The sequence below is a fragment of the Streptomyces sp. CA189 genome, from assembly GCF_056428985.1.
In genome coordinates this window covers 113476-169205 of record NZ_JBWJVM010000007.1, presented here as the reverse complement: position 1 = coordinate 169205, position 55730 = coordinate 113476, and the positions used below count along the sequence as shown (strand labels likewise).

Here is a 55730-nt window from a genome sequence, read left to right as displayed (position 1 = left end):
TGGTGTGCTCCGGGAGCCCGGTCTCACCGTCGCTGATCGCGTTCTGCACCGCGATGTGCCTGTGGATGGGACTGGTCGGGGCCGTCGCGAAGGACTTCTCCGACGCCGCTGGCGACGCCCGGCACGGCCGCCGCAACTGGACGGTCCTGTGGGGGTACCCGAAGACGGCCGCGGTCGTCTCGCTGAGCGCCGTGACCGTGGGGACGGGGCTGCTCGTCTCCGCCCTCGTCCTGGACTCGCCCCAGCTGCTGGTACCCGCCTGCGTCCTGCTGGGCGGGGCGCTGGCGCTGGCGGCCGCGGCGCTCACGGGGCGGTCGGACGACTCGCGGTCCCGGCGCAGGCTGCCCTACCGGATGTTCATGGTCACGCAGTACGCGGCGCATCTCGCCGCTTTCGCCCAGCCCATCGGCTGAAACGACGACGGGGGATTCACAGTGAGGCACAGCCAGATCCATCCCGGGGCATCCGGCCGCCCGGACCCGCGACCCGGCGTCGCCGTCGACACCGACGCCGACACCGACAACGGCACCGCCGACACCGACGCCGCGATGCGCCACGACGGGTTCGGCATCCGCATCCTGGGCCCGCTGGAGGCGGTCAACGGCGCCTCGGCGCACCGCCCGCGCGGCCCCAAGGTACGCAAGCTGCTCGCCCTGCTGGCCGTCCGCGCGGGGGACATCGTCGAGGTGGACACGCTCGTGGAGGAGCTGTGGGACGGATCGCCCCCGCCCACCGCGGTCAGCACGGTCCGTACCCACGTCTACCACCTGCGCCAGGAACTGGGCCGGGAGTTGGGCGACGCCGACGTCCGCCGCGTCATCGCCACCGAGGGCACGGGGTACTCGCTGTGCCTGGCCCCCGGCCGGCTGGACCTGGAGCAGTTCACCCAGCTGTACGGACAGGCCCGCACCGACCTGCGCGCCGGCAACGCCGAAGCCGCGCTGGAGCGCCTGGACACCGCGCTCGGCCTCTGGCGGGGCCGTGCGCTGGCCGATGTGACCCGGGGCCGCGTCCTGACGGGCCACGGCGCCCGCATCGAGGAACTGCGCTCACGCGCACAGCAGTTGTGGATAGAAGTGATCATGATCCTGGGGCGGCACGGCGAGGTCGTGCCGGAGCTGCTCCGGCTGGTCACGGTGGATCCGCTGAACGAATGGCTGCACGCACGCCTCATCGACGCCCTGTACCGGAGCGGGCGGCGGGGCGACGCCCTGCGCGCCTTCCACCACGTACGGAACGTGCTGGCCGAGGAACTGGGCCTGGAGCCCTCCGACGACCTGCGCCGGCTCCAGCACCACATCCTGGCGGGAGGACCGGCCGCGTGAGCATCCGGATCTGGACCGTCCCGACCGCGGACGCCGCGGCCTGGGTGCCGTACGAAGAGGCGTACGCGGTGATGGACTCCCGGGAGCGGCACCGGCTGGCCCGCTTCCGCCGCGCGACCGACCGGCTGCGCTACCTGGCCGTCCACCACGTCTACCGCAACCTGCTCGGGCAGGAACTCGGCATCCACCCGGCCGAAGTGGACTTCCGCCGGTCCTGCGCCCGCTGCGAGAGCCGGGAGCACGGCCGGCCGGTGCCCCACGGACCGGACGGGACCACCCTGTCGGTGAGCCTGTCCCATTCGGCGGCGTACGCGGTCGTCGCGATCGGCGACGACCCGGACGTCCCGGTCGGAGTGGACATCGAGCGGGTACGGCCGCACATGGACTGGAGCCGCATCCCGTGCGTCCAGGGCGTGCGCACGACCCACGGCTTCGAGCAGTGGACGCGCGCCGAGGCACTCGTGAAGGCCGCGGGCACCGGCCTGGAGGCCGACCCGCCCCGCTACACCGGCCACGCCTTCGGGCCCTGGCGCGCCGCGCTCGTCCCGGGCTCGGCCCGGGACTGGTACGTGCGCAGCATCCGCTCCCCCGAGGGGTACGCGGCTTCGGTCGCGTCCGGGAGCGCGGACGCGCGGGTCACCGTCGCGCAGTGGCGGCCCTGACGGCCGGCGGCCGGAAGCGCAGCAGGAAGAAGAAGGGCGGCCCCGGGAAGTTCCGGGGGCCGCCCTCCTCCTGCTTCCGCCCGTCCCGCTACCGCAGCAGGACGCAGCTGGGGCTGGGTATGGGGAGCGGGGGCGCGGCCGGGGTGAGCCGGCCGGTGGCCGGGTCCAGGCGGAAGGCGCTTAGCGACTGACCGGCCTGGTTGGCCGTGTAGACGTACCGGTCGGAGGCGTCGAGGGCCACGTCCCGCGGCCAGCGGGTGCCCGGCGCCTTGGCGGTGACCGGCTGGGACTCGACGAGCGCGAGGGTCCGGCCCGCGTTGCCCACCCGGAACGACTCGACGGTGTCGAGGCCCCGGTCGGCCGTGATCAACAGCCCGCCGTCGCGCGTGAGGTGCACGGCGGACGGGGCGTTGCGGGGGTCGATGCCGGGCGGCGCGACGGACGCGTGGGAGACCGGGCGGAGCTCTCCGGTGCCGGCGTCGTAGGTCAGCACGGTGACGGTGTGCCCGAGTTCGTTGGTGACGTAGGCGAGGTCTCCCCGCGGGTGGAAGACCAGGTGCCGCGGGCCGATGCCGCTGCCGAGCCGGACCTTTCCGGCCGGGCGCAGGGCGCCGGTGGCGGAGTCGAAGTCGTAGACGTGGATGTGGTCGTCGCCCTTGTCGGGCACCAGGACCCGGCGGCCCGCCGGATCGAAGGCGATCATGTGCGGATGCGGGCCGCGCTGCTCGTCGGGGTGCGGGCCGCGGCCGTCGTGGCGTACGACGGTCACGGCCTCGCCCAGCGATCCGTCGGCCGCCGCCACGGGCAGGACGGCGAGGTGCCCCGAGTCGTAGTTGGCCGTGAGGAGGAAGCGGCCTTCGGGATGGACCGCGAGGTGTACCGGCGCCGCCCCCGCACTGGAGCGCGGGCTCCCGAGGGGGTGCAGCCGGTCCCCGTCGATGCGGTAGGCGTGGACGGCTCCGGTGGCTCCGTCCGGGAGCTGGCTGACGGCGTAGAGGCGGGCCCGGTCGGGCGAGAGCGTGAGGAACGAGGGGTTCACGATGCCCCGCCGCCAGTTCCTGACGTCGAGGCGGCCGTCGGCGCCGACGGCGGCGATCCCGATGCCGGGCAGGCCCGGCAGCCCGTACTCGCCGATCGTGAAGCCGCCGATGTAGGCGCGGCGGGCATCCGGACGGGGTGCTTCGCCCGCGGCGGTGGACATGCCGGTCCAGCCGATCCCCGCGAGGGCACCCGCCCCGGCGAGCGCGAGGAATCCGCGACGGTCGTAGGAAGAAGAGGGAGCGGAAGCAGAAGAGGAAGCGGCGCGGTTCACAGGTCGGCTCCGAAGATCAGCCCGGGTGCGAGGAGGACGGCGAGCCCTCCGCCGGCCAGGGCCAGCAGGACCTGCCACCCGGTGCGCAGGTTCCTGATCCGGGCACGGCGGCGGGCCAGGGCGAGCACCGCGACCGACGCCGCCCAGGCGGGAAGCGCGATGCGCAGGCTGACCTCGCCGGTGAACAGGAGTCCGGCGCGGGCCGTGATGCACTCGGCCGCCGAGCACCCGGCGGGCGGGACGGACGAGGACCCCAGGACCCCGAGCCCCAGGAGGAGCAGCGGGGCCCCGGCGGCGAGGCCGGTGGTCCACACGTAGGGCGACAGTCCGGTGCTCCGGCGGGCTCGCCGCCGGGTGATGGCGAAGGCGGCCAGGGCGGGTACCCACCCCGTCACCACGCCGAAGAGCCCCGCGTGCGCGGCCTCCGCGAGCGCGGCCCAGCCTGCGTCCATCCCCCAGCCGCCCCGCAGCAGTGCCAGGAGGCCGGTGGCGGCGGCGAGTCCCGCCGCGGTGTGTGCCCAGGTCCGTGCGAAGGAGGGGGCGCCGGCCCAGCCGACGAAGACGCCCGCCAGCGAGACCAGGAGCACGGGCGGCCCCGCGGTCACCCCCCAGGGCAGCGGAAACCCGGGCAGGCCGTCGCCCAGGGGCGCCGACCAGCTCCCCCAGTCGCCGAACAGGGCTGCCAGGACGGCGGTGACGCAGGCGGCGACGGCTCCGGCGTGCTGCATCCGGTCGGTCTCGGCCCGGGCACGCTCCACCCGGTCGGCCTCCGCCCGGGCACGCTCCACGCGGGCATGCTCCGCCCGGTCGGCCTCGCCCCGGGCCGCCTCCCCTCCGGCCTCCGCGGCTTCCGCGGCCGCCCCTGCCTCCCCGCCCCCTGTCAGGACGAGCGCCACGCCCCGGGACCGGAACGGGGGAGTTCCGGAGACGGGGCGCGGCGCCGCCTGCGGGATCGCCGGGCCGGTGGAAGCCGGCCCGGTCGCGGCCCCGTGGGCAGCCTCGGAGGGAAGTCGGGGGACCGTCCCCTCCGAGGCGGTTCGTGGCGTCGGGCCGAGGGGGCCGGCGGCTATGTCCGCCTCCGGCTCCTCGGAACCCTTCGCGGTCGCGGAGCGCCCGGATGCGGACGCTCCGGCGGGCCGGGCCGTGGTCATCGCCCGGCCTCGGCGGCGTGGGCGGTGCCGGCCGTGCCGGCGGTGTCGGCGGCGCCGGCCGTGTCGGCGGTGCCGGCCGTGTCGGCGGTGCCGGCCGTGTCGGCGGCGCCGGCCGTGTCGGCGGCGCCGGCCGTGTCGGCGGCGCCGGCCGTGTCGGCGGCGCCGGCCGTGTCGGCGGCGCGGGCACCGGCCTCCGGCGCAGGGCCCGTACGCTCCTCGGCCGCGGACTCCCGGAAGCCGTAGCGGGACCACCAGCGGGCCAGCGGCGTCGGCGCCCACCACGCCCACTTGCCCATCAGGGCCATGGTGGCGGGCACGAGCAGGCCCCGGACGACCGTGGCGTCGATGATCACCGCGATCACCAGGCCGACCCCGATCATCTTCATGAACAGGATGGACGAGGTCGTGAACCCGCCCACCACCACGACGAGCAGCAGCGCGGCACTGGTGATGATCTTCGCGGTGCGCTGGAGCCCGATGGCCATCGACTCGACCGGGTCGCCACTGGCCTCCCACTCCTCGCGCACCCGGGAGAGCAGGAAGACCTCGTAGTCCATGGCCAGGCCGAAGGCGATCGCCACGATGAGCACGGGGAAGTTGGCGTCCACGGCACCGATGGGTTCGAAGCCGAGCAGCCCGGAGAGGTGCCCGTCCTGGAAGATCCACTTGATGGCGCCGAAGGTGGCCAGGAGCGACAGCAGGTTCAGGATCACGGACTTCAGCGGGAGCAACAGCGAGCCGAAGGCCAGGAAGAGCACCAGGAAGGACACGACCGCCACGAACAGGGCCATCCACGGAAGACGTCCGCCGATCATGTCGACGATGTCCACGCGGGAGGCCGGCATACCGGTCACCAGCGTCTTCGCGCCCTCCGGCGCGGCGGTGTCCCGGACCCCGTGCACCAGGTCCACGGCCGAGCGGGACATCGGGTCGGGCGCGTACCGCACGGTCACCCGCGCGTCGTTGCCCGCGAAGGCCGTGGGCGTCGCGGACGTCACGCCCGCGACCCCCTCCAGCCGGTCCGCGTACGCCGCTACGGCGCTGCGGTCGGCCGGGCCGTCGAAGCGGACGACCGAGGTCATGATCCGGCCGGGGTTGGTGTCGAAGTCGGCGGCCAGGGTCTTGCTGACGACCTTCGCGTCCCCGCTCGACGGCAGTACCCACTCGCCCGGCCGGGCCCAGTTGACGCCGAGCAGCGGCGCACCGAGGCCGACCAGGACGGCGACGATCGCCAGCGAGGAGAGCAGGGGCCTCCGCATGACCGCGTGCGCGGTGCGGTACCAGCGCCCCTGAGTCAGCGGCTTCGCCGCGCCGCCCCGGCCGCCCGGCAGCGGGATCCGCCACTTGTCGATGCGGTGTCCCGTGTAGCGCAGCAGCGCCGGGAGCAGCGTCAGCGAGCCGACGACCGCGAAGGAGACCACGGCGACGGCCGCGTAGCCCATGGAGGACAGGAACCGCGACGGGAAGAGGGCCAGGCCCGCGAAGGAGATCGCCACGGCGAGCCCGGAGAAGGCGACCGTGCGCCCGGCCGTGGCCGTCGCGCGCCGGACCGCGGTGTCCACGTCCGCGCCGGCGTGCAGTTCCTCGCGGAACCGGTTGACCAGGAAGAGGGCGTAGTCGATGGCCAGGCCGAGGCCCAGGATCGTGATGACGTTGATGACGGTGCTGGAGATCTCGGTGAACATCGTCAGCACGCGCAGCACCACGAAGGAGCCCAGTGCCACGAAGGTGCCGACGGCCAGGGGCAGCAGCGCGGCGACCGCGCTGCGGAAGATCAGCACCAGCAGGACGAGCAGGACAGGGATCGAGAGCATCTCGGCCCGGCGATGTCCGAGCCGGTCAGGGCGTTGACCTGCTCCGTCATCGCGGCCACGCCGCCGAAGCGGGCGGTGACCCCCTCGGCCTCGAACTCCGCCTTGATCTTCGTCAGCGCCTCGACCTGCTGCTGGTCGTTCTCGTCGGCGAACTGCACGGTCGCGTACATGTGGGTGCGGTCCCGCGACACGTAGGCGTCCGCGCCCTGGGCGCCGGGGTCCCAGTAGGAGCTCAGGCGTGCGATGCCCTCGCGCGGGACGCCGTCGAGTGCCGAGCGGACGGCGCCGCCGAACTCCTCGGCGGTCCGGCCGGCGACCTTCGACTCGTAGAGGACGATCAGGTCGTTGGACTCGCGCCCCAGCGGGCCTTCGAGAACCTTGTCGGCCTCGACCGACTCACTGGCCGGATCGTCGAATCCGGCACCGCCGGTGAACGAGCCGAAGACGCCGGTCCCCCACACGCCGGCGAACAGCGTGAAGACGACCGCCGCGATCACGACCCATTTGCGACGCCGCGCGGTGAATGCTCCGATGGCGGCAAACAATTTTCTCTCCCTGGCTGGTATCGCTTTTGCTCAGGCTTGCTGAATTGTTTCGACCCCGCGCAGGTTCGGTTCCCGACTCTTTCAGAGTCGGGAATTACGCGGAATGCACATTCGGATTGTTCGCTATACCTCTTTCGACACATTCCCGGCCGTGCTCCGCACGGGAAGTGCGAGCCGGCCGGTGCGCCGCTGCGCGAGCGAGGCGACCACTCCCACCACCAGCGACAGTCCGAGACCGATCGCGACCGAGTGGACCGGGTCGTCGCTGATCGCGCCGCCGAAATAGCCCACCCCCACGGAGTACGTGGTCCATATCAACTCCGCGAGCGCGGCCCCGGAGGCGAACCGGCCGAGCGGGTACCCGGCGGCGCCCGCCGCCAGCCCGCCCAGCAACCGCCCGCTCGGCAGGAAGCGCACGCCGACGACGAACGGAATGCCGCGCCGGCGCACCTGCCCGGACATCCACTCGAAGAGCTCGCCGCGCCGCCCGCGCGCCACGGCGCCCAGCCGCGCCCGGTCCCCGAGGAACCGGCCGCAACGGTGTATCAGCAGGTCGCCGAGGAGCGCGCTACCGGCCACCGACAGCACGACCAGGACGATCGACATCTCCCCACGCGCCGCGAGCACACCGCTGGTGACCAGCAGCACGTTGTTCGGCAGCAGCGGCGGCAGGGTCGTGAGCGCCAGGATCGCGTACGCCCAGCAGGCCGCGCCCGACAGGTTCCCCGCCAGGCCGGAGGTGACGTCGACCCAGGTCACGAGCGAGTTGATGTCCACGGTCTCCCCTCCATCCCTTCGACCCCGGCCGCGAAGGGTCCGGGGCGGCCGGCACTACCTCTTTCGAGGCATGTGCCGGGTCATTGGTGAGTGATGACCCCAGGTCGGCGGGTCACTAGCGTCGGTTCGGCAGCGGACGAACGCGCCTCCACATGAACTGTAACCTAAGGTATCGATAGATTCACTATCACCTATCACCAGTCTAGGCGGGCGCACATGACCGACGTGATGCTGTTCCTCAAGGAGTTCGCCCGGACCCGTCGGGACACGGGAGCCATCGCTCCCAGCAGTCCCTTACTGGCCCGGGCCCTCACCCGCTACGTGATCCCCAGTCCGGGCCGGCCGCGCGCCGTGCTCGAAGTCGGCCCCGGCACGGGCGCCGTGACCCGGTACATCCAGCCGGCGCTGGGCCCCCTCGACACCCTCGAACTCATCGAGCCCAACCCGCGGTTCGCCGACCTGCTGCGGCACACCTACCGGGACGACTCGCGCATAGGCCTGCTGCCGGGCCTGGTCCAGGACCACGAACTCGGCTCGTACGACACGATCGTGTGCGGCCTGCCCTTCGCGAACTTCGAGGCCCCGGTCGTGGCGGACATCCTCGGGCAGCTGCTGGGCTCGCTGAACCCGGGCGGCACGCTGTCCTTCTTCGCGTACGCCGGAATCCCGCCCCTGCGCCGGGCCCTCACCTCGGGCGAGACGCGCGAGCGCACGCTGGGAACCCAGGCGGTACTGGAGCGGACGCTGCGGCGCCACCGGTTCCGTACCGAGACCGTGCTGTGGAACGTACCGCCCGCCCACGTGCACCACCTGGCCCTGGTGGCACCCGCGCTCGCCTACAGCGCCTGATCCTCCACCCGGGCGGACACGCGTCCGGACGCGTCCTCTTGAGCGATGCGGCGCAGGGCCGACATGGCCGCGTCGCCGAGGAGGGTGCCGAGGACGACGCCCTCCACCTTGCCGTCCGCACTGGGCACCCGGGCAAGGGCGGCCAGCTCGGCGCCGGCCAGGCGTCCGGCCACGGCCGCGTACTCGTCGAGCAGGGACAGCAGATCGCCCCGGCCCAGGTCGCGGTAGGTCACGACGATCTGGACCAGCGCCTTCCAGCCGGGATTCTCGGGCTTGACCGCCCAGCCCTGGCGCCGCACCAGCTCCTCGACGGTGCGCTCGGCACCCGCCCAGTCGCCCTCCGGATTCGGGTCGGCCACGGCGCGGGTGACCGCGGACTGGGCGACGCCGAGCATGCCGTGGACCGTGCGGTGGGGCGAGTCGACCTCGGCGAGCACCTCGCGGACGGCGGCGATCGACAGGCCGCCGACCTCCAGCATCGCCCGGATCAGCCTGAGCCGGTGCGCGTGCGCCTCGGAGTAGCTCACCTGGTTGGGGCTCGTCCGCTCGCCGGACGGCAACAGCCCTTCACGGGCGTAGTACTTGACCGTCGCTACCGAAACTCCGGTACTCCGCGCCAGCTCTCCGATACGCATTCCACCAGGATACTGCGTTTCCCCTCCGTGTTTACCCCCCGGCCACAACAACCCGCCCGGAGTCCGCCGCGTCCGCGAATTGCCCAGCTTTTATCGGTCTTGAATTTGCGCACGATCACGCTTCCATGCCGGACTGCCAGGCTCAATCCGTACCCAAACTCCCCCTCTTGGAAGCCAAAGAACCGAGCCGAAGGAATCAGGTATGACCACAGAAGTGGTTCCGGAGCTTCCCTCGGAGCCCGGCGATCTCACCTACGGGCGCACCGTGGACCGCTCCCTGGTCCACCGGGCCGCCGTCTCCGAGGTCTTCGTGACCGACATCAGGCCCCTGACCCCCATGCGCATACGCACCGCGGTCCAACTGCCCCTGACACACGGCTACTACAGCGACCACGTGCAGCAGCCGGCCCTCTACGACGCCCTGCTGCTCCTGGAGTCGGGCCGGCAGGCCGCGATCGCCGGATCGCACGCCCACATGGGCCTGTCCCAGGGCACCACGATGATCGTCGACAGCTTCCGCATGGACCTGCACGGCCTCGCGGCGCTGAAGATCGGCTCGAAGCCGGGACGGCTGCACATCGACACCGAGTACTCCGGCAAGGCGAACCGGCGCGGCCGGGTCCGCAAGGGCAAGGTCGCCCAGCGGTACTTCATGGACGGTGTCGAGGTCGGCGACCACGAGATGGACGTGCTCTTCCTCAACCCTCACGAGAACGAGGTGCTGCGGCACGCCCAGCGCGGCACCCCGGCGCCCCTGACCTCGGACTACGGCCGCCACGGACCGGGTGACGACGGCAGCGGACAGCAGCAGCCCGGACAGGTCGGCCGGGGCAACCCGCTCAACGTCGTGCTGTCCCGCGCCGAGCGCGCGCCGGAGGCGGTCACGGCCCGGGTGACACCCCGCTTCGACAACCGCGCGCTCTTCGACCACGTCTACGACCACCTCCCGGCCATGACCCTCGTCGAGGCCGCCCGCCAGCTCGCCCTGCTCGCCACCGGCGAACCCCTGGCCACGTACGCCGTCGGCTTCGAGGCCCGGTTCGACCGGTTCGCCGAACTGGACGACACCGTCCTGGCCGAAGCGGACCGTCCCGGCTCGGGTGCGCCCGGCACGGTTCCGGTGCGCTTCGTCCAGGCCGGCGAGCAGATCGCCCACGTCACCGTCACCACCGCATCCGGGAGCCACCTGTGAGTACGCGGCGCCTTGCCGTCTGGACCGACTTCGGCGGTGTTCTGACACCCCCGATCTCCCACACGATGGCCGCCTTCTGCGCGGCGCAGAACCTCGACCAGCAGGCACTCGGGCAGGCCCTCGGAAAGGTCACCGCCCGCTACGGCACGGCCGACCCGATGGAGCCCATCGACACCCCCCTCATCACCGAGGAGAAGTGGCTCGACGAGATCTCCGCCGTGCTGGCGGCCGATCACGGGATCACCGGACGCAAGCTGACGACCCTCGCCGACACCTGGTTCGACGGCCGTGAGACCAACCACGCGTGGGTGGCCGAGCTGCGCAAGGCGAGCGAGGCCGGCGCCTTCGTCGGAATGATCTCGAACATGGTCCCGACCTGGGACGCCCACTGGCGCCGCATGGTCGACGTGGACGAGCTCTTCGAGGACGTCCTCCTCTCCTTCGAGGTCGGCCACCGCAAACCCTCGCCCGCCATGTTCGCGCTCGCCGCGGAGCGAGCCGGGGTCCCCGCCGCCGACTGCGTCCTGATCGACGATCTCGGGCACAACGTCGCGGGAGCCGAGGCTGCCGGCTGGACGGCGATCCACTTCACCGACACGAGCACGGCGGCGGCGCGGCTGAGCGCACTGCTGGCGTCCACGCAGTCGTCCGCGTAATCGCCCGCCCAGTCGCCCGACCTTCGATAAGGAGCCATACCGTGAGCCGTTCCGTGCTCGTCACCGGCGGGAACAGAGGCATCGGCCTCGCCACCGCCCGCGCCTTCGCCGAACAGGGCGACAAGGTCACCGTCACCTACCGCACCGGCGAGCCGCCCGAAGGGTTCTTCGGCGTGCGCTGCGACGTGACGGACCCCGAGTCCGTGCGCCGCGCCGTGGACGAGGCCCGCATCCAGCACGGGCCGATCCAGGTGCTGGTCTCCAACGCCGGCATCACCCGCGACGAGCTGTTCGTCGGCATGGCGGCCGAGGACTTCCGCGCCGTCATCGAGACGAACCTGCTCGCGGCGGTGGCCGTCACCAAGGAGGTCCTGCCGGACATGCTCAAGGCCCGCTGGGGCCGGATCGTCCTCGTCGCCTCGGTGAGCGCCCTGTCCGGCGCCCCCGGCCAGACCAACTACGCCGCCTCCAAGGCCGGCCTGATCGGCTTCGGCCGCTCCCTCTCGCGGGAGGTCGGGCGCCGCAAGGTCACCGTCAACGTGGTGACCCCGGGCCTGATCGAGACCGACATGGTCAAGGACGTCACCGGCCCGCGCCGCGAGCACCTGCTCAGCCAGACCTCCCTGTTCCGCGCGGGAGAGCCCGAAGAGGTGGCCGGCGTCGTGAAGTTCCTGGCGAGCGACGACGCCTCGTACGTCACCTCGGCGGTCGTCCCCGTCACCGGCGGCCTCGGCGTCGGCCACTGACCGTCTCCACGCGCCACATCCCCACGCGCCACATCCCCACGCGCCACATCCACCCGTCACATCCATCCGCAGGAAAGGAAACCCATGGCGAACGACAAGGTCCTTGAGATCGCCCACCAGATGGGCCGGATCTTCAACGATCTGGACGCGGAGGCCGCCCACACGCTGGTCGCCCCCGACTTCGTCGACTACGAGGCCCCGCCCGGCACCCCCGGTGGCCCCGACGGCTACCTCGGCACCGCCCGCTGGATGAACTCCGTGTTCTCGGAGGCCGGCTGGGACCACCTCGACTCCTTCGCCGACGGCGACAAGGCCGTGATCCGGGTGCGGTTCACCGGAATCCACACCGGCAACTTCCTCGGCTTCGAGGGCACCGGCAACAAGGTCGACGTCGAGCACATCCACATCTACCGCGTCGGTGACGACGGCCTCGTCCACGAGCACTGGGCCTGCCGCCAGGACCTGTTCCTGCTGGCCCAGATCGGCGCGGTCGAACTGAAGCTGCCGCCCACGGGCACGCAGGCGTAACCCCTTCCCCGCCCCACCACTCAGGTCGCCGAACACCCCACGGGTTCGGCGGCCTGCGTGCATTTCAGCAGCAGCACACGACAGACACGACAGAGACGACAGAGAGGAACGAAGCCGTGATGAGAGCCGACCGGCCGGCGTGGGCCCTGGTGGCGACCTCGCTGCCCATGTTCATGGTCGCCGTGGACAACCTGGTGGTCACCAACGCCCTCGCCGTGATCGCGGAGGACCTGAACACCAGCCAGACCGGCCTGCAGTGGGTGGTCAACGGCTACATCCTGCCCTTCGCCGGACTCCTGCTCGCCGGCGCCGCGCTGGGCGACCGGATCGGCCGGCGGCGCGTCTTCGTCTGGGGCATCGGCGTGTTCACCGCGGCCTCGGCCGCGTGCGCCCTCGCGACCTCGGTGGGCGCCCTGATGGCCGCCCGCGTCCTGCAGGGCGCCGGAGCCGCCGCAATCCTGCCGGTCTCCCTGACCCTCGCGGTCGCCGCGGTCGGCCCGGCCAAGCGCGCCCTGGCGGTCGGCGTGTGGGGCGGGGTCAACGGCATGGGCATCGCCATCGGCCCGATGGCGGGCGGGATGGTGACCCAGGGACTGGACTGGCACTGGATCTTCTGGCTCAACGTGCCGGTGGGCCTCCTGGCCCTGCCGCTCGCACTGTGGGCCGTACGCGAGTCGACCGGTGCGGCCCGCCCCCTCGACGGGTGGGGGACGCTGCTCTCGTGCGGCACCGTCGTGGCCGCGGTCTGGTCCATCATCCAGTCCGCCGGAGAGGACGTGTCACCGCTCCGCACGCTCCTCGGCGTCGCGCTGACGGCCGTGCTCGCCGCCGCGTTCGCCCACCGCCAGCGCACCGCCGCGCATCCGCTGATCCCGCTCCACCTCTACCGGGTGCGGCCGTTCATGCTGAGCAACGTGCTGGCGATGGCCATGTACTTCGGCGTGTTCGGATCCATCTTCTTCCTCGCCCAGTTCCTCCAGGGTCCGATGGGCTACTCCCCGCTCGAAGCGGGCCTGCGCACCCTGCCCTGGACCGTGGCCCCGATGGTGGCCGTACCCGTGGCCAGCGCCCTGCTGGACCGGGTGGGCGGCTGGCGGCTCCAGGCGGCCGGCTGTCTGGCCCAGGCCCTCGCGCTGGCCTGGCTCGGGCTGATCGCCCGGCCCGGGGTGTCCTACGGGGCGATGGTCGGGGCCATGGCGCTCGCCGGCGTGGGCATGGGCCTGGTCTTCGCGGCCAACCCCGCGACGGTCATCGGCTCCGTGGAGGAGCACGAGCACAACCTGGTCTCCGGCGTGAACAACACCATCCGCGAGTTCGGCGGCGCCCTCGGCATCGCCGTGCTCACCCTCGTCTACGTACAAGGCGGCCTCCGCAGCGCTGTGCTGACGGGGGCCGCCGTGGTGTTCGCGGGCGCCTTCGCGGGACTGGCTATCGGGCGTACGAAAGCACGGCCCGGGTCCGCGCCAGCACCTTCCGCGCCCCCGAGCACACGGTCAGATCGACCCGAACCGAGCCGTCTTCCCTGACCTCCGCCACCACGCCGTCGACGGTGATCTCCACACCGTCGGCGGTGTCGGGGACCACGACGGGCCGGGTGAACCGGGTGCCGTACTCCTCGAAGACGGCCCCCTCGCCCGCCCACCCCCGCAGGGCCGTGGCGGCCAGGCCCATGCTGAGCATCCCGTGGGCGATGACCCCCGGCAGCCCCACCAGGGCGGCCCTGGAGTCGGACCAGTGGATGGGATTGTGGTCACCGGAAGCCGCCGCGTACCGGACGAGATCGGCCCGGGTCACGCGGAAGGCACGGGTGGGGAAGACCTCTCCTGCGGCGGTCACCGGCCGGCCTCCTCGTGCGCTGAAACGTGGCCTGCGACGTGCTCTGCGGCCTGCCCTGCGGCCTGCTCCGCGGCATGCCGTGAAACGAGCGTGGACGTCGTCGTGCACACCAACGCGTCCCCGTCCGCCTCGCAGACCCGTCCGCGCAGCGTGAGCACGTCGTTGCCGTCGACGGTGGCGGCGGCGACCACTTCGATCACGACGACGAGGCGGTCACCCGACCGGATCGGCCGCACCGCCTCGAACCGCTGGTCGCGGTGGAGGACCCGGGAGAAGTCGAAGCCGAGCCCGGGATCGTCGATCACCTGCCGCTCGGCGTGCATGGACAGCACGATGGGGAAGGTCGGCGGCGCGGTCCGGCCGTCCCCGGCCTCGGCGCCCACCGCGCGCGAGAATTCACGGATGGTCTCGCGGCCGACCTCGTAGGGCTCGCTCGGCGGGTACGTACGCCCCGCGAAGGACGTGTCGAAGGCAGATGGCATGGGGCCTCTCCTCGGGAAGTGCGGACAGAACCGCGGGCGGACCCGCGGGCGGAACGGCAGGCGGCACAACGGCCGGACAGCACAACGGCCGGACAGCACAGCGGCGCCCGCGTGAGGGATCGCGGACGCCGCTGTGAGCCGGCCGGACATCAGCGGGGTGAACGCACCACCAGCGCGGCGGCGTTGCCGTCCCACCCCACGGAGGTGACGAGCGCGGTCACCCGCGTGACGGGCGGCCGCGCCCGCCACAGCGCGAGGAGACCGGCGAGCTGCATCGCTCCGCTCGCGCTGTACGTCTCACCGAGCACGTCGGCGATCCGCACGGTCGCCGCCGGCTCACCGCCCAGCGCGGTCCGCACGCCACGCCGTTCGACCGCTTCCAGACCGCGCTGGTGCACGGCCCCGAGGGAGACGACGTCGATCTCGCCGGGTTCGACCCCGCTGCGCTCCAGCGCGCGCGAGACCGCGTCGGCCAGCCCGCCGGCGTAGTCCCGCGGATCGGGGGTGAACCGCGACTCGCACGCCAGCAGCTCGGCCAGCTCGCCGGCGGCCGGCCGGTCGGGCTGGACCGTGAACACCGCCGCGCCCTCCCCGAGCGCGGCGCCGTCCCGCAGCACGCCGGTACGGTGCCAGCCCCAGGCCGCCGGAGCGCTCAGCTCCTCCGCCCCGCCGACCAGCAGCCGGTCCGCCCGCCCGAGGGTCAGCGCCAGCCGGGCGTGCCGGAAGGCGAGCAGGGAGGCCGTCTGGCCGCCCGCCACCGTGGCGTTGAGGCCGCGCAGTCCGTTGCGGATGGCGATCTGGCCGGTGGTGCTGTTCATCACGGTGTTCGGGAACCGGCCCGGATTGACCAGGTACGGCTTCTCCAGTGTCAGCGTGTCGTAGAGCAGCGTGCTGTGCGTGGACACCGACCCGGTGTTCGTGGCGAGCACCACGCCCGTGCGCGCCCCGTCGACCTCGATCCCCCGGAGCACCTCCTGGCAGGAGACCAGCCCGAACGAGGTCAGGCGGTCCAGGTACTTCGTGCCCTTGCGTCCGAGCTGCTCCTTGACGTCCAGGCCCCGTACCGCGCGGACCGGACGCGGCGGGTACGCCGCCGCGTCCTCGCCGACCGGATCGTCACGGGACTCGTCGGGGGCCTCGCCGCCGCCGAGCAGCCGCTCGGCCAGCGCGTCCAGCCCCAGACCGGCCGCGGAGACGACGCCCGCCGAAGCCACGTAGAGCGGTTCGACGACGGTCGCCTTCCGCTCCGCGGCAGCGCCGGCGGTCTCGGTCGTGGCGGTCACGAAACCCTCCCCAGGATGGTGATGACGTTGTTCCCGCCGAAGGCGAAGCCGTGGTTCTGCACGATGTTCAGGCGGGCCTCGCGGCCGGTGCCAGGTACGCAGTCGACGCCCTCGCCGAGCTCGGGGTCCGGCTCGGTGACGTGCGCCGTGGGCGGCAGGAAGTCCTGCTCCAGCGCCTTGCAGCAGGCGATCGCGCCGAAGCCGGACGCCGCGCCCATGGTGTGGCCGAGCATCGACTTGATCGAGCTGATCGGCGGTATGCGGTCGCCGAACACCTCGCGCGCCGCCGCCACTTCGGTGGCGTCGTTGGTGGGGGTGCCCGTTCCGTGCGCGCAGATGTAGTCGATCTGCTCCGGCTCCACCCCCGCCGCCTCGTGCGCGGCCCGGATGCCGGACGCGATGCTGGCCGCGTCGGGGTGCACCATGTGGGAGGCGTCGCAGTTCGCCGCGTACCCCAGCACCTCGGCGTACATGCGGGCACCGCGCCGCTGGGCGTGCTCGTACGTCTCCAGCACCAGCACCGCGCCGCCCTCGCCGGTGACGATGCCGGTGCGGTCCGCGGCGAAGGGCCGCGGAACGTCCTCGGCCATGGCTCCGAGGGCGTAGAAGCCGGCGTGCGTCAGCCGGTTGACGGCGTCGGCGCCGCCCGCCAGCATCACGTCGGCCTCACCACTGCGGACCAGGTCGAAGGCGTACCCGAGCGCGTAGTTGGAGGCGGAGCAGGCCGTCGGGATCGTCTGCGTGTCGCCGCTCAGCAGCAGCTCGGAGCTGACCGCGTTGGCGATGCGCGAGGCCGGGGTCTGACCGGCCAGCCCGCCGTCGATCGACTCCAGTCCGCCCTGGATCCACTGTTCGGCCAGCACCTGGACGACGGCGGACTCCCCGCTGGTCGTCCCCATGATCGCGCCGGCTCCGGCGGCTTCCAGCTGGCCCTCGTCGATCCCGGCGTCGGCGATGGCCAGCCGGGCGGCCGCGGCGGCCAGCAGGCCGCTGCGGCCCCAGCGCGTCGGGTCGAGCCGCTTGAGGTGGTCGGCGGGATCGAAATCGAGGACCTCGCCGGCATTGCGGCGCGGGAAGGCGCTCGCGTCGAAACTCTCGATCGGCCCGGTACCGCTCTCGCCCGCACGGATGGCGGCGGCGAATACATCGGCACCAATACCGACCGGAGACACCGCGCCGAGCCCGGTGATGACGACCCGGCGGTACGTTCCCGCCGCCTCTCCGGCAGTACGCGCGGGTCCTGTCTCAGCCATTCGGGTTCTCCTTGGCGTACCGCTCGACACCGTCCACCAGAAGACGCAGGTTCACGAGTTCACCGAGGTCGGTCTTCGGAATGACGACACCCAATTCCTTCTCGATCCGGGAAACGACGGTGATGAGGGAGAGCGAGTCACTGTCGTAGTCGTCGATGAAGTGGCCACCGTCGGTGAGCTCGCCCTCCTCCAGCTCGAGCTCTTCGTTCACGATCGCGCTGACAGCCGCGTAGTAGTCACTCACGGATGCCACAGTCTGCTGAGTCATGCGCTTGCCTCTCGTCGCCTTCGAACCGTTCGAACAGGACCGTATGCGGGTAGGAATTGACCAAGCAAGGCCCCCACAACCAAAGAGGCAGCGCATTCCCCTAAAGTGACAACGCCGCCACTCCACCCCTCTTCGTCCGGCATTTGCCCGGGGTTCCATCAAGCGTTTATCGAGATTCCAAACCCCCCTGCCAGAATCACCGGGACGGTGATATCGGGACGGCGGAAGAGGTCGAGATGAGCGGACTGCGCGGCCCACGGTTGGCTTTGATATTTCCAGGCGAGGATGCGCGGCATCCCGGAATGGGGCGGCTCTGGGCCGACTCCCCGAGCTGGTTCCTGGCCGAGCGTGCGAGCGAGGTGTCCGGGTACGACGTGGCCGGGCTGCTGCTGCACCCCGCCGGCGGCGCGGACCGCCCGCCGCGGACGGACGGCGCCCAGATCGCCACCTTCGTACTGGAGATGGTGATCCTCGCCGATCTGCGGCGGGCCCTGCCGGCAGCCGCCCGTCCCCTCGTGTGCGCCGGCCACGGCCTGGGCGAGTACTCCGCGCTCGCGGCCGCCGGGATCATCGGCTTCGACGAGGGCGTGCGCCTGGTCGCCGCCCGCGGCAAGGCGATGCACGAGGCGGCCGCCGCGGTCCCCGGCACCATGGCGGCCGTGCACGGGCTCTCCCCCGAAGCCGTCGAGCGCGTCGCGGAGTCGGTGCGCGAGGCCGGCGGCCGGGTCTGGGCGGCGCACCTCGACTCGGGCCGGCAGACCGTCCTGTCGGGCGACCCGGCCTCCGTGGCCCGCTGCCGCACCCTTGCGCGGGACCTGGGGGCCGCCGGGATCGTGCCGGTGCCGCTGGGCGGCGCCTTCCACACCCCGCTGATGGCCGGAGCGGCGGCGGCCCTCTCCACCGCCCTCGCCGCCACGAAGTTCCACCGCGGATCCGCCCCCGTCGTGGCCAACGCGGACGCGCGGCCGCACCACGGCCCGGACGGCTGGCCGGGCCTCCTGGAACGCCAGCTGACCGGCCCGGTGCGCTGGGCGGAGTCGGTGCGCACGATGGCCGACGGCCTGTACTGCGACATGTTCGTGGAGATCGGCCCCGGCCGCACGCTCACCGCCCTGGCCCGCCAGACCGCGCCCCGGGTGTCCCGCCTGACCATCTCGGAGCCCGGCCAACTGCCCGCCGTCCCGAGGACCCTCGTACGGAGCGCCGCATGAACCCGACCACGCGCACGACGGCTCCCCACGACTGGGACGCGATCGTCATCGGCTCGGGCATCGGCGGCCTGGTGTGCGCCGCCTACCTCGCCGTCGGCGGAAAGCGGGTCCTGGTCGCCGAGCAGGGAGCGGTCGCGGGAGGCAACAGCCACGTGTTCCGCAGACGCCGCGCCTACGAGTTCGACGTCGGCGTCCACTACCTCGGCGACTGCGGCCCCGACGGCATCCTGCCGGCCATCCTGGACGGTCTCGGGCTGCGCGGCAGGGTCCCGTACGAGGAGATGGACCCCGACGGCTTCGACCGCATCGTGGTCGGGGGGACCACCCTCGACATGTCGGCGGACTGGAAGCGGTACCGCGAGCGGCTCCAGGAGGCCTGCCCCGAGGACGCCGCCGGTATCGAGACCTTCCTGGACGTCGTGGCGGGACTCGGCGCCGAGCGCCGCGACGCGATCGTCTCCGCCGCGGACCTGCCTATGGCGGAGCTGCAACGGCTGGCCCCGCACTCGGTGGCCTGGGGCCGGCGGACACTGGCCGAGCTCTTCGACCACTGCGCCCTCTCCACCCGCGCCCGCACCCTGCTCGCCGCCCAGTCGCCCAATTACGGGATGTCACCGGACGAGGCGACCGTCGCCACGCACGCCACCCTCATCGACCACTACGTCCGCGGCGCCTACTACCCGCAAGGGGGCGGGCAGATGCTCGCCTCGGGGCTGCTCGAAGTGATCCGCGCGCACGGCGGAGCCCTGCGCACCCGCGCCCGGGTGACCCGGATCGCGATCGAGGACGGCCGGACCCGGGGCGTCGAGTTCGCGGACGGGAGCGGCGCCACGGCTCCGGTGGTCGTGTCGAACGCCGACTACCGCCGCACCATGCTCGACCTGGTGGGCGAGGACCGGCTGCCCCGGCGCCTGGCCGCCAAGACCAGGGACGCCCGGATGGCACTGCCCTGGGCCACCGTCTACGTGGCCCTGAACAAGGACGTCGAGCGCCACGCCAACGTGTGGTGGTACCGCGGCGTGGACATCGCCCGCTTCTACGAGGACCTCCGCTCCGGCGCCCCGAACACCACCACCGACTTCCTCTTCATGTCCTTCGCCTCCGGCAAGGACCACGTAAGCCGCCGCATCTGCCCGCCCGGCCACTCCAACTTCCAGCTGATGACCCTCTGCCCGCCCGGCCTCGACCCGTGGGGCGTCGCCGAAGGCCCGGCCGACGGCGGGAGGTACCGCGAGCACCCCGCGTACCGGAAGGAGAAGGCCCGGCTCACCGAATCCGTCCTGGACGCCGCGGAGGAGGTCCTCGGCCCGTTCCGCGGCCACATCACCCACCTGGAGACGGCGACCCCGCTCACCCAGGAGCGGTACACCCTCTCCACCGGCGGCACCCCCTTCGGCATGGCCCAGTGGGGCCCCACCGGAGCCCGCCCCGACACGGCCACCCTCATCGAGGGCCTGCACATCGCCGGGGCCAACACCCGCTACGGGAACGGCATCACGGGCTCCGCGGTCAGCGGCATCGCCTGCGCCGGCCAGATCCTGGGCCGCCGCCTCATGCACGAGGTGCACACGGGCGCGGTGCTCGGAGATCCCGCACTGCTCCCGGACCGCGGCCCGCGCTGGGACCCCCTGTCCGTGTCCCGCGGGGTGCCGTCCCGCTAGGCGCCCTAAAATCAAGCTCGCGCGGGGCCGGGCGCGGACGACCACCCGAGACGCTCGTCACGCCCGCGCCCACACCCCCGGGCACGACGAAAGAGCCCCCGCTCCGGATCTCTCCGGAGCGGGGGCTCTTTCACCTGTGCGCGAGGGGGGATTTGAACCCCCACGTCCCGAAGGACACTGGCACCTGAAGCCAGCGCGTCTGCCGTTCCGCCACTCGCGCAAGTGGCTACCAGCGGTTCTTCCCTTGCGGGCCGTTCCCCTGGCGACATCGGAACATTAGCACGTCGGATGGGGTGGATTCACATCGCTTTTCGTGCTCTCCCCGGTCCCGCCGACGACCGCCCCTCCCGTACCCGGCCGCCGGTGCGGGACACTGTCCTCAGGGCCCCCCTACGATCGCTTGTGAGGACCAACACTCATGCGCACGTGACCGATGGGGAACCACCCGAATCCGCCACGCGTGGATACGATCAGTAAGCAGTACAGGGCGACAACGACGGAGGAGGTGCCCCATGGGAGTCCTGAAGCGGTTCGAGCAGCGACTCGAAGGTCTGGTGAACGGCACCTTCGCCAAGGTGTTCAAGTCCGAGGTCCAGCCGGTGGAGATCGCGGGCGCGCTCCAGCGCGAGTGCGACAACAACGCCACCATCTGGAACCGCGAGCGCACCGTCGTCCCCAACGACTTCATCGTGGAGCTGAGCGCGGGCGACTACGAGCGCCTGAGCCCCTACTCCGGCCAGCTCGGCGACGAGCTCGCGGGCCTCGTCCGCGACTACGCCAAGCAGCAGCGCTACAGCTTCATGGGCCCCATCAAGGTCCAGCTGGAGAAGGCGGACGACCTGGACACCGGGCTCTACCGGGTCCGCAGCCGCACGCTCGCCGCCAGCACCTCCCAGTCCCCCGGCCAGCACGGTCCGGGCCCGGGACAGGCCCACCAGGCCCCCCCGGCCCAGCCCGGCGGCTACGGCTACCCACCTGCCTCCGCGCCGCCCATGCCCGCCGGACCGCCCCCGGGCGGACCCGGCGCGCGCCGGCCCGGACCCGGCGGACCCGGCGGACCGGCCCCCGTACCCACCGGCGGCGCCGTACGGCGCCACTGGATCGAGATCAACGGCACCCGCCACCAGATCTCGCGCCCTACGCTCGTACTCGGCCGAAGCACCGAAGCCGACGTGCGGATCGACGACCCCGGCGTATCGCGCCGGCACTGTGAGATCCGGACCGGAACGCCCTCGACGATCCAGGATCTCGGGTCCACCAACGGCATCGTGGTGGACGGGCAGCACACCACCCGCGCTACGCTCCGCGACGGTTCGCGGATCGTCGTGGGCAGCACCACCATCATTTACCGGCAAGCCGAAGGGTGAAGCGGGGGCAATGTCAGAGCTGACCCTGACGGTCATGCGGTTGGGTTTCCTGGCCGTTCTGTGGCTGTTCGTCATCGTGGCCGTCCAGGTCATCCGCAGCGATCTCTTCGGTACGAGAGTCACGCAGCGCGGTTCCCGACGCGGCGGGGGCGCTTCCAGCGCCCCGACCCAGCAGGGCCGCCAGCCGGCGGCCCCACCGCAGCAGCGCCAGCGCCGCGGTGCGCCCACCAAACTCGTCGTCTCCGAGGGCACCCTCACGGGCACCACGGTGGCCCTCGCCGGCCAGACGATCACCTTGGGCCGCGCCCACGACTCCACGATCGTGCTGGACGACGACTACGCCTCCAGCAGGCATGCCAGGATCTACCCCGACCGTGACGGCCAGTGGATCGTCGAGGATCTCGGGTCCACCAACGGCACGTATCTCGACCGGACCCGGCTGACCACCCCGACGCCCATTCCGCCGGGCGCCCCGATCCGCATCGGCAAGACCGTCATCGAGCTGCGGAAGTAGTACGAGAATGAGCGAGCGGAGCGAGCGAGCCGCAGGGGTCCGTCCCACCGGGGACACGGACCCGAGCGCGCTCCAGGCCGGAGGGTGGGCAGTGTGGCTCGAGACCGGTTGTACCCCGAGGCGTCGACAGGGCAGGTGCGCATGAGTCTGTCCCTGCGGTTCGCCGCCGGATCGCACAAGGGCATGATCCGCGAGGGCAACGAGGACTCCGGCTACGCCGGTCCCCGTCTCCTTGCGATCGCCGACGGCATGGGTGGCCAGGCCGCCGGTGAAGTCGCCAGCTCCGAGGTGATCTCCGCCCTCGTCCAGCTCGACGACGACGTCCCGGGCTCCGACATGCTCACCGCGCTCAGCACCGCCGTGCAGCGCGCCAACGACCAGTTGCGCGTCATGGTCGAGGAGGACCCCCAGCTGGAGGGCATGGGCACCACGCTCACCGCCCTGCTGTGGACGGGCCAGCGCCTCGGCCTGGTCCACGTCGGCGACTCCCGCGCCTACCTGCTCCGCGACGGGGTCCTCACGCAGATCACCCAGGACCACACCTGGGTGCAGCGCCTCGTCGACGAGGGCCGGATCACCGAAGAGGAAGCCACCACCCACCCGCAGCGCTCCCTGCTGATGAGAGCCCTGGGCAGCGGCGACATCGTCGAGCCCGACCTCTCCATCCGCGAGGTCCGGGTCGGCGACCGCTACCTGATCTGCTCCGACGGGCTCTCCGGCGTGGTCTCCCACCAGACCCTGGAGGAGACCCTCGCCGACTACCACGGCCCCCGCGAGACCGTGGCCTCGCTCATCCAGCTCGCGCTGCGCGGCGGCGGCCCCGACAACATCACCTGCATCGTGGCCGACGTCCTCGACACCGACAGCGGCGACACCCTGGCCGCGCAGGTCAACGACACCCCGGTCGTCGTGGGCGCGGTCGCCGAGAACCAGCACCACCAGCTCTTCGACGGCGGCAACGCCATGCAGACGCCGGCCGGCCGCGCCTCCGGGCTCGGCCGCCAGAGCCCCCCGCCCGCCGGCGCCTTCGGCCCCCCCGGCAGCGGCGAGGCCCCGGGTTACGGCGGCTACGGCGCCCCGGGACAGGGCGGCGGAGCCGACGCCTACGGCAGCTTCGGCGACCCCGACCCTTACGACGGGGACTCCGGGTACGAGGACACGTACGACCACCCGCGCAGGCGCCGCGGCAAAGGGCGCAAGTGGACCACGCGCACGCTGACGCTGCTCGTCGTCCTCGGTGTCATCGGCGGCGGCCTGTACGCCGGCTACCGCTGGACCCAGACGCAGTTCTACGTCGGGGTCAAGGACGAGCACGTCGCGCTCTTCCGCGGGATCAGCCAGAAGCTGGGGCCGATGGAGCTCTCCACGGTGGAGACCGACCGCCCCGACATCGAACTGAAGTACCTGCCGCCCTTCAAGCGCAAGCAGGTCGTGGACACGATCAGCGAGAGCAGCCTCGACTCCGCCCGTTCGAAGATCGACGAGCTCGGCACCCAGACCTCCGCCTGCAAGAAGGACGAGGAACGGCGTGCCGCCGAGGCGCAGGGCAACCAAACACCCGGCCCCGAGCTGACTGCCGCCGAGCAGCAGGTCGTCGGCCTGTGCGAGAAGCAGTAGACATACGCGGGCACAGGGGGCCCGCCACACCATGAGCGTTGTCACCAACACGACCACCATCGGCGCCATCGAGCTGCCGAGCCGGCGGAACACCGAGCTCCTGCTGCTCGCCTTCGCCGTGGTCATCCCGATCTTCGCCTACGCCAACGCGGGCCTGTCGATCCACGGGAAGCTGCCCCCGGGCATGCTCACCTACGGGCTCGGCCTCGGCGTCCTGGCGGGCATCGCCCACCTCGTCGTGCGGCGCTACGCCAAGTACGCCGACCCGCTGCTGCTGCCGATCGCCACGCTCCTCAACGGGCTCGGCCTCGTCCTGATCTGGCGCCTCGACCAGTCCGAGCGGCTGCAGAACCTCGCGAAGCGGCAGTTCGGGATCTTCTCCGAGTCCGCGCCCCGACAGATGATGTACACGGCGCTGGCCATCGCCCTGTTCGCCGTCGTACTGCTGGTCCTCAAGGACCACCGGGTGCTCCAGCGGTTCACGTACATCTCCATGGCCGCCTCGCTCGTGCTGCTGATCCTGCCCGTGATCCCGGGTCTGGGAGCCGACGTCTTCGGCGCCAAGATCTGGATCAGCGTCGGCGGGTTCTCGATCCAGCCCGGCGAGTTCGCGAAGATCGTCATCGCCGTCTTCTTCGCCGGCTACCTCATGGTCAAGCGCGACGCCCTGGCGCTCGCCAGCCGCCGCTTCATGGGCCTCTACCTGCCGCGCGGCCGCGACCTCGGCCCGATCCTGATGATCTGGGCGATGAGCCTGCTCGTCCTGGTCTTCGAGAACGACCTCGGCACCTCGCTGCTCTTCTTCGGCATGTTCGTGATCATGCTGTACGTCGCCACCGAGCGCACCAGCTGGATCGTGATCGGCCTGCTCATGAGCGTGGGCGGGGCCACCGTGGTCGGCGCCACCGCCAGCCACGTCAAGGCCCGCGTCACCGCCTGGCTCGACCCCTTCGCCTGCTACCAGACGTCCGGCGCCTGCGAGCAGGTCGGCCAGTCGATCATGAGCTTCGGCTCCGGCGGGGTCCTCGGCACGGGCTGGGGACAGGGCAACTCCGACCTCATCGGCTTCGCGGCCAACTCCGACTTCATCTTCTCCACCGTCGGCGAAGAGCTCGGGCTCGCCGGGGTCATGGCCTTCCTGTTGCTCTACGGCCTGATCATCGAGCGGGGCGTGCGCACCGCCCTCGCCGCCCGCGACCCCTTCGGCAAGCTCTTCGCGATCGGCCTCTCCGGCGCCTTCGCGCTCCAGATCTTCGTGGTCGCCGGCGGAGTCATGGGCCTCATCCCCCTGACCGGCATGACCATGCCCTTCCTCGCGTCCGGCGGCTCGTCCGTCCTCGCGAACTGGATCCTCATCGCCATCCTCATCCGGATCAGCGACACCGCACGCCGCCCTGCCCCGGCCCCGGCACCGTCCCCCGACTCCGAGATGACCCAGGTGGTCCGCCCGTCATGAACAAGCCCCTGCGCCGCATCTCGATCTTCTGCGGGCTGCTCGTCCTGGCACTGCTCGTGCGGACCAACTGGATCCAGTACGTCAAGGCCGAGGAGCTGAGCACCCGCAAGGAGAACCGCCGGGTCCAGATCGCCCAGTACGCCACCGAACGCGGCAACATCATCGTCGAGGGCGCGGCGATCACCCGCTCCGACGTCACCGACGGCAGCGACTACAAGTACAAGCGGGGCTACCTCAACGGCCCGCTCTGGGCCCCGGTGACCGGCTACGCCTCGCAGGCCTTCGGCTCCACGCAGTTGGAGTCCATCGAGGACGGCATCCTCACCGGCAACGACGACCGGCTCTTCTTCGACCGCACCATCGGCATGTTCACCGGCGAGAAGAAGCAGGGCGGCAACGTCGTCACCACGCTCAACGCCGCCGCCCAGAAGGCCGCGTTCGACAAGCTCGGCACCAAGAAGGGAGCGGTCGCGGCGATCGACCCGCGCACCGGCGCGATCCTCGCCCTGGTCAGCACCCCCTCGTACGACCCCTCGGCCTTCGCGGGCAACTCGAAGACCGACGAGAAGGCCTGGGTCGAGCTCAAGGACAGCGAGGACAAGAAGCTGGTCAACCGCGCCCTGCGCGAGACCTACCCGCCCGGCTCCACCTTCAAGGTGGTCACCGCCGCCGCGGCCCTGGAGCACGGCATCGTCGCGGACGTCAACGCGCCGACCGACACCGAGGACCCGTACATCCTGCCGGGCACCAAGACCGAGATGGTCAACCACGCCCCGAACTGCGGCAAGGCCACCCTCAACTACGCCATGCAGGTCTCCTGCAACTCCGTCTTCGCCAACCTGGGCGACAAGGTGGGGCGGGACAACATGGTGAAGACCGCCGAGAAGTTCGGCTTCAACAACGACAAGATCGACACCCCGGTCCGCGCCTTCGCCAGCGTCTACGACAAGACCATGGGCAAGGACGGCAACGCCCTGAGCTCCATCGGCCAGTTCAACACCGCGGCCACCCCGCTGCAGATGGCCATGGTCACCGCCGCCATCGCCAACAACGGCAAGCTGATGAAGCCGTACATGGTCAAGCAGCTGGAATCGCCCAACGTCGACGTCATCGAGAAGCACGAGCCGCAGGAAATGAGCCGGCCCCTCTCCGCCGAGAACGCGAAGAAGGTCCGGGACATGATGGTCAACGTCGTCCAGAACGGCACCGGCAAGACCGCCCGGATCACGGACACCGTCGTCGGCGGCAAGACCGGTACCGCCCAGCACGGCGAGGGCAACAAGAAGCGCCCGTACGCCTGGTTCATCTCCTACGCGGAGAACACGGACGGCAGCTCGCCGGTCGCCGTCGCCGTCGTCATCGAGGACAGCACTGAGGAGCGCGAGAACATCAGCGGCGCCGGCCTCGCCGCCCCCGTGGCGAAGGCCGTCATGGAAGCCGTGCTCAAGAGCAACAAGGGGTGACGGGCGGGGCCGAGGGCCACGCGAGAGCCGCAAGGGGCACACAAAATGTGATCCGGGTCACCGTTCCCGCCCGGATCCGAGCGTACGGTACCGGTCCGGTATCAGCCGGTGGTCACGAACCGATCACCGGCGATCGGCCGGTAGCCTTTGCGCGAACAGCACACCGCCGGACCACACACCGGTGCGGTCGGGACTGACGGAGAGGGCTGCAACGTTATGGAAGAGCCGCGTCGCCTCGGCGGCCGGTACGAGCTGAGCCACGTGCTCGGCCGCGGTGGCATGGCCGAGGTCTACCTCGCCCACGACACCCGGCTCGGCCGTACCGTCGCCGTCAAGACCCTGCGCGCCGACCTCGCCCGCGACCCGTCCTTCCAGGCCAGGTTCCGGCGCGAGGCCCAGTCGGCCGCATCGCTCAACCACCCGGCGATCGTCGCCGTGTACGACACCGGCGAGGACTACGTCGACAACATCTCCATCCCGTACATCGTGATGGAGTACGTCGACGGCTCGACCCTGCGCGAGCTCCTGCACTCCGGCCGCAAGCTGCTGCCCGAGCGCACCCTGGAGATGTGCATCGGCATCCTCCAGGCACTGGAGTACTCGCACCGCGCCGGCATCGTGCACCGCGACATCAAGCCCGCCAACGTCATGCTGACCCGCTCCGGCCAGGTCAAGGTCATGGACTTCGGCATCGCCCGCGCCATGGGCGACTCCGGCATGACCATGACGCAGACCGCCGCCGTCATCGGCACCGCCCAGTACCTCTCCCCGGAGCAGGCCAGGGGCGAGCAGGTCGACGCGCGCTCCGACCTCTACTCGGCCGGCTGCCTGCTGTACGAGCTCCTCGCCGTCCGGCCGCCGTTCATCGGCGACTCCCCGGTCGCGGTCGCCTACCAGCACGTACGGGAAGAGCCCCAGCCCCCGTCGAACTTCGACTCCGAGATCACGCCCGAGATGGACGCGATCGTGTTGAAGGCGCTGGTCAAGGACGCCGACTACCGCTACCAGTCCGCCGACGAGATGCGCGCCGACATCGAGGCCTGCCTCGACGGCCAGCCCGTCGCCGCCACCGCCTCCATGGGCGCCGCCGGCTACGGCTACCCCGACCAGGGGCAGGGCTACGGACACCAGGGCTACGACCAGCCCACCACCGCCCTGCGCACCGCCGACCCGAACCAGACCTCCATGCTCCCGCCGATGCCGCCGGGTGACGGCGGATACGGGGCCACCGGGTACCCGGCCCAGGGCGGATACGACCAGGGCGGCCACGGCCGGCGTCAGCAGAAGAGCAAGGCCTCCACGATCCTGCTGGTCACCGCCGGCATCCTCGTCCTGGTCGGCGCGATCCTCATCGGACGGGCCCTCTTCGACACCACCGCCGACAACCGGCCCGCGGTCCCCAAGCTCATCGGCGAAACCTTCGAGCAGGCCAAGGCCAACGGGGACAACGTCGGCCTCGTCGTCCAGCAGGACGGGGAGATGCCCTGCGAGGCCGCCCCCAAGGGCAGCGTCTGCGAGCAGAACCCGGCCGAGGGCGTCAAGGTCGACAAGAACTCCGTCGTCAAGGTGAAGGTCTCCACCGGGGCGCCCAAGGTCCTCGTTCCGAACGTCATCAACCTGGCGGTCGCCGACGCGGAGAAGGCGCTCACGGAGAAGGGCTTCCAGATCCAGAAGAAGACGGTCGAGTCCGAGCGGCCCGCCGGCACCGTCATCGAGCAGAACCCGAAGAGCGGCGAGGCCGAGAAGGGCTCGACCATCGAGCTGACGGTGGCCAAGGAAGTCTCCAAGGTGACCGTCCCGGACCTCACCGGCAAGAGCCAAGCCGACGCTTCGAAGGCCCTGCAGGCCCTCAAGCTGAAGCTCGGCAGCGTCACCGAGGTGGACGCGTCCCCGGGCACGGCCCCCAAGACGGTCGTCGGCCAGGACCCCGGCACCAATAGCTCGGTCGACGTCGGCTCGACGGTCAACATCTCCGTCGCCAAGCCGGTCCAGCAGATCCAGGTCCCGAACCTGGCGGGCAGGACGATCAACGAGGCCCGGGCCCTGCTCGCCTCCAAGAACCTCGTCTTCGGATCCGTGCTGTCGGGCTCCTCCGACGGCAAGGCGAGGATCCTGACCTCGAACCCCGGGGTCGGCACCACGGTCCAGCCCGGCGCGACGGTCGACGTGACCACGATGGAAGACGGCCAGCAGAACGGCGGCAACAACAACGGCGGCGGCTTCTTCGGAGGCCTCGGCGATTAGCCGGCGGCACACGCACAGCAACGGGTCCGGCCCCTCTCCACGAGAGGGGCCGGACCCATTTCGTACGTGTCTTCATATGTACGAATTCGTTAGCCCGGATGGGGGTGGGGTATCGGGCCCCGCCGGGAGGACGGGTCATGATCAACGAATCGGTGCTGCTGGAGTCCCCGACTTTGCGCACCAGCGTCCTGGAGCGGACGGACGTGCTGGACAAGGTGAAGACGCTGTCACTGCTGCCGGACGGGCTGCACGTGACGACGGCGATGGTGGCGGCGTACTACGAGGTCGGTATTAAGACCCTCGAATCCGTGGTGATCGATCACCGAGACGAACTCACGTTCAACGGTTATCAGGTTTTGACAGGTCCAGAACTGACCTCCTTTAAGGAGGTCAGTGGGCTCAACACCCGCGCCGCGGCCATCGCCATGTGGTCCCGACGGGCGGTGCTGAATGCGGGCATGCTGCTCCGAGACAGCAAAGTCGCACGTCAGGTCCGTACATACCTCCTGGACACGGAGTATGAGGTCCGCACACGCCCTGTGGATAACCTTGTCCACAGGGACAGTTGGGACGAGCTCGACGAGCGGATCGACACCCGCATCACCGACGTGCTCGGCAAGACCGTCGTGCCGATGCTGAACGTCCTGATCGAGACGTCCGGCGAACAGCGGCGAGAGTTGATCTCCCTCCGGGAGGACGTGCAGCAGATCCAGATGAAGCTCATCGAGCACGACCTCCAGATCAGCCGGCTCCAGCGCGGCCAGGACGTGCGGGCCCTCACCGGGGTCATCGGAACCATCGACGCAATGAGCTGGAAGGAGTTCGAGCTGCACGTAGCAGAGCTGCTGCGCCGCGATGGGTGCACCGACGTCGAGGTGTACGGCGGGCACGGAGGCGACCGCGGGGTCGACATCACCGCCAGGACGGCGGACGGACGGTCGGTCGCCGTCCAGTGCAAGAACTTCGCGCCCTTCCGGCACGTCCTCAGCGGCGAGATGCAGAAGTTCCTCGGCTCCTCCAAGGTCCTCCACCAGGCCGATGTGGCCCTCTACGTGGCCACCTGCGCCTTCACGCGCGAGTCCTTGGCCATCGCCGCCCAGGGAGGTGTGACAGCCGTCCACAGGGGCCTTCTGGAGGCCTGGAGTGCCGGAGTACGGCTCCAGGTGCTGCGCTGATTCTGAGAGTGACGGCTTGTCACTCTCAACGCCGACTTATCCACAGGTCCACGACTAGCGCAGCTCCGCCGGAAGGCTCCGCTTCGCGTCGACCTTCTCCGTGCGGACCAGCTCGCCCCACACGATGTAGCGGTACTTCGAGGTGTACACGGGCGTGCAGGTCGTCAGGGTGATGTAGCGGCCCGGCGCCGTGCGGCCCGACTCCTTGGGGACCGGGCTGATCGAGTCCACGTTGTACTTCGAGGTCTGGCTCAGCTCGGCGAAGACCTTGTACACGTACCAGGTGTCGCGGGTCTCGAAGACGACCGCGTCGCCGTTCTTCAGCTTGTCGATGTTGTGGAACTTGGCCCCGTGCCCGTCGCGATGGGCCGCCAGCGCGAAATTGCCCGCCGGGTCCCACGGCAGCGCCGACTTGACCGGCTCCGTGTAGTACCCGGCGACGCCGTCGTTCAGGACCTCCGAGCCGGTGCCCCGCTTGACCAGCACCTCGCCGTTCTTCATCGCCGGCACGTGCAGGAAGCCGACCCCGCCCTGGGTGTCCAGTGCGCCGGGCGCCGCGGCCGCCTCCTGCGAGGGCGCCGCCTTGTCCCACTGCTCGCGCACCGCGTCGCCGCGTGCGGAGGCGTCCCGGTCCGCCAGGACGTTCGTCCACCACAGCGAGTACGCCACGAACAGCCCGAGCACGAGGCCCACCGTGATCAGGAGCTCGCCCAGCAGGCTCAGGAACCCCGCGAAGGCGCTGCGGCTCGGGGGCGGTGCGGCGGCACGTGACACTGCGGATCCTCTACGGGCTGGTCAGCTCGGGCGGAGCACCCTGGCTGCGGGGGCGTTCTGCGGTCATCCTGCCCCATACGATCATCCGGTAGGTGCTCGTGAACTCCGGGGTGCACGTGGTCAGCGTGATGTAGCGGCCCGGGGAGGTGAACCCCGATCCGACGGGCACCGGCTTGATGACCGACACGTTCGACGGCGGGGTCTGCGCGAGCTGCGAGCTCATCTCGTACGTGTAGTACGCGTCCCGCGTCTCCACCACGATCTTGTCCCCCGGCACCAGCCGGTTGATGTAGCGGAAAGGTTCGCCGTGCGTGTTCCGGTGGCCCGCCAGCGCGAAGTTTCCCTGGGGATCGGCCGGCATCCCGGTCGCGAGCGGCGCCTCGGCGTAGTGGCCGACCATCCCCTTGTCGAGGACCTTCGCCTTGTTCGTCCCCTCCGCGACCGGCACCTTCACGTCCAGCTTCGGGATGTACAGGATCGCGAAGCCCTGGCCCGGCTCGAAGGCCGCCACGGGCGGGGCGGCCGCGCCGGCCGGATCGCGGTCCCAGTTCTGGAGCAGGGAGCCGGCGGCGTCATCTGCCGTCCGGCCCGCCAGGAAGTTCGTGTACCAGAGCTGGTAGCCGACGAAGAGCAGCATCACCAGGCCCAGCGTGATGAACAGCTCCCCGGCGAGCCTGCTGACGACCACGACCGGCCCGCCCGAGGCGGGCCGTCTGCGCCGCCGGCCCCGGCCCCGCGTCCGCGTGCGCTTCGCGGCCTCCTGCGCTGCCCTGCGTCGCGCTGCCCGGCCCTCGGTGGGCGCGGACGGCGCGAGGGCCGTCACGCGACGGCCTTGCCCACCACCGGGGCGAGCCCCACGGAGCGCTCCACCGCGCCCGCGTCACCGCAGCGCACCAGCCAGTTCGCGAGCATCCGGTGGCCCCACTCGGTCAGCACGGACTCGGGGTGGAACTGCACGCCCTCGACGTCGTGCTCGCGGTGGCGCAGCCCCATGATGATCCCGTCCTCGGTCCGCGCCGTGACCTCCAGCGTGTCCGGGAGGGTCGGCGGCTCGGCCGCGAGGGAGTGGTACCGGGTCGCGGTGAAGGGCGAGGGCAGACCTTCGAAGACGCCGAGGCCCTCGTGGACCACCGGCGAGGTCTTGCCGTGCAGCAGTTCCGGGGCCCGGCCGACGACGCCTCCGTAGGCGACGGCCATCGACTGCATGCCGAGGCAGACCCCGAAGACCGGTACGCCCGTGTCCGCGCAGTGGCGGACCATGTCCACGCAGACGCCGGCCTCTTCCGGCGTCCCGGGGCCCGGGGACAGCAGCACGCCGTCGAAGCCGTCCTGGGCGTGGGCGAGCTCGACCTCGTCGTTGCGCAGCACCTCGCACTCGGCGCCGAGCTGGTAGAGGTACTGGACCAGGTTGAAGACAAAGCTGTCGTAATTGTCGACAACAAGAATGCGCGCGCTCACGGAGTCGCTCCCGATCCCTCGTCCACCGTCACATCGTTGAACGGAAGCAGCGGCTCGGCCCACGGGAAGACGTACTGGAACAGCACGAACACCACCGCGAGCACCAGCACGAGGGAGATCATCACGCGTACCCACGCGTTACCCGGCAAATGCCGCCAGATCCAGCCGTACATGCCGCCTGTGTCCTTTTCGTCCACGATCGTTCAACGCACCGCGGGGGCGGTACGTCCACAGCCTAAAGGCACCCGCCCGGCGCGGAGGGTCACCTTGCCAAACCCTCCGGCCGGCCCTGCGCGAGGGTCCGCATACCGGTCAGTTCGGCCCAGACCACGAGCCGGTGGCTGTGGCCCCATTCCGGGTCGCAGGTGGTGAGCGTCAGGTACTTGCCCGGCCCGGTGAAGGGCGAGCGGCTCGGCACCGGGTCGACCACGCCGACCTCCGTGGGGAGCGTGCGCAGCGGCTCCGCGCGGACGGTGTACGTGTACCAGCCGGTGGCGTCCTTGAGGATCACCAGGTCTCCGGTGCGCAGCTTGGGGATGTCCTTGAAGGGGTCGCCGTACGTGCGCCGGTGGCCGGCCACCGCGAAGTTCCCGGTCCCGCCGAGCGGGGCCGTGCCGGCGTAGTGGCCCAGGCCCTTCTTCAGCAGCTCCGTGCCCGTGCCCTCCAGGACCGGCTTGTTCCAGCCGGGGCCGAAGCGCGGGACGTACATCTCGGCGAAGGCCCGGTCCGGCGGGTACGCGGCGGACTGCGGGGCGGCCGAGGGGGCTGCCGACGGAGCGGGAGCGGGCTGAGGGGCGGCCGCGGGCGCCGCGGACCAGCGGTCGCGCATGCGGGCCATCTCCCCGTCCATGGCCTGGTCGGCCTTGACCCCGGTCCACAGCAGGACGTAGACCACGAAGAGCACGATGAGCGAGCCCGCGGTCAGGCACACCTCGCTGAACGTCCGTACCAGCAGGCGCGGCACGTCGACGTCACGGTCACGGGGTGGCGGACTCCAGCGGCTTCGCATAGTGGAGGTCCACTGTGCCGGAGTAGCCCGGAAGTGTCAGTGCCTTGTGCTCGTCCACTTTCCAGCCGAGCCCGTACGCGTTGACGTACAGCTGGTAGTTCTGCAGCGCCGGGGAGGCCGCGAGGGCCTTCTTCAGCGCACCGGGGTCGCCGACCGCCGACACCTTGTACGGGGGCGAGTACACCCGGCCCTGCAGGATCAGGGTGTTTCCCACGCAGCGCACGGCGCTGGTGGAGATCAGGCGCTGGTCCATGACCTGGATCCCCTCGGCGCCGCCCTGCCAGAGGGCGTTGACCACGGCCTGGAGGTCCTGCTGGTGGATCACCAGGTCGTTGGGCTGCGGCTCGGGCACGTTGGGGATGCGGGCCGTGGCGTTCGGGGGCGCGTCGTTGAGGGTGACCGTCACGGCCTTGCCGGCGATCTCCTCGGTGCCGGAGGCGGCGCGCAGGGCGGCCAGCCTGGCGTCCTCGGCCTTGGTGCTCCCGTTGTCCCGGTCGGCGAGGGCGTCGACCTGGTCGCGTGCGGTGGCGGTGCTCTTCTCCAGCTCCAGGTTGCTCTGGCTGCGCTCCTGGATCAGGTCGGACAGCTTGAGGAGCGAGGCGTCCGTCCGGATGTTCGTACCCTTGGAGGTGTTGAAGCTGGTGACGAAGATCAAGCCGGCCAGGGCGAAGACGGCGGCCGTGAGCAGCCGGACCGGTCTGGCACGGCGACGGGGACCCGCGGAGGAGTCGTCGGAATTGCTCAACGTACCCTTCTCCTTCAACGCCACAGGTCCACTACGCTAACGGACGCCCGGGGCAGGCAAGGTCCCCAGCCCATCGACAGGAGAGCCCCTCGTGCCGAAGTCACGTATCCGCAAGAAGGACGACTACACGCCGCCCCCCTCGCGGACGCCGCAGTCGATCAAGCTGACGAACCGCAACTGGGTCGCCCCGGTCATGCTGGCGTTCTTCTTGGTCGGCCTGGCGTGGATCGTCGTTTTTTATCTGTCCGAGACCCAGCTTCCGATCGAAGCCCTCGGAAATTGGAACATTGTGGTCGGATTCGGCTTCATTGCGGCAGGATTCGGCGTCTCCACGCAGTGGAAGTAGCCCGGCTCCGCAAGCTCTCCCCATGAGTTATCCACAGCGTCATCCACACCTGAGGAAAAGACAGAAGATCTGTGGATAACTCTGTGGAGAGTTGACGCCGGTGTGATCAGGTGAGTACGGAAAGTTCGGCCGTACGGATCGCGATCAGGGCTGTGGCCAGCAGGAACACCGCCACACAGGTGCCCCACTGGACGAATTTGCGATTCCGCGCGCCCATGTCCTTGGTGGGCCACAGGAAGCCCGAAGCGACCAGTACACCGGTGACGAGGCCACCGATATGGGCCTGCCACGACACGTTCAGCCCCGGTACGAAGGTCAGTACCAGCATGAACACCGCCATGGTGATCAGCGGGCGCATTTCGTACCTCATCCGGCGGAACAGCACCACGGTGGCACCGAGCAGGCCGAAGACGGCGCCCGAGGCGCCGAGGGTCGCGACGGTCGGTGCCGTCAGCAGGTAGACCACGGCGCTGCCGCCCAAGGCGGACAGCAGGTACACGGCGAGATAGCGGGCCCGGCCGAGGGCCTGCTCCAGGGGTCCGCCGATGAACCACAGCGCGAGCATGTTGCCGAAGACGTGCCACAGCGCGGTGTGCAGGAACGTCGAGGTCAGCAGCCGGTAGTACTCGCCGGTGGACACGCCGGTCTGGTCGCCGTACCAGCCCAGGAGCACCAGGTGGCTCCACAGCCCCGGGACGGCCTCTGCCGCGAGGTACACGGCCACGTTGATCCCGATCAGGATCTTGGTGACCAGGTACGGGTCCGCGGCGATCGCCCCGCCCGCGATCGTCCGCGGAGCGTTGGCCGCGGGCCCGTGGCCCGTTCCCGAGCCCCCGCGGACGCACTCGGGGCACTGGAAGCCGACCGAGGCGCTGATCATGCACTCGGGGCAGATCGGCCGCTCACAGCGCGTACAGCTGATCCCGGTCTCGCGGTCCGGGTGCCGGTAGCAGCCCGGAAGACGGTCGGTGTCCATCGGTCCCCTCGGTCGGCGGCGAGGCGGCGGATCCGCCGCGCCCGTCCGGTACGTATCGAGGACGGACGGGCGGGGCCGAAAGGTTCCCCTGCGGTCAGCGCTTCTCGATGACGACGGAGTGGATGATCACGTCGTCGAGGGGGCGCTCGGTGCGCGGATTGGTGGGACCTGCGGCGATGGTGTCGACGATCTTCTGGCTGGCCTTGTCGCCGATCTCGCCGAAGATGGTGTGCTTGCGCGTCAGCCAGGCGGTGGGGGCGACGGTGATGAAGAACTGCGAGCCGTTGGTGCCCGGGCCGGCGTTCGCCATCGCGAGCAGGTAGGGCTTGGTGAAGGCCAGGTCGGGGTGGAACTCATCGGCGAACTGGTAGCCGGGGCCGCCGGTGCCGTTCCCCAGCGGGTCGCCGCCCTGGATCATGAACCCGCTGATGACGCGGTGGAAGACGGTGCCGTCGTAGAGCGGGTCCGTGGTCTTCTGGCCGTCCGTGGGACGCGTCCACTCGCGCTCGCCGGTGGCGAGTTCGACGAAGTTCCGCACGGTCTTCGGAGCGAAGTTCGGCAGAAGCTCGATCTCGATGTCGCCGTGGGTGGTCTTCAGGGTGGCGTAGAGCTTCTCGGCCACGGATCTGCCTTCCTCTCGTCATCACTGTCGGTGTCAGATCCTCGCACGGAGGGCTGCACCGGGCGGAAATCGTCCACCCATATGCCCTGTCGCGCATGCCGGGCGGCGGTATGGGAGGCATGATCCGACAAAGGGTGGAAAGGTGAACTGTGTCCGCCACCGAGGAGGAGGATCCTGTGACCCGCAAGGAAAGCGTGCGCCTGGCAGCATCAAGTGCCAGGGATACGGCGCGGCACGCAGCGGAAGTGGTGGCGCCGTACGCGGAATCCGCCAAGCACGCTGCGGTGCATTACGCCCACGAAGCAAATGAACGGCTCGCACCGAAGGTGTCTTACGCGGCCGGCGAGGCTGCCAAGCAGGCCCGCTCGACGTACTGCTGCCACGTCCAGCCCCGGATCAAATCGGTCCGCGCCCATGTGCCGCCGAATGTGGACCGGGCGGCGACCAACGCCGTGAAGCAGACCCGCCTGGCGGCCCAGCACGCCGTGGAGTACACGCAGCCGCGGCTGGAGAGCGCCCTCGCGGCGGCCCAGCCGGTCGCCGAGGAGGCCGCTTCCCGGTCGACGGCGGCGTTCGCGGCGCTGCGCGGCCAGGTATCGGCCAAGGAGGTGCAGAAGCTCGTACGGCGCCACGAACGGCGGGAGCGCTGCGGCCGGTGGTTCAAGGGCGCGGCGGTGGTCGGCGTCCTGGCCGGCGGGGCCTACGCCGCGTGGAGGTGGTGGGACCAGCAGTCGAACCCGGACTGGCTCGTGGAACCGCCGGCCGCCACCGAGCTGTCGGCGCGGGAGGAGCAGGGCCAGGCCTCCTTCGACGAGGAGCTGGCGGCGAAGGAGCGCGAGTCCGGGACGTCGGATTTCGTGTCCGGCCTGGAAGCTGAGGCGGAGGCCGCGCAGGAGCGGATCGACGCGGAGGACGCGAAGCGCAAGCACCGCTGACGAACGGCGCGCATGAGAGTGGGGCCCGGATCCTGGAAGGGATCCGGGCCCCACTCTCATGTTCGTCTCCCCGCTAGCTCGGGAGGGTGAGCTTCATCCCCGGGTGGATCATGTCGGGGTTGGAGCCGATGACGCCCCTGTTCATGGCGTAGAGCTCGCGCCAGCGGCCCTCGTTGCCGAGCTCGCGGCGGGCGATCGCGGAGAGCGAGTCGCCCGAGCGGACGGTGTACGTGCGCTGCGGCTTGGGTGCGGGCTTCGACGCCGCCGCGGGCATCGGCGCCGCCGGGACCGCCTTGTGCGCGGCGGAAGCCGGCGTGGGCGTGTGCGGGGCGGGCCGTGCGACGGGGGGCGCCGGTGTGGCCTTGGGCGGCATCGGTGCGGCCTTGGGCGGCGCCGCCGCCGCCATGCGCTCGGCGGCCGCCTTGGTCGCCGCCGCCGAGTCGGTGTACTTGGTCCCGGCGTCGGCGGGCATCGCGGACGGGGGCGCCGGAGCGGCCGCGGCCTGCTGTTGCACCTGCTCAGCCGCCTTCTCCGCGGCCTTCTCGGCTTGTTCCTTCTTCTTGTCGGACCTCATGAAGTCGAACAGTCCCATGTGCGTACGCCTCCGGCATGGTGGTGCCCCCCTGGGCTTGAGTTCCTTGCTCCCACTCTCTGCCAGAAGGCGCCGGACGGCCCTGCGACTGGGCCATCCGGGGGATACCGGGCCGCTACTGGCGGGCCCTGCGGGCCGGCCTCGGGCTCTCCGACGGGGTCTCCAGGTCGCCTTTGACCAGCAGGTTGAGTACGCGCAGCACGGCCTCGCGGTCCGCGTCCGAGAGGGAGGCGAGCGCGTCGGCGTGCACCTGGTCGACGATGCGGCTGCTCTCCTGCGCCAGGGCGGCGCCCTGTTCGGTGACGACGATGACGCGGGCCCGGCGGTCCGTGCCGGACTGCCGCCGCTCGGCCAGCCCGGCCTTCTCCAGGGCGTCGACGGTGACGACCATCGTCGTCTTGTCCATGCCCCCGATCTCGGCGAGCTGGATCTGGGTCCGCTCCTCCCCCAGCGCGTGCACGAGCACGCAGTGCATCCGTGCCGTGAGCCCGATCCGGTCGAGTGCCGCCGCCATCCGGGTGCGCAGGACGTGGCTGGTGTGGTCCAGGAGGAAGGAGAGGTCCGGCTCGTTCTGTGCGGGCGCCATGGCTGTCATGTCCACCAGTCTAGCAATTCAGTCCCCAATAGATCGTCTGCAACGGAACTATCTGATACGGTCCTACCAAGTCAGCCCGCCGCTCACCGACTGGGGACACAGATGTCTGCCACCTCCGCTCCCGCCGCCCCTCCCACCCCTTCCACCGGGCCCACCGCCCCCGCCGCGTCCGCTTCCACGGCGTCCGCTTCCGCCCCGGCCGCCGGACCGCGCGGGCTGCGCTCCCGCTGGACCGCCCTCGGAGTGCTGTCCACCGGCGTCCTGATGACCGTCCTCGACGGCAGCATCGTCACCGTCGCGATGCCGGCCATCCAGAACGACCTCGGCTTCACCCCCGCCGGACTCAGCTGGGTCGTGAACGCCTACCTGATCGCCTTCGGCAGCCTGCTGCTCCTCGCCGGCCGGCTCGGCGACCTCATCGGCCGCAAGCGGATGTTCCTGGCCGGGACCGGCGTCTTCACCGGAGCCTCCCTGATCGCCGGATTCGCCGGCTCGCCCGAGGTACTGATCGCCGCCCGCTTCCTTCAGGGACTCGGCAGCGCCATGGCCGCGGCCGTCAGCCTGGGCATCCTGATCACGCTGTTCACCGAACCCCGCGAGCGAGCCAAGGCCATCGCCGTGTTCTCCTTCACCGGCGCGGCCGGCGCCTCCCTGGGACAGGTGCTCGGCGGGGTCCTGACCGATGCCCTCGACTGGCACTGGATCTTCTTCATCAACCTGCCCATAGGGCTCGCCGCCCTCGCGCTGGCCCTGCCCGCACTCCCCGCCGATCGAGGACTGGGTCTGCGCGCCGGAGCCGACGTCATCGGCGCCCTCCTGGTCACCGCCGGCCTGATGCTCGGGATCTTCACCGTCGTCGAGGTGGAGCGCTACGGCTGGGTCTCCGCGCACACCCTCGGCCTCGGCACGCTCTCGGTCGCCCTGCTCGCCGGCTTCACCGCACGCCAGGCCAAGACCCGCACCCCGCTGGTGCCGCTGCGGATCTTCCGCTCGCGGACCGTGGTCGGCGCGAACCTGGTCCAGATGCTGATGGTGGCCGCGCTCTTCTCCTTCCAGGTCCTGGTCGCCCTGTACCTCCAGAACGTGCTCGGCTACGGAGCCGCCGAGACCGGCCTGGCGATGCTCCCGGCGGCCGTGGTCATCGGCGGGGTCTCCCTCTTCGCCTCGGCCCCGCTGAACGCCCGCTTCGGCGAACGGGGCGTCCTCCTGACCGGACTCGCCCTGCTCGTCGCCGCCCTCGGCCTGCTGACCCGGCTCCCGGTCCGCGCCGACTACGTCACCGACCTGCTCCCCGTGATGCTGCTGGCCGCCGGCTTCGGCCTGGCCCTGCCCGCCCTCACCGCGCTCGGCATGTCCGGCGCCGACGAGCAGGACGCCGGCCTCGCCTCGGGGCTGTTCAACACCACCCAGCAGATCGGCATGGCCCTCGGTGTCGCCGTCCTCTCCACCCTGGCGGCCGCCCGTACCGACTCCCTGCTCTCGACCGGCCTCGACCGCGCCGAGGCCCTGACCTCGGGCTACCACCTGGCCTTCGGCATCGGGGCCGGGCTGATGCTCACGGCGCTCGTGGTGGCCGCGACCCTGCTGCGGACCGGCCGGCGCCGGTGACTCCCGCCCGATGTTTCACGTGAAACATCGGGACAGGACGAGGTCGGACTGGCCGATGGGACACCGATGGGACTGTGGATACGACTGTGGGCCGCTCCGCACACCGGAGCGGCCCACGGCCGTTGCACCACAAGGCCGGGTCAGGGCCCTACTTCACGAAGAGGCCGTTGAGCGTGCCGTAGTCGACCGCGCCGTCGAGCGCCCCGTACGTCCCCTGCTCCAGCACCTCCACCGCCGCGGCGCGAGCCGCCGTGTACGCCGCCTGCGCCACGCCGGTCCCGACACTGACCCGGCGCACCCCGGCCTTCGCCAGCTCGGCGACGGACGGACCGCCCGGCCCGGCCATGGCGTTGACCGGCAGCGGGCCCCGCGCGATCTCGCTCAGGGCGTCCAGGTCCAGCAGCCCCGGCACGAAGATCCCGTCGGCCCCGGCGGCGGCGTACGCCTCCACCCGCGCCAGTACGTCGGCGAGGCGGCCGGACTCCTCGCCGATCCCGAACAGGAAGACATCGGTACGGGCGTTGATCACCAGCTCGGGCAGCCCGGCCGCGGTGGCCGCCGCACGGGCGGCGCGGATCCGTTCGGCCTGCTCCGAGGCGGTGTGGAGCGTACCGTCGGCCGGCTTCGAGTCCTCCAGGTTGATCCCGACGGCGCCCACCGCCACCACCTCGCGCACGGTGGCCGCGACGTCCTCGTAGCCGCCCTCGATGTCCACGGTCACCGGCAGGTCCACGGCCGCCACGATCCGCGCGGCCGCCGCCAGCATCTCCGGCCCCGTCGCGTGCTGCCCGTCCCCGCGCCCGATCGACCAGGCCACACCGCCGCTGGTGGTGGCGATGGCCGGCGCCCCGGCCGACTCGATCACCGCCGCGCTGCCCGCGTCCCAGGCATTGGGGAGAACGAGCAGGGACTCGCCCAACTCGCGCAGCCGCAGGGCCTTCTCGGTGGTCTTCGCTTCCACGGTCATTCGAACGCTCCTCAGCCATACGGTTTTTAAGTGCTCGTCACATCGATCCAAAGGTAGAGGACTCCTGCTGGAAAATGCCCTGGTCATCCGGCTGTTCGCTGTTACGCAGCCATGACAGGAAGCCCACGTTCCGGTCGATCGAGATCCGTAGATTTCTCATCAGCAGCCCCGCAGACCTGACCGGACGAAACCCCGACAGCGACACCGCGGCATGCGACTCTCCGCCCCTTCCCAGACAATGTTCCAAGGAGTCGTTATGCGTACCGCCCTCCGTACCTCGATCGTCACCGCCGCCCTCGCCGGAGCGCTCCTGGCGCCCACCGCGCAGGCCGCGACGGCCGTGACCTCGGTAGCGGCGGTATCGGCGGTGTCGGCGGTGTCCGGCACCACCTCGGGCAACGACCGCTACGACGGCGAGATCGTCCACGTGGGCAAGGGCCGGATCGCGGTGCTGCGCAACGAGTCCGAGGGCCCCGAGGTCTGGATCCGCGCCGTCTCCCCCGACTGGAAGCCGGGTGACGGCTGGGCCGGCCGCGTGCTGGCGAAGCTCGACGTCGCCCACCCCGTCGCCGTGCTCGACGGCGTCCAGTACAAGCTCACGAACAACGGCGAGGGATTCGACATCCGCGTGCTGGGCGAGGGCGCCTCGACCTTCCAGCTGATGCCGAAGGCCCAGCCCGCCGCCAAGCCCTCCACCAAGCCCGCGGTGAAGCCCGCCACGAAGCCCGCGGTGAAGCCGGCCACCAAGCCCGCCGCGAAGCCCGCCGCCACCCCCGCCAACGCCGCCAACGCCGCCAACGCCGCCAAGCCGCAGACCGTCGTCGTCCCCAAGGGCCCGGTCGCCGCGGGCGCCGAGCTCGCCGACATCACCGACACCGCCTCCGCCTCCGCCTCCGCCTCCGCCTCCGCCTCCGAGGACACCGACAACACCACCACCGCGGCCACCGGCACCGCCCTCGTCGCGATACTCGCCGCACTCGGCGCCGGCTTCATGATCCGCAACCGCAAGGCCCGCGCCCGCGGCTGAAACCGGCCCCGCGGCTCCCGTACACCCACGGCCCCTCAGACCCACCGACCCGAGCTCTGAGGCCCGAAAGCCCCCTCGACCCCGCGCTCCCGCGGGGCCGAGGGGGCTCTTCGCATGCGGGCAGCGGTCCGGCCGGAGATGGGTCCCGGACTCGTCCGGGACCGGTCATGGCCGGGCGCGGACGGCCGGAATCCATTGTCCGGAAGTCCGCCGCACGGAAATCTCCTCTCTTGTGAACCGCGCCAAGGTTGGAGAGACCATGCAGTCCCCGCTCATACGTTCCTTCTCGCAGCTCGACACCCTGGACCCGAACCGTCCCGTCGTCACCCTGTTCAGCGGTGGCCTCGACAGCTCGTACCTGCTGCTGCGCCTGCGCCGCATGGGAGTCCGCGACGTGCACGCCGTCAGCGTCGACATCGGCGAGGACGAGTCGAGCCAGTACAAACGCCAGGTGGCGGAGGCGCTCGGCGCGACCATCCACATCCTCGACCGGCGCGAGGAGTTCGCCGGCCAGTACGTCGCCCCCGCGATCGCCGCCCAGGCCGTCTACCTCGGCATCCACCCGGTCAGCTCCACCCTCAGCCGCCCGCTCATCGCCCGCAGCGCCGTCGACCTGGCCCGCGCCCTCGGCGCCCAGACCGTCCTGCACACCGCGAACCGCTCGCAGAACACCCTGCGCCGGCTCAACGGCGCGCTGACCCTGCTCGGCTGGGAGGGAAGCTTCGGCAGCCCGTACGACCTCGACCCGGTCACCCGGGAGGAGAAGCTCGTCGAGCTGCGGTCCGCGGGCATCGACCTGCTCGCCGGCCGGATCGTCAGCGGGGACTCCAACCTGTGGTGCCGCGAGTTCGAGTCCGGGATCCTCGACGACCCGGAGCGCCACGCCGTCCCGGAGGACATGTACACCTGGAGCCGCCCCACCGCGCGGCCCGGCGACTCCGAGACCCTGACGGTCTCCATCGAGCGCGGGCTCCCGGTCGCCGTCGACGGGGTTCCGATGCCGCTCACCGACCTGATCGACCAGCTCAACCACCGGGTGGGCGCCTACGGCCTCGGCCGCTACTCCGGCCTGGAGCACCTCGACCACGGCGAGAAGGTGCTGGAGATCCGCGAGATGCCCGGCGCCTACCTGCTGCTGAGCAGTTACCGGCACGTCGAGAGCGCCTGCCTGGACGCCGAACTCATCCGGGAGAAGCGCCACCTGGAGCAGGTCTGGGTGCGCGAGGCGCTGGAAGGCCGCTGGTTCGGCGACCTGCGGCTCACCGTCCAGGCGTTCATGGACACCTGCGCCGCCCGCACCACCGGCTCGGTGACCTGGCGGCTGCGGACCGGCGGGGCGGACACGCGGGCCATCACGGCCGTCAAGCCGCTGTACCTGCGGGACCGCGAGGCCTGGGAAGAGCAGGCGATCGAAGCCGAGTCCGCGCCGTTCGCCCGCGCCGACTCCCTGCTCACGGCCGTCTGAGCCCCTTCCGGCCGGCTCTTCCCCGTATCGACCGTTCTTCCTCGTTTCCACGGAGCACTTCCATGAGCACTGCCGCATCCACCACGCATCCCGTCGCCCTCGACGCCACCGCCGCCCTCGCCGGACCCGGCGGACACCTGATGCCCTCCCGGGCCCTCTCCGACCTGGTCGACGCCGACGCCTCCGACTGGGCCCGGTTCGCCGCCCACTGGGACGAGCTGACGCTCGACACGCACATGGCCGACGGCGGCACCTACCGCTTCCGCCGCTACGGCCAGTTCGAACTCGACGCGGACTCCGGCGAGCTCAGCCTGCTCCCCCACGAGCCCTACCGGCAGGAGACGGACGTCAACCCGCTCAACGGCGGCGTGGAGCGCGTCTTCGACCCGCTGACCGGCGCTTTCGTGGGCGACCAGCTCCTGCGGTCGATCCTGGTCGAACTGGGCCGGATCTTCACGGCGGTCGACGGCACGAAGACCTGGAACATCAAGCTCCACCCGTACCGGATCATCGCCTCCGCCGACCAGGAGGGGCAGCCCGCCCCCGAGGGCCGCCACCGTGACGGCGTCACCTTCATCACCTCGCTGATGATCGGCCGCACCAACGTCACCGGCGGCGAGAGCGGCGTCTACACCGACGCCGGCGAGCACCTGCTCACCACCACCCTGACCGAGCCCGGCGACCTCCTGCTGGGCGACGACCGCCGGACCCTGCACTCGGTGACCGGGCTGCAGCCCGTCGACCCCGAGGCCACGGCCCACCGCGACGTCCTGGTCATCGCCTACACCGCCCGCTGAGCCCGCTCCCGGCGCTCGCCCCTCCCCCACACCCCGTAGGAGTAGTCCCGATGACCGCCACCGCCACCGCCACCGTCGCGGCCCGCCGCGCCTGGCTGACCGATCTGCCCGTACTGCTGGTCGCAGTGGTGTGGGGATCGAGCTACCTGGCCGCCAAGGGCGTCACCACCACCCAGACCGTGCTGGCGGTGCTGGTGCTGCGGTTCGCGGTGGCGCTGCCCGTGCTCGTCATCGCCGGGTGGCGCAAGCTGCGGGCCCTCAGCGGTGCGCAGGCGCGCGGCGCGGGCGTCCTCGGGCTGATCCTCGCCGGGATCTTCCTCCTGGAGACCTACGGGGTGGTGCACACCTCGGCGACCAACGCGGGGCTCATCATCAGCCTCACGATGATCTTCACTCCGATCGCGGAGAGCCGGATCCGCGGGACCGCGCTGCCGCGCCCGTTCATGGCGGCGGCCGGGCTGTCGGTGGCGGGCGTCCTGCTGCTGACCCAGGGCGCCGGCTTCACCGCCCCCTCGCTCGGCGACCTGCTGATGCTGGGCGCGGCCCTCGCCCGTACCGTCCACGTCCTCGCGATGTCGCGGATGAAGTCGGTGGAGGGCGCGGACTCGATGTCGATGACCACGGTCCAGCTCGGCAGCGCGGTCACCGTGTTCGCCCTGCTGTCCTTCGCGCCGGGCACCGGCGGCACCCCCTGGGCGGCCGCCGCCGCGTTCGACGTCTCCGACTGGCTCTGGCTGGTCTACCTGTCCGTGTTCTGCACGCTCTTCGCCTTCTTCACGCAGATGTGGGCCGTCCGCCGGACCTCGCCCTCGCGGGTCAGCCTCCTGCTGGGCACCGAGCCCGTGTGGGCCGCCGTGTTCGGCATCGCGCTGGCCGGGGACCGGCCCGGCTGGCTCGGCCTGGCGGGCGCGCTGCTGGTCCTCGCGGGCACCGCCTGGGGCCGCACAGCCGCCGCCGGCCCCGCCGCCGAGCCCGCCGCCGAGCCAGCGGCGCCGACCGCCGGGCGCACGCCGTCGGACGCCTCAGTCGTCGAGCCAGCCCAGCCGGACCGCGCACACACCGGCCTGGAACCGGCTGGCCGCGCCTAGCCGTTCGGTCAGCTCGGAGACGAGTCGGCGGACCGTGCGCTCGGACACCCCGAGCTTGCGGGCCATCGTCTCGTCCGTCAGTCCGCCCTCCAGCATCCGCAGCAGCTCGCGGTGGCGGCCGGTGGGCTGCCAGCCGCCCTCACCGCCCGGGGCCGCCGTGCTCGCCGCGGTACCCGCCTCGCCCAGCACACTGGCGGCCGCCCAGCAGTGTTCGAAGATCCCGCGCAGGACGCCGACCAGCGTCTCCCCGCGCAGGACGACGGCGGCGATGTCCCCGTCCACCGGTTCCGGAGCGGGGACGATGGCCAGGGAGCGGTCCACCACGATCAGCCGCAGGGGCAGGGTGTGCGCCGTGCGCACCTGGGCCCCTGCCGCGTTCAGCCCGCGCAGGTACGCGCTCATGTGCGGCACGGCGGCCGCCGAACCCAGGTGGATGGTACGGATCTGCACCCCGCGGCCGAGCGCCAGCCGGTCCCGCTCCAGGCCCGCCTCGATCATCTCGGCGGGCAGCGCCCGCCCCGGGTGCAGGGAGAGCACCTCGTGCTCGACCCGCTGCGAGGCGTCCTCCAGGGCGGCCGAGACGTTGGCGGCGCCGGTGACCACCTCCATCTGTACGGAGGACAGCTCCCGGGCGTGCACCGGCTGGAAGTCCGTGACGACCTGGGCCAGCGCGGCCCGGGTCTGCTGCACGGCCGAGAGCAGGGCCCCCGTGTGCTGCTCCTCCTCCAGCAGGAGGTTGCGCAGCGCCGTGTCCGGGGCCAGCGCCGTCCAGCCGTTGCGGGTCTCGGGCGAGGGGACGAACAGCCCGAGCCGGTTGAGCAGGCGCAGGGCCTCGGCGAACTCCGGATCCGTCCAGCCCCGTTCGACGGTGACGTGCTCCGGCCGCCAGGACGCGTCGTCCAGTGCGATCCGGTACAGCTCCTGAGCCTTGGCCCGTACGTCCACACCGCCCCCTCGGCTTGTGCGAACCGTTCCCCGCGGTTCGCACCCGCGATCCTAAGAAGGGGTCCGAACTACGGCCAGCGGGGTCCGACATACGGACATCCACAGAGGTGGGAGCGGCTTCCGGGCCGCCCGCCGTGTCCGCCCCTGGCCATGGCCGGTCCCGGAACTTCGCATCCGTAGCCACCGCCGAAGCCCCCGCAGCATGCTGGTCCCACACCACATCACACGTCTTCCGGGGGTTCTCCATGTCTCGTGTCCGCACCGCTCTGCTCGCCGTGATCGCCGCCGCCTTCGTCCTCGGCGGAGCCCCCGCGGCCCTCGCCGCGGAGCAGCCGGCGGCTGCCTCGACCGACTCCTTCATCTGGGGCTGACCATGACGAGGCGACCGGAAGTCGCGGTCGTCGCCCCGCTGACCGGCCCCCGGGCCGCCTGGGGGGCGGTGCTCCTCGGCGGGATCGAGCGGGCGAAGGCCGAGCACCCCGCGGCGGCCGACTGGCGCGTGCACGACGAGACCGCGGGGGTCGTGGAAGAGGTCGTGGCCGGCGGTTACACGGCGGTGGTCGGGCACAGCGACCCGGCCCGCGGCCGGACCGCGGCCGTGGCCTACGGGGCAGCGGGACTGACCTGCCTGCTGCCCTTCCTGCCGCCGGAGGCCACCGCGCTGGGCTGGGCCCCCGACGAGGAGGCCCTGACGCGTTCGATCGTCGAGGGAGCGGCCGCACTGGGGGCGGCCTCTCTTTCGACCCTGCACGACGGAAGTCCGCGGTGGACGGACCTGGCCCGCCGGGTCGCCGGTGAGGCCGCCACGGCCGGCCTCGCCGCATCCCCTTCCCCGTCCCCCTCCCCGTCCGCGGGCGCGGGCGCCGGCACCGGCGCGGGGGACGTCCTCGCGGTGCTGGCCCCCCAGGAACTCTGCCTGCGCCTCGCCCGCGCGGCCGCACCCCGGGGGCCGGTCCTGATCCCCGCCGACTTCGGGCTCGGCACCTTCGGGTGCCTCGACTCGGACGCGGCGGGCCTCGAAGTCTGGGCCGTCCACGCGCAGTCCTGCGCGGTGCGCCGGGCCGACAGCGCGGTCGGGGCCCTCGCCCGGACCCTCAGCGCCTCCCCGGACCTGCGCGGCCCGGCACTGACCGAAGCGGTACGGGCGAACTCGGGCGTCCTCCTGACCCCCCGGGGCGCCCCCCTGGGCGAGGGCTGGCGCATCTCCCGGCTCCACGAACTGCGCCGGCTCCACGAGCCGTGCCACCGCCCCGGGCCCCGCTGACCCACGCACCGCCCAGGGCGCCGTCCGCCGGCCGGCTACTGCTGCCGGGCCGGGCCCGAGGTGTCGAGGGCCAGGGTGAAGGCGAGGGTGCCGAGGGCCGAACCCATCAGGTAGCGCTGCACCTTGAGCCAGGAGGGGCGGCGGGCCAGGAAGACGGCGATGGTGCCGGCCGCCAGGACGATGCCGAGGTTGACCGCGACGCTGACCACGATCTGGATCGAGCCGAGCACGATGCCCTGCAGAAGGACGTGACCCCTGCCCAGGTCGATGAACTGCGGGATGAGCGAGAGGTACATGACGGCGATCTTCGGGTTGAGCAGGTTCGTCATCAGGCCCATCGTGAACAGCTTGCGCGGGGAGTCGGGCGGGACCTCCTGCGGGGAGAACGCGGAGAGGCCGCCCGGCTTGAGCGCGTTCCAGGCGAGGTGGGCCAGGTAGGCCGCGCCGGCCAGCTTCACCGCGAGGTACAGCTCGGGGACGGCGATGAAGACGACGGACAGGCCCAGGTTCGCGGCCAGCAGGTACACCATGAAGCCCAGGGCCACGCCGCCGAGGGAGGTGATCCCGGCGCGCTTGCCCTGCGTGATGCTGCGCGAGACGAGATAGACCATGTTCGGGCCGGGGGTGAGCACCATTCCGAGGGCCACCACCATCACGCCGAGGACCCCGCTCAGTTCAACCATGGACACCCCGTTCGCTGCCGTGTCGTCCGAGCGGCTCAGACCGACTCGGAGCAATACTCGGAGCATATTGCTCTGAGTATTCCGAGGCAATCCCCAACATTGCACTCGGTGCAATTCCATGATGTGATCGGGCGTACGCGAACAGAGGGGAAAGCACCGTGAAGGACTACCGGAGCGTCGCCGACGCGGTGGCCGACCAGATCCGGACCGGGATCCTCCGACCGGGCGACCAGCTGCCCCCGCAGCGCGAGTTCGCCCAGCAGTACGGCATCGCCGGCTCCACCGCCGCCCGCGTCTACCGGGAACTCGCCCGCCGGGGCCTCACCCTGGGCGAAGTGGGCCGCGGCACCTTCGTCCGCGCAGAGTCCTCCCACGTCCCCGTCGCCCCCGCACTCACCGAACCCGCGCGCAGCCGGATCGACCTGGAACTCAACTACCCGGTAGTGCCCGAGCAGACGGCGCTGCTGGCCGAGGGCCTCGCCGGGCTGATGCGGCCCGACGTCCTCGGGGACGCCCTGCGGCCGGTCGGCGCGGCCGGCCTCCCGGGCGTCCGGGAGTCGGCCGCCGACCTCCTCGCCCGCGGCGGCTGGCGCCCCGAAGCGGAGCGGGTCCTGTTCGCCGGCAACGGCCGCCAGGCCATCGCGGCCGTCATCACCGCCCTGGTGCCGCCCGGCGGGCGGCTCGGGGTCGAGGCGCTGACCTACCCCATCGTCAAGGCCGTCGCGACCCGGCTCGGCATCACGCTCGTACCGCTGGCCATGGACGGTTCCGGGCTGATCCCCGAGGCCGTCGAGGAGGCCCACCGCAGCGGCCCGCTGAGCGCCGTGTACGTACAGCCCACGCTGCACAACCCGCTCTCGCTCACCATGCCCCCGGAGCGCCTGGGACGGCTGGCCGAGGTACTGCTGCGGCTGGGGATCCCCGCGATCGAGGACACCGTCTGGGCCTTCCTCCGCGACGAACTCCCGCCGCTCGCCGCACTGGCCCCGGAGCGCACCGTTCTCCTCGACAGCCTGTCCAAGCGCGTCGCGCCCGGCCTGACCCTCGGGTTCGTCGTGGCGCCCGGCTCTCTGACGGGCGACATCGGTACGTCGCTGCGCTCAGGCGGCTGGACCCCCATGCGGTTCGCCCTGGAGTCCGCACACCGCTGGCAGCAGGACGGCACCGTGCAGGCGCTCGTCGAGGCCAAGCAGCGGGAAGCCGTCGTCCGGCAGGGCCTCGCGGCCCGTCATCTCGCCGGTTTCGACGTACAGGGCGATCCGCGCTCGTTCCACTGCTGGTGGCGGCTGCCCCGCCCGTGGCGCGCGGACGCCTTCGTCGCGGCCGCCGCGCGGCACGGCATCGGAGTGGCTCCCGCGGCCGCGTTCACCGTAGGCCGCGGCAACGCCCCACACGCCATCCGGCTGGGGCTCGCCTCGCCACGGGCCGACGTCCTCGTCCAGGCCCTGGACACCCTGGCCGAACTCGCCCGGTCCGCCCCGGACGACCTCGTCACCGACTGACCGACTGACCGGCTGGCCGGCTGGCCAGCTGGCCAGCTGACCGATGCCCTCAGGGGCCGCCGTCCGAGCCGTCGAGGAGCAGGGCGCCGAGTACGTCCAGGATCCATTCCCCACTGGTGACCGTGGCCCCGTCCCGGGTCACCGGATGCACGAGCATGCCGGTGGCCGCCAGTACCGCCAGAGCCGCCTCCTTCGCCCCGAGGGCCGGAGCCAGCCGTGAGTACAGCCGGTGGAGCCTGGCGGCGTCCCGCGCGATGATCTTTCCCTCGAAGTGCCAGTCGGGAGCCTCTTCCCGAGCCTGCTCAAGGAGCCCGAGTTCGGCGGGGACCCTGAGCGGGTCCCAGGCATCCGCATGGGCATGGAGCCAGGCGACGACGGCCGTCAGCCCGTCGTGGCCGGTGGCGGTCACCCCGGCCGTGACGGCAGGCGGCGTGACGGGAAGCGGCAGCGCCTCCCTGAGCCGCGGAAGGCTGGTGTCGATGGGGTTGAGATCGAGAACCCCGTAGAACAGCGCACGGGTCATCGCTGCCGGCCCGTTCCCCGAAATGGCACTGAACGGCTTGAGTTCCCATGAGGGATCGGCGACTGCTCGGTGGCCGTCGTCCTCGAACCGGTTGACCGCGTAGGTGCTCATGTGTGCCCGGGGAGCCAGGGGGTTCGTCTGGGCTCCCTCGGCCGCGGCACGCGTCGCGCGCCACACCAGGCTGTAGATCTCACCGAGGGACCGGTGTGCGGCGACCTTGTAGGCGGTGTCGCTGAGCCGGGCGCCGTGGTTCTCCGGAACCGGAGGCAGGTTCAGCTCCTCGAGCCGGTTGGTGAAGTAGCGGAGCGCCTCCTCCGCGATCAGTTCCCGCGCGAACTCCAGCAGTTCGTCGTGCTGCGCCGCGCTCATGAGGGCCGGAGTCAGTGCAGTGGCGAGCTCGGCGTCGAGCTGGTCGGCCGCCCCATCCGGGCTCGTGCCGAAGGGGGCGTAGTACCGCACCCTCAGCGGATGGAAGCCGCCGGTGAGTTCAGGCGTGGCAACGGCGTCCAGATCGCCTCCGGCCTCCCGCAGTGCGTGCTCGAAACCGTCCGGGGCCCAGACGAACGCCTCGGCGGGGCTCGTGGGATGAATCTTCAGCAGCCCGGCCCCGAGAAGCGATCCCAGTAAGTCGCCGACCGCTCCCCTGTCCGGGTACAGCGGCTCGGGCCACTCTCCGACATCGGCGATCGGCGAGGTCGAGGAGGCGTACCTCAGCAGTGCCAGGGTCCCGACCATGTCCTTGACCGGTGCGGAGAGCGGTCCCGTGCGCACGGCGGGGAAGACGGTCGCATAGCGCCGCGCGACAGCCTCCTTCTGAGCCTCGGCCCACGCGGCGCCGGTGTCGTGAAGGACCTCCTGATGCCGCGTCCTGGCTCTGCCGTCCTCCCTCTTCTCCTTGCGAGCCGGATCGAGGACCAGGCGCACCGCGGAAAGCAGCCACTCCGTGCACTCCACACAGGCGGAATCCCGACCGGCGCACACCTGCTGGAAGGCGGTCCGCGACGTGAGGCTCAGCGGCCCCGCGCAGTCGGGACACGTCCGCCCCGGGACCACGGCGCGCACACCGGCCGCCGCGACGGCATAGATCTGGTGCCCCCACCCCGCAGTGTCGATGTCCTTGGCCTTCTCGCACCACACGGGTGTACCGAACTCCGGGGAGAAGCCCGCCAGGGCCCAATAGCGTTCACCGATCACGATGAGGTCGGGGTCGGCCCCGGGGTTCGGGACGATTCCCGGAACGAGCTTGCCAAGATCTTCAAGAACCGACCGCGGGTCGGGAAGGTCGTTCACGCCGCCACTGTAGAGCGGGGCCCCCACAGCGCGGGGTGAAATGGACTGTTCTGCCCACCACGACCTCGGGCAGGCCCCGGCTCCCCCTCCGTGGCCCACTCCGTCCCGCCACGACGGCGAAAGACCCCCTTGACCTACGTTTCCGCAGGTCAAGGGGGTCTAACGAATGTGGAGCCTAGGAGATTCGAACTCCTGACATCTGCCTTGCAAAGGCAGCGCTCTACCAACTGAGCTAAGGCCCCGTATGCGGGCACGGCCGTCCTCCGGGGAGGGGGTGACCGTTCCGTAGGACAGAGTACCGGGTGTACCCCCTCATCCCGCAAAATGATAGGGACTCCCGCCCCGCGACCACTCTCCGTAAGATGCTCGCGAGGTTCGCACCAGCGAAGGGGAGTAGTAAGAGTGGACGCAGTACAGCAAGAGGCGACCGCCAGAGCCAGGGAACTCCAGCGGAGTTGGTACGGGGAGCCGCTCGGCGCGCTCTTCCGCCGGCTCATAGATGACCTCGGTTTGAACCAGGCCCGCCTCGCTGCCGTCCTCGGACTGTCGGCGCCGATGCTGTCCCAGCTGATGAGCGGTCAGCGGGCCAAGATCGGCAACCCCGCCGTGGTCCAGCGGGTTCAGGCTCTCCAGGACCTCGCCGGCCAGGTGGCCGACGGGAGCGTCAGCGCGGGAGAGGCGACCGACCGGATGGACGAGATCAAGAAGACCCAGGGAGGTTCCGTCCTCAGCAACAGCACCAGCCAGGCCGCCACCGGTTCCGGCGCACCCACCGTCAAGCGCGTCGTACGCGAGATCCAGTCGCTGCTGCGCTCGGTCTCCGCAGCCGGCGACATCATCGACGCGGCGGACACCCTCGCCCCGACCCACCCGGAACTGGCAGAGTTCCTCCGGGTGTACGGAGCGGGCCGCACCTCCGACGCCGTCGCGCACTACGAATCGCACCAGAACTGACACGCAACGCACGCGACAGACACAGCTGACGACGGGGGACGGGCGCAGCAATGGGTGAGATCTTCGCCGGCCGGTACGAACTGATCGACCCGATCGGGCGTGGCGGCGCCGGCGCCGTATGGCGTGCCTGGGACCACCGGCGCCGCCGGTACGTCGCAGCGAAGGTCCTCCTGCAGAGCGATGCCCACACCCTGCTGCGGTTCGTCCGCGAGCAGGCGCTGCGGATCGATCACCCGCACGTGCTGGCCCCGGCCAGTTGGGCGGCGGACGACGACAAGGTCCTCTTCACCATGGACCTCGTCGCCGGAGGTTCGCTCGCCCATGTGATCGGGGACTACGGGGCCCTGCCGCCCCGGTTCGTGTGCACGCTGCTCGACCAGCTCCTGTCGGGGCTGGCGGCGGTGCATGCGGAGGGTGTCGTCCACCGCGACATCAAACCGGCCAACATCCTGATGGAGGCCACTGGAACCGGGCGGCCGCACCTGCGGCTGTCCGACTTCGGCATCGCCATGCGCAAGGGCGAGCCCCGGCTGACCGAGACCGCCTACGTGGTCGGCACGCCGGGCTATCTCGCGCCCGAACAACTCCTCGGCTCCGAACCCGACTTCACCGCCGACCTGTTCGCCGTCGGACTGGTCGGCCTCTACCTCCTCAAGGGCGCCAAGCCCGACTCCCAGGCCCTCGTGGAGCAGTTCTTCACCCACGGCACCCCCGGCGCCCCGGAGGGCGTTCCCGCGCCGCTGTGGGACGTCCTGGCCGCGCTGCTGCAGCCGGACCCCCGCAGCAGGTTCCAGACGGCCACCGGGGCGCGCAGGGCCCTCGCCGAGGCCGTGGAGCTGCTGCCGCCGCCCGGCCAGGACGGAGATCCGGTCGGGGTGGTCGAGGTGTTCGACCAACTGGGCCCGGTGCCCGCCGGTTTCACGCCCCAAGAGCCCCGAGGGCCCCAGGGACCGCGACCGTCACAGCCGGCCACTGACGCGGACACCGACGCGCACCAAACCGAGCACCGGGCCGCGCACGAAGCCCGGTACCAAGCCCCATACCAAGCCCCATACCAAGCTCCGTACGAGACCCCGCCCACGGCCCCCCACGCGGCCCCGGCCGTCACCGTGCCCGCGCAGCCCGACGACGCCCGCACCCCCGTCACCACTCCCCTCGGGGTCTTCGGGCCCTCGGAGACGGGCAGCTTCCACCTCCCGCCGCCCCTCCTCGCCGCCGCCCCGACGCCGGATACGCCGCATACGCCTCAGACGACGCCGACGACGCCGACGACCCCCTACGCGCATCCGTACCAGCAGCCCGCGCACACGCCCGCCACACCCCGCACGAGCACGCTCGCGCCGCCGCCCCCGAAGGTCACCGCCGGGATCCTGCTCGCCGCCGTGCTGTGCTTCGCCGTCGGAGTCTGGGCGCTGACCCAGCTCTAGGTCGCGTCCTGGGCGGAACGCCGCCGGGACAGCAGGATCCAGCCGCCCAGGACGAGCAGCAGCACCGTCCCCGTGCCGAAGCCGGCGCCCGCGACCACCCGCATCACCGACCGGTTCGCGGCGACGGCATCGGCCTCCACCGCCGTGGTGCCCTCCTTGGCGGCGGTGCGGTCCCCCGCCCCCACCCCGAACCCGCCGGCCGCGAGGTCCTCCGCGTACGCCGGGGCCTTGCCCGGAGCTCCGATGATCTGCGTGCGCAGGGTCAGCGGGACGGGCACCGCCTCCTTGGTGAACTCCCCGACCTTCCCCGCCATGGTCACCGCGACGTAGTACCAGCCGGCCACCCGGACCGCCCCGACCTTCCGGTCGGAGGCGAAGCGGTTCTCGTAGGCCACCGGCGGAGTCCGCGGCAGGGTGAGCCCCGCCTGCTTCCCGTCATACGAGGCGTCCTCGCCGTCGATCAGCGACCGGTACGGGCTGTACAGCGAGACGGAGAGCCCGGGCGAGGCGTACCCGGAGTCCTTCGTCAGCTGGCCGGCGGAGAGCTCGGCCGCGAGGCCCAACTGCTGTCCCCAGTCGAGCGGCACCCGGTAGTAGAGGGTCTGGCCGGGGCGCAGTTCGTCGCTCCAGACGCCGCTGTCCAGGGCCCGCGCGTCGTTGAAGCCGGTCCCGCCCGTGCGCGGCGCCGCATCGCTGCCGGGCAGGGTCGGGGAGGCGGAGGGCCAGACGCTGGGGGCGGCGGCGGGCGCGTTGCTGCCGCCGAGCTCCGGCTCGCGCTGAACCCGCAGCTCCAGGGGCCAGGCCGCCGGGTCGCCGTCCTTGGCCGTCTCGCGCGTGACCTTGACGTAGTAGGTGCCGCCGCCCTGACAGGCGGCGTCCTCCTGCCTGACCCGGGCTCCCACGGCGCTGACGGGGACGGGGTCGTAGCCGAAGCCCACCCGCCCGGGGCTGCCCATGCAGGAGCGGTTCTCGATGGTGAGGACGTCCACTTCCAGGACGTCGCTGTAGCCCACCTTGGCGCCGCCCGGGGGCTGGAGCACGCCGGAGACGTACACGGTCGAGCGGTCGTCGAGGTTGAGCCGGTAGTACCGCTCCCCCGGAGCGATCGAGTCCTTGTAGACCGAGCCGGCCTTCAGCTCCGGGGCACCGGCCGTGGACGGCTTCCCCTCGACCGCCTGCGCCCCGTCGGCGCCCCGGTAGGCGGGCACCGGCTGCGGGGTCCCCTCCGCGACCGCGGCCCCCGGCAGCGCCGCGAGCAGCCCGAGGGCGGCCATCGCCGCCGCAGCGGTCGTCCGTACCCGACGTACCCCACCCATCACACGCACCCACCCCGAGTTTGCCAACGCAAGCAAGTTCTTTGCATATTGCAATATTTCGTCACAGAGCAGCACAAAGCCCCGACCGCAGCGGCAGTCGGGGCTCTGGGATCAACCTCGGGTCTCACACACCGGAACCAGAAGGCACGGAGTCAGTTGCCTCCGTCCACAGGTCCTGCTCTGCGCGGTCCGCCTGGATCTGGCGGTACACGAGGAGCCCGCCGATGGCGGCCAGTGCGACCAGGAGCAGCTTCTTCACCGCGCGACCTCGTCTTTCGTTGACGTAGGGGACTTCTGGCGCCCAACAATACACACCGACCGATACCGATCGGTGACCTACCGGCCCATCAACTGATCCACCAACTGGCCCAACGACAAAGACCCCCAGGCCATGGGCCTGGGGGTCTTCGACACTGTGGGGCTAACAGGATTTGAACCTGTGGCCTCATCCTTATCAGGGATGCGCTCTAACCAACTGAGCTATAGCCCCATCCGCGCTGCGCGCTGACTTCTGAAGGTTAGCGCACAGACCCGGTGACTCCAAAATCGATAGCGGCGGCCCGTCTGCGCAGGTCATCCGCCCCGTCCTCGGAGGCCTACTCGTCCTCGGCGAGCGTCAGCTCCACACCGCCGACGAAGCCCGCCGACAGGTTGTAGATGAACGCGCCCAGGGTCGCCAGCGCCGTCATGAGCACCACGTCGATGACCGAGATCACCGTCGTGAACATCAGGACGCGCGGCAGCGACAGGAAGGTCTGGAGGTCGAAGCCGTTGCTCTCGTTCGAGCCGGTCGCCTCACT

Annotated in this window: 57 protein-coding genes, 3 tRNA genes and 1 pseudogene (2 of these 61 only partly in view); 30 read left to right on the top strand and 31 right to left on the bottom strand. The window is 71.3% G+C overall.

What is annotated here, in order from left to right; translation table 11 throughout:
• The 3 genes in view from AC061S_RS08640 to AC061S_RS08630 are tightly spaced (at most 21 nt apart) and all read left to right on the top strand, a layout consistent with a single transcriptional unit that may run on beyond the window.
• A protein-coding gene (locus AC061S_RS08640; protein WP_478685242.1) for a UbiA family prenyltransferase crosses the window boundary here: on the top strand, positions 1-413 show its 3' end. The gene continues 463 nt to the left of window position 1, outside the view; 413 of the gene's 876 nt are visible here — the last part of the coding sequence; the start codon falls outside the window, past its left edge; the stop codon is at positions 411-413.
• A 21-nt stretch (positions 414-434) separates the two neighbouring features.
• The gene (locus AC061S_RS08635; protein ID WP_478685241.1) at positions 435-1325 is read left to right on the top strand and encodes an AfsR/SARP family transcriptional regulator; all 891 of its coding nucleotides are present in this window, start codon (positions 435-437) and stop codon (positions 1323-1325) included.
• Positions 1322-1987: a 4'-phosphopantetheinyl transferase family protein gene (locus AC061S_RS08630; RefSeq protein ID WP_478685240.1), complete on the top strand. Its 666-nt coding sequence runs from the start codon at positions 1322-1324 to the stop codon at positions 1985-1987. The genes AC061S_RS08635 and AC061S_RS08630 overlap by 4 nt, the downstream gene beginning before the upstream one ends.
• Before the next feature lie 88 nt (positions 1988-2075).
• On the opposite strand, the gene AC061S_RS08625 is transcribed toward AC061S_RS08630, so the two are convergent.
• From AC061S_RS08625 to AC061S_RS08605, 5 genes are all read right to left on the bottom strand, one after another.
• Positions 2076-3299: a lactonase family protein gene (locus AC061S_RS08625; protein WP_478685239.1), complete on the bottom strand. Its 1224-nt coding sequence runs from the start codon at positions 3297-3299 to the stop codon at positions 2076-2078.
• Complete coding sequence (locus tag AC061S_RS08620; RefSeq protein ID WP_478685238.1) at positions 3296-4450, bottom strand: hypothetical protein; 1155 nt, start codon at positions 4448-4450, stop codon at positions 3296-3298. The genes AC061S_RS08625 and AC061S_RS08620 overlap by 4 nt, the downstream gene beginning before the upstream one ends.
• Positions 4447-6264, bottom strand: coding sequence for an MMPL family transporter (locus AC061S_RS08615; RefSeq protein ID WP_478685237.1), 1818 nt, complete (start codon positions 6262-6264; stop codon positions 4447-4449). The genes AC061S_RS08620 and AC061S_RS08615 overlap by 4 nt, the downstream gene beginning before the upstream one ends.
• Positions 6225-6809, bottom strand: coding sequence for an MMPL family transporter (locus AC061S_RS08610; protein ID WP_478685236.1), 585 nt, complete (start codon positions 6807-6809; stop codon positions 6225-6227). The genes AC061S_RS08615 and AC061S_RS08610 overlap by 40 nt, the downstream gene beginning before the upstream one ends.
• A 123-nt stretch (positions 6810-6932) precedes the next feature.
• Positions 6933-7586, bottom strand: a complete 654-nt coding sequence (locus AC061S_RS08605; protein WP_478685235.1) for a DedA family protein — start codon at positions 7584-7586, stop codon at positions 6933-6935.
• 216 nt (positions 7587-7802) lie between these two features.
• Between AC061S_RS08605 and AC061S_RS08600 the strand changes: the two genes are divergently transcribed.
• Positions 7803-8435, top strand: coding sequence for a class I SAM-dependent methyltransferase (locus AC061S_RS08600; protein ID WP_478685234.1), 633 nt, complete (start codon positions 7803-7805; stop codon positions 8433-8435).
• On the opposite strand, the gene AC061S_RS08595 is transcribed toward AC061S_RS08600, so the two are convergent.
• Positions 8423-9070: a MerR family transcriptional regulator gene (locus AC061S_RS08595; RefSeq protein ID WP_478685233.1), complete on the bottom strand. Its 648-nt coding sequence runs from the start codon at positions 9068-9070 to the stop codon at positions 8423-8425. The genes AC061S_RS08600 and AC061S_RS08595 overlap by 13 nt on opposite strands.
• Before the next feature lie 202 nt (positions 9071-9272).
• Here AC061S_RS08595 and AC061S_RS08590 point away from each other — a divergent pair, with 202 nt between their 5' ends.
• The 5 genes from AC061S_RS08590 (at position 9273) to AC061S_RS08570 (ending at position 13718) form a co-directional block, all read left to right on the top strand.
• Complete coding sequence (locus AC061S_RS08590; protein WP_478685232.1) at positions 9273-10262, top strand: AfsA-related hotdog domain-containing protein; 990 nt, start codon at positions 9273-9275, stop codon at positions 10260-10262.
• Positions 10259-10918, top strand: a complete 660-nt coding sequence (locus tag AC061S_RS08585; protein ID WP_478685231.1) for an HAD family hydrolase — start codon at positions 10259-10261, stop codon at positions 10916-10918. The genes AC061S_RS08590 and AC061S_RS08585 overlap by 4 nt, the downstream gene beginning before the upstream one ends.
• Before the next feature lie 41 nt (positions 10919-10959).
• Positions 10960-11664, top strand: a complete 705-nt coding sequence (gene fabG, locus AC061S_RS08580; RefSeq protein WP_478685230.1) for a 3-oxoacyl-ACP reductase FabG — start codon at positions 10960-10962, stop codon at positions 11662-11664.
• An 84-nt stretch (positions 11665-11748) separates the two neighbouring features.
• Positions 11749-12192 carry an ester cyclase gene (locus tag AC061S_RS08575; RefSeq protein WP_478685229.1) on the top strand — a complete coding sequence of 148 codons (444 nt, stop codon included), beginning with the start codon at positions 11749-11751 and terminating at the stop codon, positions 12190-12192.
• A gap of 119 nt (positions 12193-12311) precedes the next feature.
• Positions 12312-13718 carry an MFS transporter gene (locus AC061S_RS08570; protein ID WP_478685285.1) on the top strand — a complete coding sequence of 469 codons (1407 nt, stop codon included), beginning with the start codon at positions 12312-12314 and terminating at the stop codon, positions 13716-13718.
• Here AC061S_RS08570 and AC061S_RS08565 read toward each other — a convergent pair.
• From AC061S_RS08565 to AC061S_RS08545, 5 genes are all read right to left on the bottom strand, one after another.
• Complete coding sequence (locus AC061S_RS08565) at positions 13621-14028, bottom strand: MaoC/PaaZ C-terminal domain-containing protein (protein ID WP_478685228.1); 408 nt, start codon at positions 14026-14028, stop codon at positions 13621-13623. The two genes, AC061S_RS08570 and AC061S_RS08565, sit on opposite strands and share 98 nt — an antisense overlap.
• Positions 14025-14510, bottom strand: coding sequence for an FAS1-like dehydratase domain-containing protein (locus AC061S_RS08560; RefSeq protein WP_478685227.1), 486 nt, complete (start codon positions 14508-14510; stop codon positions 14025-14027). The genes AC061S_RS08565 and AC061S_RS08560 overlap by 4 nt, the downstream gene beginning before the upstream one ends.
• A gap of 149 nt (positions 14511-14659) precedes the next feature.
• Positions 14660-15793, bottom strand: coding sequence for a beta-ketoacyl synthase N-terminal-like domain-containing protein (locus tag AC061S_RS08555; protein WP_478685226.1), 1134 nt, complete (start codon positions 15791-15793; stop codon positions 14660-14662).
• Positions 15790-17046 (bottom strand): beta-ketoacyl-[acyl-carrier-protein] synthase family protein, encoded by a 1257-nt coding sequence (locus tag AC061S_RS08550; RefSeq protein WP_478685225.1) that lies wholly within the window; start codon positions 17044-17046, stop codon positions 15790-15792. The genes AC061S_RS08555 and AC061S_RS08550 overlap by 4 nt, the downstream gene beginning before the upstream one ends.
• Positions 17039-17314, bottom strand: a complete 276-nt coding sequence (locus AC061S_RS08545; protein WP_254382134.1) for an acyl carrier protein — start codon at positions 17312-17314, stop codon at positions 17039-17041. Before AC061S_RS08545 ends, AC061S_RS08550 begins: the two co-directional genes overlap by 8 nt.
• Before the next feature lie 236 nt (positions 17315-17550).
• Here AC061S_RS08545 and AC061S_RS08540 point away from each other — a divergent pair, with 236 nt between their 5' ends.
• Together AC061S_RS08540 and AC061S_RS08535 are read left to right on the top strand one after the other, a co-directional pair.
• A complete protein-coding gene (locus AC061S_RS08540) occupies positions 17551-18525 on the top strand; it encodes an ACP S-malonyltransferase (protein WP_478685224.1) in 975 nt (324 codons plus the stop codon).
• A complete protein-coding gene (locus tag AC061S_RS08535; protein ID WP_478685223.1) occupies positions 18522-20186 on the top strand; it encodes a phytoene desaturase family protein in 1665 nt (554 codons plus the stop codon). The genes AC061S_RS08540 and AC061S_RS08535 overlap by 4 nt, the downstream gene beginning before the upstream one ends.
• A gap of 137 nt (positions 20187-20323) precedes the next feature.
• Here AC061S_RS08535 and AC061S_RS08530 read toward each other — a convergent pair.
• Positions 20324-20406: transfer RNA gene (locus tag AC061S_RS08530), tRNA-Leu, on the bottom strand.
• A 292-nt stretch (positions 20407-20698) separates the two neighbouring features.
• On the opposite strand from AC061S_RS08530, the gene AC061S_RS08525 reads away from it, so the two are divergent.
• From AC061S_RS08525 to AC061S_RS08495, 7 genes are all read left to right on the top strand, one after another.
• On the top strand, positions 20699-21553 hold the full coding sequence (locus tag AC061S_RS08525) for an FhaA domain-containing protein (RefSeq protein WP_478685222.1): 855 nt from the start codon (positions 20699-20701) through the stop codon (positions 21551-21553).
• 10 nt (positions 21554-21563) lie between these two features.
• The gene (locus AC061S_RS08520; protein ID WP_478685221.1) at positions 21564-22067 is read left to right on the top strand and encodes an FHA domain-containing protein FhaB/FipA; all 504 of its coding nucleotides are present in this window, start codon (positions 21564-21566) and stop codon (positions 22065-22067) included.
• 141 nt (positions 22068-22208) lie between these two features.
• Entirely contained in the window at positions 22209-23684 is a 1476-nt protein-coding gene (locus AC061S_RS08515) for a PP2C family protein-serine/threonine phosphatase (RefSeq protein WP_478685220.1), read from the top strand.
• A 31-nt stretch (positions 23685-23715) separates the two neighbouring features.
• Entirely contained in the window at positions 23716-25140 is a 1425-nt protein-coding gene (locus AC061S_RS08510; protein ID WP_478685219.1) for an FtsW/RodA/SpoVE family cell cycle protein, read from the top strand.
• Positions 25137-26603, top strand: coding sequence for a peptidoglycan D,D-transpeptidase FtsI family protein (locus AC061S_RS08505; RefSeq protein ID WP_478685218.1), 1467 nt, complete (start codon positions 25137-25139; stop codon positions 26601-26603). The genes AC061S_RS08510 and AC061S_RS08505 overlap by 4 nt, the downstream gene beginning before the upstream one ends.
• Positions 26604-26819: 216 nt before the next feature.
• The gene (gene pknB / locus AC061S_RS08500) at positions 26820-28847 is read left to right on the top strand and encodes a Stk1 family PASTA domain-containing Ser/Thr kinase (protein ID WP_478685217.1); all 2028 of its coding nucleotides are present in this window, start codon (positions 26820-26822) and stop codon (positions 28845-28847) included.
• 137 nt (positions 28848-28984) lie between these two features.
• Positions 28985-30022, top strand: coding sequence for a restriction endonuclease (locus tag AC061S_RS08495; protein WP_478685216.1), 1038 nt, complete (start codon positions 28985-28987; stop codon positions 30020-30022).
• 54 nt (positions 30023-30076) lie between these two features.
• Here AC061S_RS08495 and AC061S_RS08490 read toward each other — a convergent pair whose 3' ends face one another.
• The 6 genes and pseudogenes from AC061S_RS08490 to AC061S_RS08465 all read right to left on the bottom strand — a co-directional run bounded on the left by AC061S_RS08490 (position 30077) and on the right by AC061S_RS08465 (position 34008).
• Complete coding sequence (locus AC061S_RS08490) at positions 30077-30796, bottom strand: class E sortase (protein ID WP_478685215.1); 720 nt, start codon at positions 30794-30796, stop codon at positions 30077-30079.
• Between the two features lie 10 nt (positions 30797-30806).
• Positions 30807-31634: pseudogene (locus tag AC061S_RS08485) on the bottom strand (class E sortase); the annotation flags it as partial.
• On the bottom strand, positions 31616-32254 hold the full coding sequence (locus AC061S_RS08480; protein WP_254382122.1) for an aminodeoxychorismate/anthranilate synthase component II: 639 nt from the start codon (positions 32252-32254) through the stop codon (positions 31616-31618). The pseudogene AC061S_RS08485 and the gene AC061S_RS08480, both read right to left, overlap by 19 nt.
• Positions 32251-32451: a hypothetical protein gene (locus AC061S_RS08475; RefSeq protein WP_254382427.1), complete on the bottom strand. Its 201-nt coding sequence runs from the start codon at positions 32449-32451 to the stop codon at positions 32251-32253. The genes AC061S_RS08480 and AC061S_RS08475 overlap by 4 nt, the downstream gene beginning before the upstream one ends.
• 65 nt (positions 32452-32516) lie before the next feature.
• Entirely contained in the window at positions 32517-33263 is a 747-nt protein-coding gene (locus AC061S_RS08470) for a class E sortase (RefSeq protein ID WP_478685214.1), read from the bottom strand.
• Entirely contained in the window at positions 33232-34008 is a 777-nt protein-coding gene (locus AC061S_RS08465) for a DUF881 domain-containing protein (protein ID WP_478685213.1), read from the bottom strand. Before AC061S_RS08465 ends, AC061S_RS08470 begins: the two co-directional genes overlap by 32 nt.
• A gap of 91 nt (positions 34009-34099) precedes the next feature.
• Between AC061S_RS08465 and crgA the strand changes: the two genes are divergently transcribed.
• A complete protein-coding gene (gene crgA, locus AC061S_RS08460) occupies positions 34100-34354 on the top strand; it encodes a cell division protein CrgA (RefSeq protein WP_243331050.1) in 255 nt (84 codons plus the stop codon).
• Positions 34355-34460: 106 nt separating this feature from the next.
• On the opposite strand, the gene AC061S_RS08455 is transcribed toward crgA, so the two are convergent.
• Complete coding sequence (locus AC061S_RS08455; protein ID WP_478685212.1) at positions 34461-35330, bottom strand: rhomboid family intramembrane serine protease; 870 nt, start codon at positions 35328-35330, stop codon at positions 34461-34463.
• 94 nt (positions 35331-35424) lie between these two features.
• The gene (locus tag AC061S_RS08450) at positions 35425-35952 is read right to left on the bottom strand and encodes a peptidylprolyl isomerase (protein WP_478685211.1); all 528 of its coding nucleotides are present in this window, start codon (positions 35950-35952) and stop codon (positions 35425-35427) included.
• Positions 35953-36128: 176 nt separating this feature from the next.
• On the opposite strand from AC061S_RS08450, the gene AC061S_RS08445 reads away from it, so the two are divergent.
• Positions 36129-36887, top strand: coding sequence for a DUF5324 family protein (locus tag AC061S_RS08445; RefSeq protein WP_478685210.1), 759 nt, complete (start codon positions 36129-36131; stop codon positions 36885-36887).
• Between the two features lie 73 nt (positions 36888-36960).
• On the opposite strand, the gene AC061S_RS08440 is transcribed toward AC061S_RS08445, so the two are convergent.
• Together AC061S_RS08440 and AC061S_RS08435 are read right to left on the bottom strand one after the other, a co-directional pair.
• A complete protein-coding gene (locus tag AC061S_RS08440; RefSeq protein ID WP_478685209.1) occupies positions 36961-37479 on the bottom strand; it encodes a LysM peptidoglycan-binding domain-containing protein in 519 nt (172 codons plus the stop codon).
• Positions 37480-37594: 115 nt separating this feature from the next.
• Positions 37595-38074, bottom strand: coding sequence for a MarR family winged helix-turn-helix transcriptional regulator (locus tag AC061S_RS08435; protein ID WP_478685208.1), 480 nt, complete (start codon positions 38072-38074; stop codon positions 37595-37597).
• 102 nt (positions 38075-38176) lie between these two features.
• On the opposite strand from AC061S_RS08435, the gene AC061S_RS08430 reads away from it, so the two are divergent.
• Positions 38177-39682 carry an MFS transporter gene (locus tag AC061S_RS08430; protein WP_478685207.1) on the top strand — a complete coding sequence of 502 codons (1506 nt, stop codon included), beginning with the start codon at positions 38177-38179 and terminating at the stop codon, positions 39680-39682.
• Positions 39683-39830: 148 nt separating this feature from the next.
• On the opposite strand, the gene AC061S_RS08425 is transcribed toward AC061S_RS08430, so the two are convergent.
• Positions 39831-40649: an isocitrate lyase/PEP mutase family protein gene (locus tag AC061S_RS08425; RefSeq protein ID WP_478685206.1), complete on the bottom strand. Its 819-nt coding sequence runs from the start codon at positions 40647-40649 to the stop codon at positions 39831-39833.
• Between the two features lie 256 nt (positions 40650-40905).
• Between AC061S_RS08425 and AC061S_RS08420 the strand changes: the two genes are divergently transcribed.
• From AC061S_RS08420 to AC061S_RS08405, 4 genes are all read left to right on the top strand, one after another.
• Positions 40906-41676 (top strand): hypothetical protein, encoded by a 771-nt coding sequence (locus tag AC061S_RS08420; RefSeq protein ID WP_478685205.1) that lies wholly within the window; start codon positions 40906-40908, stop codon positions 41674-41676.
• Between the two features lie 259 nt (positions 41677-41935).
• Complete coding sequence (locus AC061S_RS08415; protein WP_478685204.1) at positions 41936-43141, top strand: argininosuccinate synthase-related protein; 1206 nt, start codon at positions 41936-41938, stop codon at positions 43139-43141.
• Between the two features lie 62 nt (positions 43142-43203).
• Positions 43204-43938 carry a 2OG-Fe dioxygenase family protein gene (locus AC061S_RS08410; RefSeq protein WP_478685203.1) on the top strand — a complete coding sequence of 245 codons (735 nt, stop codon included), beginning with the start codon at positions 43204-43206 and terminating at the stop codon, positions 43936-43938.
• A 50-nt stretch (positions 43939-43988) separates the two neighbouring features.
• Positions 43989-45026: a DMT family transporter gene (locus AC061S_RS08405; RefSeq protein ID WP_478685202.1), complete on the top strand. Its 1038-nt coding sequence runs from the start codon at positions 43989-43991 to the stop codon at positions 45024-45026.
• On the opposite strand, the gene AC061S_RS08400 is transcribed toward AC061S_RS08405, so the two are convergent.
• Entirely contained in the window at positions 44961-45971 is a 1011-nt protein-coding gene (locus tag AC061S_RS08400) for a LuxR C-terminal-related transcriptional regulator (protein ID WP_478685201.1), read from the bottom strand. The two genes, AC061S_RS08405 and AC061S_RS08400, sit on opposite strands and share 66 nt — an antisense overlap.
• 245 nt (positions 45972-46216) lie before the next feature.
• On the opposite strand from AC061S_RS08400, the gene AC061S_RS08395 reads away from it, so the two are divergent.
• A complete protein-coding gene (locus tag AC061S_RS08395; RefSeq protein ID WP_327305735.1) occupies positions 46217-46342 on the top strand; it encodes a hypothetical protein in 126 nt (41 codons plus the stop codon).
• A 2-nt stretch (positions 46343-46344) separates the two neighbouring features.
• Positions 46345-47235 carry a hypothetical protein gene (locus AC061S_RS08390; RefSeq protein ID WP_478685200.1) on the top strand — a complete coding sequence of 297 codons (891 nt, stop codon included), beginning with the start codon at positions 46345-46347 and terminating at the stop codon, positions 47233-47235.
• Between the two features lie 35 nt (positions 47236-47270).
• Here the strand turns inward: AC061S_RS08390 and AC061S_RS08385 are convergent, their stop codons facing one another.
• Positions 47271-47918 carry a LysE family translocator gene (locus AC061S_RS08385; protein ID WP_478685199.1) on the bottom strand — a complete coding sequence of 216 codons (648 nt, stop codon included), beginning with the start codon at positions 47916-47918 and terminating at the stop codon, positions 47271-47273.
• A gap of 158 nt (positions 47919-48076) precedes the next feature.
• On the opposite strand from AC061S_RS08385, the gene AC061S_RS08380 reads away from it, so the two are divergent.
• Entirely contained in the window at positions 48077-49420 is a 1344-nt protein-coding gene (locus AC061S_RS08380; RefSeq protein WP_478685198.1) for an aminotransferase-like domain-containing protein, read from the top strand.
• Between the two features lie 49 nt (positions 49421-49469).
• Here the strand turns inward: AC061S_RS08380 and AC061S_RS08375 are convergent, their stop codons facing one another.
• A complete protein-coding gene (locus AC061S_RS08375) occupies positions 49470-51233 on the bottom strand; it encodes a hypothetical protein (RefSeq protein WP_478685197.1) in 1764 nt (587 codons plus the stop codon).
• 169 nt (positions 51234-51402) lie between these two features.
• Positions 51403-51475, bottom strand: a tRNA-Ala gene (locus AC061S_RS08370).
• A gap of 160 nt (positions 51476-51635) precedes the next feature.
• Here AC061S_RS08370 and AC061S_RS08365 point away from each other — a divergent pair.
• Entirely contained in the window at positions 51636-52187 is a 552-nt protein-coding gene (locus AC061S_RS08365; protein WP_478685196.1) for a helix-turn-helix domain-containing protein, read from the top strand.
• 50 nt (positions 52188-52237) lie between these two features.
• Complete coding sequence (locus AC061S_RS08360) at positions 52238-53614, top strand: serine/threonine-protein kinase (protein ID WP_478685195.1); 1377 nt, start codon at positions 52238-52240, stop codon at positions 53612-53614.
• Here the strand turns inward: AC061S_RS08360 and AC061S_RS08355 are convergent.
• The 4 genes from AC061S_RS08355 to AC061S_RS08340 all read right to left on the bottom strand — a co-directional run.
• A complete protein-coding gene (locus tag AC061S_RS08355; protein WP_478685194.1) occupies positions 53611-54930 on the bottom strand; it encodes a hypothetical protein in 1320 nt (439 codons plus the stop codon). The two genes, AC061S_RS08360 and AC061S_RS08355, sit on opposite strands and share 4 nt — an antisense overlap.
• Before the next feature lie 124 nt (positions 54931-55054).
• Positions 55055-55189, bottom strand: coding sequence for a DLW-39 family protein (locus AC061S_RS08350; RefSeq protein WP_208809277.1), 135 nt, complete (start codon positions 55187-55189; stop codon positions 55055-55057).
• Positions 55190-55346: 157 nt separating this feature from the next.
• Positions 55347-55420: transfer RNA gene (locus AC061S_RS08345), tRNA-Ile, on the bottom strand.
• A 106-nt stretch (positions 55421-55526) separates the two neighbouring features.
• A protein-coding gene (locus AC061S_RS08340) for a DUF3566 domain-containing protein (protein WP_478685193.1) crosses the window boundary here: on the bottom strand, positions 55527-55730 show its end. 441 nt of this gene lie beyond the right edge of the window; only the last 204 of its 645 coding nucleotides appear in the window; its start codon lies beyond the right edge, outside the window; its stop codon occupies positions 55527-55529.

Coding starts and splice junctions, on each gene's coding strand:
- AC061S_RS08540 (WP_478685224.1), top strand. CDS start 17,551: ATGAGCGGACTGCGCGGCCCACGGTTGGCTTTGATATTTCCAGGCGAG.
- AC061S_RS08545 (WP_254382134.1), bottom strand. CDS start 17,314: ATGACTCAGCAGACTGTGGCATCCGTGAGTGACTACTACGCGGCTGTC.
- AC061S_RS08600 (WP_478685234.1), top strand. CDS start 7,803: ATGACCGACGTGATGCTGTTCCTCAAGGAGTTCGCCCGGACCCGTCGG.
- AC061S_RS08360 (WP_478685195.1), top strand. CDS start 52,238: ATGGGTGAGATCTTCGCCGGCCGGTACGAACTGATCGACCCGATCGGG.
- AC061S_RS08405 (WP_478685202.1), top strand. CDS start 43,989: ATGACCGCCACCGCCACCGCCACCGTCGCGGCCCGCCGCGCCTGGCTG.
- AC061S_RS08535 (WP_478685223.1), top strand. CDS start 18,522: ATGAACCCGACCACGCGCACGACGGCTCCCCACGACTGGGACGCGATC.
- AC061S_RS08395 (WP_327305735.1), top strand. CDS start 46,217: ATGTCTCGTGTCCGCACCGCTCTGCTCGCCGTGATCGCCGCCGCCTTC.
- AC061S_RS08510 (WP_478685219.1), top strand. CDS start 23,716: ATGAGCGTTGTCACCAACACGACCACCATCGGCGCCATCGAGCTGCCG.
- AC061S_RS08515 (WP_478685220.1), top strand. CDS start 22,209: ATGAGTCTGTCCCTGCGGTTCGCCGCCGGATCGCACAAGGGCATGATC.
- AC061S_RS08550 (WP_478685225.1), bottom strand. CDS start 17,046: ATGGCTGAGACAGGACCCGCGCGTACTGCCGGAGAGGCGGCGGGAACG.
- AC061S_RS08425 (WP_478685206.1), bottom strand. CDS start 40,649: ATGACCGTGGAAGCGAAGACCACCGAGAAGGCCCTGCGGCTGCGCGAG.
- AC061S_RS08410 (WP_478685203.1), top strand. CDS start 43,204: ATGAGCACTGCCGCATCCACCACGCATCCCGTCGCCCTCGACGCCACC.
- AC061S_RS08620 (WP_478685238.1), bottom strand. CDS start 4,450: ATGACCACGGCCCGGCCCGCCGGAGCGTCCGCATCCGGGCGCTCCGCG.
- AC061S_RS08470 (WP_478685214.1), bottom strand. CDS start 33,263: ATGCGAAGCCGCTGGAGTCCGCCACCCCGTGACCGTGACGTCGACGTG.
- AC061S_RS08435 (WP_478685208.1), bottom strand. CDS start 38,074: ATGACAGCCATGGCGCCCGCACAGAACGAGCCGGACCTCTCCTTCCTC.
- AC061S_RS08390 (WP_478685200.1), top strand. CDS start 46,345: ATGACGAGGCGACCGGAAGTCGCGGTCGTCGCCCCGCTGACCGGCCCC.
- AC061S_RS08615 (WP_478685237.1), bottom strand. CDS start 6,264: ATGCTCTCGATCCCTGTCCTGCTCGTCCTGCTGGTGCTGATCTTCCGC.
- AC061S_RS08355 (WP_478685194.1), bottom strand. CDS start 54,930: ATGGGTGGGGTACGTCGGGTACGGACGACCGCTGCGGCGGCGATGGCC.
- AC061S_RS08560 (WP_478685227.1), bottom strand. CDS start 14,510: ATGCCATCTGCCTTCGACACGTCCTTCGCGGGGCGTACGTACCCGCCG.
- AC061S_RS08495 (WP_478685216.1), top strand. CDS start 28,985: ATGATCAACGAATCGGTGCTGCTGGAGTCCCCGACTTTGCGCACCAGC.
- AC061S_RS08575 (WP_478685229.1), top strand. CDS start 11,749: ATGGCGAACGACAAGGTCCTTGAGATCGCCCACCAGATGGGCCGGATC.
- AC061S_RS08430 (WP_478685207.1), top strand. CDS start 38,177: ATGTCTGCCACCTCCGCTCCCGCCGCCCCTCCCACCCCTTCCACCGGG.
- AC061S_RS08570 (WP_478685285.1), top strand. CDS start 12,312: ATGAGAGCCGACCGGCCGGCGTGGGCCCTGGTGGCGACCTCGCTGCCC.
- AC061S_RS08415 (WP_478685204.1), top strand. CDS start 41,936: ATGCAGTCCCCGCTCATACGTTCCTTCTCGCAGCTCGACACCCTGGAC.
- AC061S_RS08590 (WP_478685232.1), top strand. CDS start 9,273: ATGACCACAGAAGTGGTTCCGGAGCTTCCCTCGGAGCCCGGCGATCTC.
- AC061S_RS08520 (WP_478685221.1), top strand. CDS start 21,564: ATGTCAGAGCTGACCCTGACGGTCATGCGGTTGGGTTTCCTGGCCGTT.
- AC061S_RS08455 (WP_478685212.1), bottom strand. CDS start 35,330: ATGGACACCGACCGTCTTCCGGGCTGCTACCGGCACCCGGACCGCGAG.
- AC061S_RS08525 (WP_478685222.1), top strand. CDS start 20,699: ATGGGAGTCCTGAAGCGGTTCGAGCAGCGACTCGAAGGTCTGGTGAAC.
- AC061S_RS08385 (WP_478685199.1), bottom strand. CDS start 47,918: ATGGTTGAACTGAGCGGGGTCCTCGGCGTGATGGTGGTGGCCCTCGGA.
- AC061S_RS08595 (WP_478685233.1), bottom strand. CDS start 9,070: ATGCGTATCGGAGAGCTGGCGCGGAGTACCGGAGTTTCGGTAGCGACG.
- AC061S_RS08420 (WP_478685205.1), top strand. CDS start 40,906: ATGCGTACCGCCCTCCGTACCTCGATCGTCACCGCCGCCCTCGCCGGA.
- AC061S_RS08440 (WP_478685209.1), bottom strand. CDS start 37,479: ATGGGACTGTTCGACTTCATGAGGTCCGACAAGAAGAAGGAACAAGCC.
- AC061S_RS08505 (WP_478685218.1), top strand. CDS start 25,137: ATGAACAAGCCCCTGCGCCGCATCTCGATCTTCTGCGGGCTGCTCGTC.
- pknB (WP_478685217.1), top strand. CDS start 26,820: ATGGAAGAGCCGCGTCGCCTCGGCGGCCGGTACGAGCTGAGCCACGTG.